The following is a 55,295-nucleotide window of genomic DNA, read 5'->3' as shown; positions in this document are numbered from 1 at the left end:
ATTGAAAAGGTGCAGACATGAATTGGGATACTATAAAGGGCGACTGGCGCCAGTTTCGTGGCAAGGTCAAGGAGCACTGAGGCAAGTTGACCGACGATGACCTGGACGTGGTCGACGGAAAGCGAGATCAGCTGGTTGGACGTATCCAGGAGCGGTATGGCCTTGCGCAAGAAGAAGCCGAAAAGGAAGTGCGGGCATGGGAGGAACGTTCCTGACCGTTGCTTTAGAATGCTATAAGTGTTTTTCAACGATAAGTAATCGCCCTGGAGCAGGTTCGTGCTTCAGGGCGATTTCTGTCGGAGTCCAGCCCTTTTCCCGCCGAGGCAAAAGCCCTTGGGAAAGAAAATTCTCTGATGGGCCTTCTCCGGCGAAGGCAGTTTTCCGGGCCTCTCGGGCCACCACCCTTCTGTCCGATTACCGCCAGCCCATGTCGTTTCTTGAAAAGACGCTGTCGTTGCCTATTATACTGTGACATAAATTAGACAGGCTGACGGGACAGACCGTAGCAGCGAAGAAAGACTGACAGGGTATGACAAGCGGTTTGGAAGCGCGTTCCAGAGAACCCCATACCGTAGTCCTCTCCACATCTGTGTATTGCAGGCGCTGGGTTTTGCGCATGCGGCTTTCTTTGTCTCTCGCCTGAACGGAAAACTGAATATCGGAAAAGCCGTGACAGACAAGCTAACTGTAAAGAATCTCTTCAAGGTCTTTGGACCGAACCCTGAACAGGCGATCGAGCTGGCAAAGCAGGGTGTTGCCAAGGATGAAATCTACCGTCAAACCGAAAGCGTGGTGGCCGTCAACGACGTTTCGCTGTCCGTCAAGGAACGGGAATTGTTCGTTGTCATGGGACTGTCAGGCTCCGGCAAGTCGACCTTGATCCGTTGCTTCAACCGTCTGATCGATCCCAGCAGTGGGGAAATCCTAGTCGATGGCGAGTCCTTGACGAACGCCAGCGACGAGGAACTTCGGCAGTTACGCAAGAACAAGATGTCGATGGTCTTCCAGCACTTCGCGCTCTTTCCGCACAAGACGGTCTGCGAGAATGCCGAGTATGGCCTGAAGGTACGCGGTATACCGCGTCGCGAACGGCGCGAGAAGGCCATGGCGGCACTAGAGGCTGTGGGGCTGGATGCCTGGGCGGATGCCTATCCGGACAACCTGAGTGGTGGCATGCAGCAGCGCGTGGGTCTGGCGCGCGGCTTGGCCGTGGATCCCGAGGTTCTGCTGATGGACGAACCCTTCAGCGCTCTTGACCCGTTGATCCGCCGCGAGATGCAGGATGAACTGGCGGGCATTCAGAGCAAGTACAAGACCACCATCATCTTCATCACCCATGATCTGCACGAAGCCCTGAAGCTGGGCAATCATATTGCCATCATGAAGGATGGCCGCTTCGTTCAGGTCGGGCCACCCGAAGAGATCGTGACCGCACCGGCAGATGACTACGTTGCAGCCTTCACTCATGATGTGGACCGCGGACGCGTCCTGCGCGCCGAATCGATCATGGAAGCACCGGTGACACTGCAGGCCGGCAAGGACACGGCATCCAGCGCAGTGGCGCGCATGGATGAGGTTGGCCAGGATTGCCTTTATGTCGTGGACGAGAAGGGCCAGCCCGCTGGTTACGTTCGCCGGGACATGCTGGCCGAGATACCGGGCGATACCAAGATTTCCAGCGCGATGGAAAGCAACTACCCGCAGACCGATCCCGGTCGGTTTCTTTTTGAACTTTACGAGCAGTGCGCAGAGGGGGTCCCCGTGGCTGTCCAGTCCGAGGACGGAAAGTTCCTGGGCGTCGTGCAACCCTCACAGGTCTTCACCGAACTGGTGAGCGAGGAGTCGACGGCAGGAAGCCAGGACAAGGCTCCTGCAGGCGCCGCACAGTAGAGCCGCTTTGGCACGGGTATCCTTGCGCAAGAAAATACAGCCGGAGAATATGAGTTATGGCGAACGGGCCAGATAACGAACAGGCAAGTGGGTTCGGCAAGTTCATTGCAGATCTGCCGGAGTCCCTCAGCTTATCCTATTACGACACACTTCCCCTGGACGACTGGATCGAATGGTTCGTCAAGGATTTCCTCGTTCCGAACTTCCGCCCCTTTTTCCAGGCCATTCAGTGGCCGGTGCATCAGGTGCTAACGGGACTGGATGTTTTCCTGCAGGGCATCCCCATGCTGCTTTTCGCGCTGATTGTCGCGCTTTTCGCGTGGCGTGTGGCCGGCAAGGGGATCGCGATCTTCACGCTGATTGCCCTGCTGTTCATCGATCTGATCGGAATGTGGGAGCCGACCATGACCACCTTCTCGATGGTGCTCACGGCCGTCATATTCTGTGCTATAGTCGGGATTCCCACCGGGATTGCAGCTGCCAGGAACGATCGCTTTGCGACGAGCTTGCGGCCTGTCCTGGACATCATGCAGACGATTCCGCCCTTTGTTTACCTGGTGCCGATCGTCATGCTGTTCGGGGTCGGCCTGGTGCCGGGCGTGATCGCGACTATCATCTTTGCGCTGCCGCCCATAATCCGCTTCACGAACCTGGGCATTCGCCAAGTCCAGTCGGAAATGGTCGAAGCCGGTTTCGCCTTCGGGGCCACGAAACGCCAGGTGCTGTGGGACATTCAGGTGCCCTTGGCCTTGCGTACGATCATGGCGGGCCTAAATCAGACTCTGATGCTGGCGCTGTCCATGGTGGTGATCGCCGCCTTGATCGGCGCCGGCGGGCTGGGCGAGACGGTGTTTACCGGCCTTGGACGCCTGGACGTTGGACGGGCGGCCATTGGTGGTATCGGCATCGTGCTACTGGCCATTGTCATGGACCGCATTACCCAGGCGATGGGTGAGGGCGAATCCGAACGGAAAGAAAACTGGACCTTCACAGGCGCATTCAAACGCGTTTTCATGGGGTCGAAACAAACTGCCGGACAACGGCAGTGAAGAAATAGAGATGGAGCGGCGGGCCTTCGGGCCCGTGTTCCCCTAGGGTTTCTGTATGTGAAACGCCGGATAGTACCCGCAAGGGAAGCCACTACAGGAATGGCAGCGGGACTATCCGATCACCTTCAAACGAGGAGGACCAAAATGAAATACTGGGACATCGCAAAAGCGGCCGGGCTGGCGACGGCCATCACTGTCATGGGGGCGACTGCAGTTACGGCGCAGGACGAACCCGGTGATGGCGTGAGCGTCAAATCCGCCCGCCCGAGTTGGGATACCGGTTGGTTCACCACCGAAATCTACAACGAATTGCTCCGTGAACTGGGTTACGAAGTGTCGGATCCCGTCACGCTGGACAACCCGGCGTTCTATCAGTCGGTTGCCCAAGGCGACGTCGACTACTGGGTCGAGGGCTGGTTCCCGCTGCACAACACCTACGAGGACACCTTCACCAACGGTGCCGAGGTTGTCGGCATGGTCGCCGAGGGCGGTGCGCTCCAGGGCTATCTGGTCGACAAGAAAAGCGCCGAGGAGTACGACATCACCAGCCTTGAAGACTTCAAGCGCGACGAAGTCAAGGAAGCCTTCGACAGCAATGGCGATGGCAAGGCCGACATGGTTGCCTGTCCGCCGGGCTGGGGCTGCGAGACCGTGATCGAGCATCATCTGGATGCCTATGACCTGCGCGATCACATCAACTCCATCAAGGCCAGCTACAACGCTTCCATGGCTGACGCCATCAGCCGTTACAACAGCGACGAGCCGATCTTCTTCTACACCTGGACGCCGAACTGGACGGTCGGCGTGCTGGAGCCGGGTGTCGATGTGGTCTGGATCGAGGTCGATCATCCGGATCTGCCGGAAGACCAGAAGGAGCTTGAGGACGCCACCGAGATGGCTGGTGTCGAAGGCTGTGTCGACGACCCCTGCCAGATGGGTTGGCCGGCCAACGATATTCAGCCTGTGGCCAACAGTGAGTTCCTGAGCGAGAACCCGGCTGCTCGTACCTTGCTGGAAGAAGCCTCTATCCCCATCGGCGACATCTTTGCCCAGAACGCGACGATGAACGAGGGCGAGGACAGCGAGGACGACATCAAGCGTCACGCCCAGGAGTGGATCGAGAACAACCGCGACGCGGTCGACGGTTGGCTTGAGGAAGCACGCGCCGCTGCCAACTAAGCGGTACGCTTCAAGCCTCATGCAGACAAAGGGGCGGAGTTGGTCTCCGCCCCTTTTTTGCGAGCGGCCTTTCCAGCTAGAGAGGCCGCATTTCAACCCGCCAAGGCTGTTCCAGGCTCTATTGGCGGGTCTGTCCTATAACCAATAAAAGAGGACCAAGATGAATTACTGGAAGATTGCAAAAGCCGCTGGTTTGGCAACAGCCATCACTGTCATGGGCGCGACTGCGGTTGCAGCCCAGGACGAGCCCGGCGACGGAGTGAGTGTCAAGTCTGCACGTCCCAGCTGGGATACCGGATGGTTCACCACTGAAATCTACAACGAGTTGCTCCGTGAGCTGGGCTACGAAGTGGCCGATCCCGTAACGCTGGACAATCCGGCGTTTTATCAGTCCGTTGCCCAGGGCGACATCGACTACTGGGTCGAGGGCTGGTTCCCGCTGCACAACACCTACGAGGACACCTTCTCCAACGGTGCCGAGATTTCTGGCATGGTTGTCGAGGCTGGCGCCCTTCAGGGGTATCTGGTCGACAAGAAGACGGCCGAGGAATACGACATCACCAGCCTTGAGGACTTCAAGAAGGACGAGATCAAGGAACTCTTCGATGCCAATGGCGATGGCAAGGCCGACATGGTTGCCTGCCCGCCGGGCTGGGGCTGTGAAGAGGTGATCGAGCATCATATGGATGCCTATGACCTGCGCGATCACGTCAACTTGGTGAAGGCCAGCTACAACGCGTCCATGGCCGACGCCATCAGCCGTTACAACAGCGACGAGCCGATCTTCTTTTTCACCTGGACCCCGAACTGGACCGTTGGCGTTCTGGAGCCGGGTGTCGATGTGGTCTGGCTGGAAGTGTCTCACGCGGACCTGCCCGACAACCAGAAGGAGCTTGAAGATGCAACCGAGCTCGCCGGTGTTGTGGGGTGTGTTGATGATCCCTGTCAGATGGGCTGGCCGGCCAATGACATCCGTCCGGTTGCCAACAGCGAGTTCCTGAGCGAGAACCCGGCTGTCCGGACACTGCTGGAAGAGGCTTCCATCCCCATCGACGACATCTTTGCCCAGAACGCGAAGATGAATGAGGGCGAGGACAGCGAGGACGACATCAAGCGTCACGCCCAGGAGTGGATCGAGAACAACGCCGACACGGTTGACGGTTGGCTTGAGGAAGCACGCGCCGCTGCCAACTGAGCAACGGTCAGCTTTCCATAGTTGATCCAGATAGGGGGCGAAGCCTGGCGGCTTCGCCCCCTTTTCTTGTTTCGGCAGCGTTCCGGACAACAAAAAAACGGCGGCCCCGCTAGGGACCGCCGTTTCTTCTGGCTGGCACCGGCCCCGAAGGACCGGCTGCAGCTTCTTGCTTACTCGACCTGAAGGTTGGCAGCGGCCTTCTTGCCGCGCTCCGTCACGATCTCGTAGCTGACCTGCTGGCCTTCATTCAGGCTGTTGAGCCCGGCGCGTTCGACGGCGCTGATGTGGACGAAAACGTCCGGGGCGCCGTCGTTCGGCTGAATGAAACCATAGCCCTTTGTGGTGTTGAACCATTTAACCGTACCGTTTGCCATGTTTAGGCCTCCTTTTGTACGCAATTAGAAATCAGGCAAAACGTCCAATGGCGTTCGCCGCGCACAACCTCGATTTTTGGATAGCTTGAAGGGGCCTCTTGGAGAAACGCCGGTAGCAGTGGCCAAAACTCAGATTGCAGAAAGCATCAAGCGCTAGAACGCGGAGAAGGTCAAGCATTTATATTCAGGGGCCCATGACGGGCAGGTGGGACAGGAATGTCTCTTACGCAGGTGGGTCCTTGATTTACGATGGCCTGTCACGGAAAGTGCAGCCCATAAATCAAGGAGGAGCAGCCCCGATGGCCAAGTATCGCATCGCCGTGATCCCCGGAGACGGGATTGGCAAGGAAGTCATGGAAGAAGGTATCCGCGTGCTCGATGTCGTGGGGGCACGATGCGGAATCGAGTTCGAATGGGATCATTTCGACTGGAGTTGCGAACTCTACCACCAGACGGGCCGCATGATGCCGGAGGACGGGCTGGAGCAGATTGCCGGGCACGACGCCATTTTCCTGGGAGCAGTCGGCTTTCCGGGGGTCCCCGACCACATTTCGCTCTGGGGCCTGCTGATCCCCATTCGCCGTCGCTTCCGCCAGTACATCAACCTGCGGCCTGTTCGCCTGCTGCACGGTGTGGCCTCGCCATTGGCCAATCGGCATCCGGGCGATATCGACTTCTATATCGTACGCGAGAACAACGAAGGTGAGTATTCCGAGATCGGTGGCCGTCTTTATGCCGGCACAGATGAGGAAATGGCGGTCCAGGAGAACATCTTTACCCGCAAAGGGGTGGACCGAGCCCTGAAGTATGCCTTCGAACTTGCACAGCAACGCCAGCGGAAACACGTGACCTCGGCCACCAAGTCCAACGGCATCATTCATACCATGCCCTATTGGGACGAACGCTTCGAGGAAATGGCGAAGGCCTATCCGGACATCACCACCGACAAGTTCCACATTGATATCCTGACGGCGCATTTCGTGCGCAACCCCGACTGGTTCGATGTGGTGGTGGGCAGCAATCTGTTCGGCGACATCCTGTCCGACCTGGGGCCGGCGGCGACCGGAACCATCGGCATAGCGCCCTCAGCCAACCTGAATCCCGAGAAGGAACATCCCTCCATGTTCGAGCCGGTTCACGGTTCGGCTCCGGACATCGCCGGGCAGGGCATCGCCAATCCCATCGGCCAGATCTGGTCCGGGGCAATGATGCTGGATCATCTTGGTGAGCTCGAGGCGGCGCGCTTGGCGGAGCGGGCCTTTGAGACGGTGCTGGCGGAAAGTCAAGTGCGGACGCCGGATATGGGCGGCAACGCCACCACCCAGGAATTCGGCCTGGCCATCGCGGAATCCGCAGCGCGGATCCAGTTGTAAATCTGTGGGATGGCCGCGGCGTTGGGCCTCACGCCTCGTCTTCCGGCCAGGTGACGATATGCTCCTCCCAGTCCTCTTCGGGGACATCGGTTTCGGAGACAATGCGTCCGCGCGCGGAGATGCCGGCTTCGTGCACGCTTTCCGCGCGTCCGCTGACCAACGGGTGCCAGTCGTACAGCGGCTTGCCCTCGTCAATCAGGCGATAGGCGCAGGTGGGCGGCAGCCATGACAGTTCTGATACCGCTCTTGGCGTCAGGCTGATACATCCGGGTACATAGCGCCGCCGGTTCGCGTAATCGCTGCAGCGGCACGTGCCCAGGTCGAGCAGTTTGCAGGCAACGTCGGTATGCACAATCTGCCCATCGTCCGGGTCTTGGAGTTTGTTCAGGCAGCATTTCCCGCAGCCGTCACAGAGGGCTTCCCACTCCTCGTGGGTCATCTCGGCCAGCGACTTGCGTTCCCAGAAGGGCAGGTTCTCATCCATGATCGAGGCCATTCCTAAACTATGAGGCCAAGTTACGCATTCCCTCTGTCTGCAGCCTGATTTCGCCGAAGAGGTGACCCGGGCTGGAAGAGTTCCTTCTATGGAAGAGCTTTGAGGCTCTGCGTCAGTGATGCGCTCGCTGTTGCCCTGTATGAAAAGATTTGCTTCTGCCTCTAGGGCAGTTCGTGGCAGCGGCCTATAGCGAACTTCGGGCTGCGTCGCAAAGGATTCCACCATCTGTCCACTCCTCTGCCTGTTCGGAGGACTACGCTGGCCCACGATGGCAGACCGACTGTCATGCAATCTTCATGAGGACGCAATAGCGGCGTCGCCAGGCTGTGCTATCGCTTGCGGCCATGACGAGAAGGGGGAGCCTCGCCATGGCAAATGCTGGCGCAATCGAGATCCGGAACCTGACGAAAACCTTCGGGCGCGACACGAAAGCGCTCAACGGCGTTACCTTCTCCGTAGAACCGGGAGAAATGGTGGCGCTCATCGGTGCTTCGGGGTCCGGGAAGTCAACGCTCATCCGTCATATTGCCGGCCTGGTGCAGCCCGATGCAGGGGTGCGCAGCGAAATCACCGTCAATGGCGCGCAGGTGCAAAGCAATGGCCGCATCGATCCGCACATCCGGGCTGTTCGAACCCAGGTCGGGATGGTCTCGCAGCAGTTCAATCTGGTGCCCCGTCTTTCCCTTCTGACCAATGTCTGCCTTGGTGCGCTTGGTCGTATCCCGAAATGGCGCGGCAATCTCGCCCTGTTTCCGAAGGAGGAGCGCGTCCACGCAATGGACGCGCTTGACCGCGTCGGCATGGCTCGCTTTGCAGGTCAGCGCTCTTCCACGCTGTCGGGCGGCCAGCAACAACGCGGTGCGGTGGCCCGGGCCTTGGTACAGGGCGCACAGGTTCTGCTCGCAGATGAGCCGATCGCATCTCTCGATCCCCGCTCGGCACGGTCCGTCATGCAGACCATTGCCTCTTTGAACGCCGAGGACGGCATGAGCGTTCTCGTTTCGCTGCACCAGGTCGACTACGCCGTTCGTTTCTGTCCACGCACCATCGCAATGAGCGACGGGCGTATCATCTTCGACGGCCCAAGTCGCGAACTCACCCCGAGCTTTCTTCAGGAACTCTATGGTGAACGCTCGGACGAGGTGATCCTGGGCTCGGCCACGGCGCTCGACGAGCACGCTCCTGACAACCCTAAGCCACATGATCCCGCCAGCCCTGAATTGCAGGACGCGCGCGTAATGGCGTGACGTGGGGCGTCCCTTCACGCCCCTTTTCTATGATTAACAGCAAAAGGAGAACCCGATCCCATGAAATCCATTCTCGGACTCACCGCTATTTCCGTCATGCTGGCTGCGCCCGCGATGGCGCAGGAGTACCAGCCGCTGGAAGAAGATCCGGAGACCCTGGTCTTCGGAATCATTTCCACGGAATCGACCCAGAATCTGCGTCGCCAATGGGAACCCTTCCTTGATGACATGGAAGAACAGCTCGACATGGAGGTCGAATCCTTCTTTGCCTCGGACTATGCCGGGATCATAGAGGCCATGCGTTTCGGCCAGGTGCACGTTGCCTGGTACGGCAATGCCTCGGCCATCGAGGCTGTCGATCGGTCCAATGCGGAGATCTTCGCGCGCCAGGTCAAGGAAGACGGAACCGAAGGCTATTATTCCCATATCCTGACCCATGCCTCGAACGACGAATGGGAAACGCTCGAGGACATGTTTGAGCTCTGCGGAGAAGGCCTCGATTTCGGAATTGGTGACCCGAATTCCACTTCAGGTTTCCTCGTTCCCACCTACTATGTTTTTGCACAGAACGAGGTGAGCCCCGAGGAATGCTTCGAAACGGTGCGCAACGCCAATCACGAGACCAACCTGATGGCGGTGGCCAACGAGCAGGTCGACTTTGCGGCCAACAATTCGGAGCAGGTCGCGCGCAGCCAGGCCAACGCTCCGGAAGCCGCCGAGAACGTGAAGGTAATCTGGACCTCTCCACTCATTCCCTCCGACCCGATTACCTACCGCGCCGACCTCAGCGCCGATCTCAAGAACAGCATTCAGGCCTTCTTCCTGTCCTATGGTCGCCTGGGACCAGACGCAGAGGAGGAGCGTGAGGTGCTGGCGAACATGACCGATGGGCTCGGACCCTATCGCGCTTCGACGAATGCCCAACTCTATCCCATCCGCGAGCTCGATCTCTACTCCCAGATCCTGAAGCTCGAGAACGATGAACGGATGGACGCGGCGGAAAGGCAGGAGCGGGTCGAAGAACTCGAGGCCGAACTCGAGCGTATCCGCATTCTGGCGAGCGCAGGTTCCTGAATCCACGCGCTGGATTACGAAACGCAAGGACCTTTTCCGCAAGGAGCAGAGGACAGGCCCTGTTCCTTGCGGCTTCTTTCGGGTCCAGGCAAACGACAGGTTTCACCATGGCACAGATCGACATTGCATCTGGGGACGCAAAACGCGGCACAGAGGCGAGGCGTCAGGTTCCTCCCCCGCCACCGCGCGATGTGAGACGGTCTCTCTTCCACTGGCTGCTTTGGGGAATGCTCGCCCTGCTTCTCGCTTGGTCGTGGGAGGGCGCGGACATGCGTCCAGGCGATCTGGTACGCTATTCCGGGAACATGTGGAAGTTCGCTTCCGGCTTCTTCCCGCCCGATTTCTACGAATGGCCGACCTATGCCGAGGAGATGGTCGTTACGGTGCAAATCGCGCTGTGGGGGACAGTGCTTGCCGTCGTCTGCTCTATTCCTCTCGGAATCCTGTGTGCGGAGAATGTGGTTCCCGTATGGGTTTACCAGCCGATGCGTCGGCTCATGGACGCAGCGCGTTCGATCAACGAGCTTGTCTTTGCCATGCTGTTCGTCGTGGCGGTCGGGCTGGGTCCTTTCGCCGGCGTGCTGGCGCTGTTCATCCACAATACGGGCATAATCGCCAAGCTTTTCTCTGAAGCGGTGGAATCGATCGATCCGCGGCCCGTGGAGGGTGTTCGAGCCACCGGCGGCACCGGGGTGCAGGAGGTGATCTTCGGGATCATTCCACAGGTCATTCCCCTCTGGGCGTCCTATACGCTCTATCGCTTCGAGACCAATGTCCGCTCCGCTACCGTGCTCGGTATCGTCGGGGCCGGAGGAATCGGGCAGACGCTGTGGGAAGCGATCCGCGGCTTTTATTATGCCGAGACAGCGGCCATCATGATCATCATCCTCGCCAGCGTTACCGTGATCGACCTTATCTCCCAACGGTTGCGCCGCGCCTTCATCTGACGAAGCGACACCTCTTCGCAAGAGCGAGCGCCTTCCGTTCAGGAGCAGCTTGATGCAGGCTGCGCTTCCAATCCTTCGTTTGGCACTCGGCAGTTCTCCAAAAGCCAAGCGTAATCGGTGCCGAATACGGCGTTCAGGCGTTCGGCTAGCAGACGCCGGGCGGCGATGGCCAGACGTTCCGGTGCCTGGCCCATCTCACCCTTGCGGGCCATCAGGGTGATGCGGCGCGAGAAGCCGCCGCGGGCGAGCCGGATGACCTGGAGGTGGGGCAACTGGTGGGATTCTTGCAGCAGGCAGAGCGGTGTCGTCAGGCTCCAGCCCATGCCGTTGGCGACGGCGGCCAGATGTCCGGTTGCCGTGTCGAACTCGGCAAAGGCCGGAAGATCCAGGCGAAGGCGGTTGACCTGCCGTTCGATGTGACGGCCGATGGCGCTGCGCAGGGAGTAACGCAGGAAGGGCAGATCCTCGATGAACTGCAGGTGATCGGTCGGTTCTGGGTAATCGGCCGGGAAGACCAGAACGAAGGGTTCACTGAGCAGGAGGTGACGCTCCAGGCCCTCCACCGTCTCCAGTTCGTCCCCGGCGATCACGGCGATGTCCACGCCATGCGTCATCAATGCGTGCTGATGATCCGGCGAAATCCCGGACCAGATGCGCCAGCGCCGCGCCAAGTGGCGGCAGTCGTTGAGCAGAAGCGGACCAATGCTGTTGGCAAAGCTTTCCACCATGGCGAAGGTCAGTGAACTCAGTCCGGCATTGTCATGCCCGCTGCGCGTCGTTTCCACGGCTTCGGCCGCCTTCTGCAGCAGGTGGCGCGTGGCTTCGTAAAGCTCCTCGCCTGCCGAGGTCATGGCCAGCGGCCGTGTGTCCCGGTCGAAGAGCCGTGTTTCCAGGGCAGCTTCGAGATTGGAGATGCTTTGCGAGACCGTGGACTGGGTCAGGGACAGCCTGCGGGCGGCCGCGCTCATGCCGCCGGCTTCCACGACAATCTGGAAGACCCGAAGGTTGCGCAGATCAAAACCCTGCGGAAGTTCCATTGCACTCACCGCTATTGCGCGCGCCCTGCAGACTTGCGGAGCGTGAGAAGTGGCCCATGGCCGATAGACGGCCGCCTGATGCCTCTCTAGGCTTTAGCCGGCCTGGCGGGCAAGAAAATTCGCAGATGTTTCATAGGCCCAGTCCCAGAGTGACTGGGCATAACTGCGCGTGACCAACAGGCTGAAATGCTCCGCATGCCAGCGCACGACCGTCACGTCGATATGTTCGATCATCGTGGCCGCTACGCAACGGTCGGGCCAGGCGGCAAAGTTGACGATGAGACCGCTTGCCAGAACCTCCTGCACGCCGGATCCCTGCAGGTCGAGCAGCAGGCGCGAGTCGCTCTGGTCGAAGACCGAGCCGGTTTCCATCGGGATGTCCGCAACCAGGCGTGCTGCCCTTTCGGCATCGACATCCAGCAGCATCGCGCTGCCCGGTGCGGTGGAGAAAAAGCTGCCCCCTTCCTCGAGCGGGAAGAGTTGCCCCGGCTCGGGCCAGGCCAGGGACGGCAGGACCTGCTCCATCGCCTTGGCAAGGGCATCCTTTTGACCCGGCCAGGCCATGCATTGCAGTAGGTTGTGCGGGCGTTCCAGCCTGAGCTGCAGGCCTGCGGCTTCAGCGGTATCCGTCGGGAAGCGCTTCAGGATGGTACGGGCTGCCTCAGGCATTCATCCGTGCTCCTTCGGGGTCATAGAAATGCGGGCTGACAACGACGACGGGAACCTCTTCTCCTGTCAAGGGAGATGAAGCGGTCAGGCTCTCGCCATGTCGCGCGCGCCCGTCGTGCAGCAGGGCGAGTGCTATGTATTTGCCGATGGCCGCACCATAGGTCGGCGAAGACACATGCCCCTGGGCGTCCAGTGGCGGCTCCTTCTCTCGGACTGTCTTGCTGTCCAGTAGTTGGGCGCCCGGCGGGATGGGCTGGCCGTTGCCGGAGACCAGCCCGACCAGTTGGGGGCGGTCGGCTTCCAGCATGGCTTCGCGCCGTGCCAGGGCTTCCCCGAGGAAATGTTTCTTCTTGGACATCAGGCCACCCAGGCCCAGATCGTCTGCTGTCGTGCGGCCATCCAGCTCCGGACCGGCAACATGCCCCTTCTCGATGCGAAGCGAGCCCAGGGCCTCCAACCCATAGGGGACAATTCCCTGGGGCTTGCCGCTTTGCAGCAGATTCTTCCAGACGGCTTCGCCGTGTGGGGCGGGCGTATAGACCTCGTAGGCCAGTTCTCCGGAATAGCTGAGACGCGCGATCCAGACCGGGGCGCCGTCGATTTCCGCCGCCTTCACGTCCATCGGGCGGAAAGAGTCGTTGTCCAGTTCCGTACCGGAAACGCAGGTCTGCAGGACGGCACGGCTGTTGGGGCCGGCAATGGCACAGCCGCTCCAGAGATCGCTTACGGACACGAGATGCACCTTCAATTCGGGCCAGACGGCTGCCAGCAGGAACTCCAGATGCTTCATGACACCGCCAGCGTTCCCCGTGGTGGTGGTCATGAGGTAACGGTTCTCCTCGAGCCGCCAGAGGGTGCCATCGTCGAAGACCATGCCGTCTGTCCGTAGCATAAGTCCATAGCGGGCCCGGCCCACCTTCAGGTTTCCCATGCGGTTGGAATAGACGCGGTCCAGGAACTCTGGAGCATCCGGTCCCTTGATCTCGATCTTGCCGAGTGTGGAAACATCGGTCAGGCCCACACGCTCACGCACGGTGCGGGCTTCACGACGGATGGCATCGATCAGGCTTTCGCCTTCACCGGGATAGGCACGTGGCCTTTGCCACAAGCCAACCTCGACCATGACAGCGCCCTTCTCCACATGCCAGTCGTGCAGGGGTGTGCGGCGCAGCGGCCGGAAGTGTGTTCCGGTCGAGCGGCCAGCCAGGGCGCCAAGTGATACCGGCGTGTAGGGAGGGCGAAAGCGCGTGGTGCCGGCCACGTCCAGGGGCACGTCCAGCAGCGAGGCCATCATGGCCAGGCCGTTGATGTTGCTTGTCTTGCCCTGGTCGGCAGCCATGCCCAGGGTGGTGTAGCGCTTCAGGTGCTCGACGGACACGAAGCCTTCCTGGTGCGCCAACCGGACATCACGGGCCGTAACGTCATGCTGCAGGTCCACGAAGGCCTTTCCCTTGCCGCCCTGGACCTGGAAAAGAAGGCGTGTGGAGCCCGGTTTGCGGCTGTCCAGTCCTTCGGGAGCAGATGTCTCTGAACTTGGCGTGAGACCGCAGTCCCTGGCGGCCGCGCTGCCGGCCTGCAAGCCCTGTTGCCAGGCCTCGGACAGGCTGTCCGCGCCGCCAATGGCACCGGCGGGCTGCCAGTCCTGCAGGACCTCACCCGGCATGAACTGTCCGCGTTCCGCATCATACTGCGGCTTGCCGCCGGCCTGTGCCGTCAGGTGAATGACCGGGCTCCAACCACCGCTGACAGCCAGGCAATCCGTACGGATGCTTTCCTGTTTGCCGTGCGGGCGGCCCTCCGCATCAAGTTCGGTCAGAATGGCCCCGGTTACGGCCTTGCGGCCCTCTGCCGCCAATATCGTGCTGCCTGTTCGAACAGGAATGGCCAGGCCTTCTGCTTCGGCGGCCAGGTCCGCGGGCGGTTCGTGGCGTGCGTCGGCCAGGCAGGCAACCTCGACCCCGGCATGTGCAAGGTCGATGGCTGTGCGATAGCCGCTGTCGTTGGTGGTTGCGATCACGACCCTGCGGCCGGCTGCGACGGCGTAGCGATTGGCATAGCTGCGCACGGCCCCCGACAGCATGACGCCGGGCAGGTCGTTGTTGGCAAAGACAAGGGGGCGTTCCAGAGCGCCCGTGGCCAGCACCACGCGCCGGGCCTTGATGGTCCAGTGACGATGGCGCGGTTGACCGGCCTGGGGCAGGGGATGGTGATCGCTGACGCGCTCCACGGCACCCAGGATATTGTCGTCGTAATATCCATAGACCGTGGTGCGGGGCAGGTAGTGCACACGCCCCGTTTTGGTCAGTGTCGCAATTTCCCGGCGGGTCCACTCAAGGCTCGTCTTTCCATCCAGCTTTGTGGTTTCGCTCAGAAGGGACCCGCCGGGTACGGGCAACTCGTCAGCAAGCAGTACATCTGCGCCGGCGTCCGCCGCGCTGCGTGCGGCAGCCAGTCCGGCGGGACCGGCGCCGACCACCAGCACATCGCACCAGGCGTGCCGTGCATCATAGTGGTCCGGATCCGGTTCCATGGAGGCCTTGCCCATGCCGGCCGCCTTGCGGATGAATTTCTCGTAGAACATCCAGGCGTGGCGGGTCGGCCCCATGAAGGTCTTGTAGTAGAAACCGGCCACGAAGAAGGGGGAGAACAGGCCGTTCATCGCACCGATGTCGAAATCCAGACTGGGCCAGCGGTTCTGGCTTTCCGCCATCAGGCCGTCATAGAGTTCCACGCCGGTTGCCCGGCAGTTGGGTTCGTGCCGTGCCCCATGACGCAAGCCGACCAGGGCATTGGGTTCATCCGCACCGGCAGCATAGATGCCGCGGCGTCGATGATACTTGAAGCTGCGGGCGACGGTCTCCTGACCATTGGCCAGCAGGGCCGAGGCCAGGCTGTCGCCCTCATAGCCGGTCATGGGCTGGCCATCGAAGGTGAAACGCAGCTTGCGCTCCCGGTCGATGTGTCCGCCGTTGTTCAGGCGAAAGCCGCTCATTGCTTGGCCTCCGTATTCCGGGGGGCGGTTTCACCTGCCCAGGGGCCGGCGACTTCAACTTTGTGAATGCTGTGTGTGGTGGTATCGCGCTCGACGATCAGGAACTGGCGGCAACCGTGGACATGCTGCCAGTATTCGCGGTGAGGGCCGGCCGGGTTGCGACGCTGGTAGACAGTGTCGGTCCAGCTGCCGATGTCCTGGCTGTCGAGTGTCGGCCAGCTGATCGTGGCATCCCCTTCGTAGGTGAATTCCTCCAGATGCCGATGGCCGCAGAATGGGCAGTTCAAGTACATGAGCCGATGTCCTGGTTGGTTAAGCCGTCTTGGGTCCGGGCGCGACGCGGTCAGTGCAGGCGTGGCACCGGTCCGGCCCCCTTTTCGTCAAGCGTCCGGCCCGTTCGGAAGCGGTCGAGCCGGAAAGCGGCATTGAGATCGTGTGGCTCGTCACGGGCAATGGTATGGGCAAAGCACCAGCCGGAAGCCGGTGTGGCCTTGAAACCGCCGTAGCACCAGCCGGCGTTGATGTAGAGGCCTTCCTTTGGCGACTTGTCGATGATGGGGCTGCCATCCATGGACATGTCCATGACCCCGCCCCAGTGGCGGAGCAATCGAAGGCGTGAAAGGTTCGGGAACAAGGTGACCGCCATGGAGGCGACGTCCTGCACGATGGGGAGGTTGCCGCGCTGGGCATAGGAATTGTATCCGTCCAGGTCCCCGCCGAAGACCAGGCCACCCTTGTCGGACTGGGAGATGTAAAGGTGGCCGGCCCCGAAGGTCACCACGGTGTCGATCAGGGGTTTGAGCGGCTCGGAAACAAAGGCCTGCAGTACGTGGCTTTCGATCGGCAGGCGCTCGAAGCCGGCCTTGGCGAGGACGCGGCTGCTGTTGCCGGCAACGGCGACGCCGACCTTGCCTGCGCGCACCGGCCCCTTGACGGTGTCGACCCCGACGATCCGGTCACCTTCGAAGAGGAAACCCTGGACCTCGCAGTTCTCGATGATGTCGACACCAAGGGAATCGGCGCCACGGGCATACCCCCAGGCCACCGCATCGTGCCGGGCTGAACCGCCACGCGGTTGCAGCAGGCCACCGGCCACGGGAAAGCGGGCCTTGTCCGAAACGTCCATGCCTGGAACCATGCGGGCGACCTGGTCGCGATCGAGCAATTCGGCATCTATGCCGTTGATGCGCATGGAATTTCCGCGCCGCATGTAACCTTCCAGCTGGGCGGGGGAGTGGGCCAGGTTCAGGACGCCACGCTGGCTGAACATGACATTGTAGTTCAGGTCGCGGCTCATGCCCTCCCAGAGCTTCATGCCCCACTCATAGAAGCGGTTGTTCTGCGGCAGCAGGTAGTTGGAACGCACGATGGTGGTGTTGCGGCCGACATTGCCACCTCCGATCCAGCCCTTCTCGATGACCGCGACATTGGTGATGCCGTGCTCTTTTGCCAGGTAGTAGGCTGTGGCCAAGCCATGGCCACCGCCGCCCACGACAATGACGTCATAGTGCGACTTGGGCTGCTCGAGGGCGCGCCAGGTGCGCGTCCAGCCCCGGTGGCCCTTCAGGGCCTGCCGTGCAAGCGATAAAGCGGAGAAATGCATGTCACCCTATCCGGTGTTCGTGATCTCCTGTAGATAAGCAGACTCTTGGTACATTCGCGATACCCATCGTATTCTTCGTTTGTTTTTATCGATTTTTCCGATGCAGAAATTGCTGCCGAAGCAGCCGCGGGTCCGTCTTTCAGGCAACAAAATGCGGATGAACAGATGCTTGCAGGCTGTTGTCATCACTGACGGCTTTAGCTAAAGACAGGAGGAGGTTGTACTTGGCCTGTTGCACTCTCGCCAAGAATCACCCATAGCTCTAGCTTCTCGGATTGCGGTCCGCTTTCGGGCCATGATCACAAGGAACAGGGAAAATATAATCATGTTCAAGAAATTTCTGACCTCTACGGTCATGGGCGTTGCGGCACTTGGTGTCGGCGCCTCTATCGCTGCCGCTGACGTCCTGGAAGACGTCGAGGATCGCGGCACCCTGATAGCCGGCGTCAAGGCCGACTATCCTCCCTTTGGCTATCGTGATTCCGGAGGCGATATCGTCGGTCTGGAAATCGATCTGGCCGAAGACATCGCCGAGCGTCTGGATGTTGATATCGAACTCGTCCCGGTGGTTGCTTCCAACCGCATGGAATTTCTGGAGCAGGGCAAGGTTGACGTCCTGATCGCCACCATGACGAACACGGATGAGCGTGCAAAGGTCGTCGATTTCGTTGAGCCGGGTCACTATGCTTCGGGCACCAACATCCTGGCGCCCAAGAAAGCCGGTTTCACCGAGTGGTCCGATCTGGAAGGCAAGCCGGTTTGCGGCGTTCAGGGGGCCTTCTACAACCGTCGTACCCAGCAGGACTACGGCGCTGAGCTGATCGCCTTCAAGGGCACGTCCGAGGCTTATACCGCGCTTCAGCAGGGCCGTTGCCTGGCTTTCGTCTATGACGATGCCGCACTTCTGGGTCAGCTGGAGAACGAGGAGTGGTCCGAGTTCGAGATGCCGCTCGAAACCATCGACGAATCTCCCTGGGGCATTGCCGTGGCGAAGGGTGAAGACAACTTCCGCGAAATGCTGGAAGAGGTAGTCATCGACTGGCACGGTTCGGGCACGATCCTCGAGCTCGAGGACGAATACGGCATCAACAACACGCCGTATGCCAAGCGGATGCACGAGGAATACAAGAGCGAATAACCTGTATATTTCGTAACAACGGCGGATGAGTCTTTACAGCTGGCTCATCCGCCGTTTTCTTTACGGCTTGACTGGAGCAGCCAAAACGGAGCGGTAGACAGGCGTGGATATATTCTACAACTGGTTCCGGGAACTCTACGAGGCGACCGGGATCAACCTTCCGATCTTCTACAATACCTTCGACCGGGAGCGTTTCTTCTCGGGGCTTATGATGACGATCTACCTGTCTGCCGTCAGCCTGATCGCTTCGGTCGTGATTGGGGTCGTCGGTGCCTGGCTGCAGGGATCGAAGCTGGTGTGGACGCGGCGAATCGTGCAGGTCTACATCCAGTTTTTCCGCAATACGCCCCCGCTGGTACAGATGTATTTCTTTTACTTCGGTCTCAGCGCCTTGCTGCCGACCTTTGAGAACGAATACGGTTTCCAGCAACCGATTCTGGGCGCCTTCGCCTGGGCCTGTATCTCGCTCAGCTTCTTTGCCGGCGCCTTCAATGTCGAGATTTTCCGCTCCGGCATCGAGGCGGTGCCCGAGACGACGCGTGAGGCCGCCGAGTCCCTAGGTTACAGCCGACTTGGCGCCTACATTCACGTGATTCTTCCACTGGCGTTCCGGGTCTGTCTGCCAGCCCTGAACAACAACCTGGTCAATCTGGTCAAGACCACAACACTGGCTTATGCCATTGCGGTGCCCGAACTGCTTTATGTATCCGGACAGATCTGGTCGGACTACGCCAACGTGCCTGAAATGATGACAGTGCTTCTGCTGATCTATGTGGGGCTGGTGGGCATCCTGGTCATGAGCATGAATCGCTGGGAGCGGGCGATGCGCCTGCCAGGGTACGGAACATGACCAGAAAGGCAAACTCTCGCCAGCGTCTGCAGGCTTCCCTGCAATCCGGCACCGACCTGCCTGTGCTGCGTCCGCGCAGCGAAGTGGCGGCGGCATATGCGGAGAAGGACGGTCTTGCGTTCCTGCGCCTTAATCTCAAGGCTTGGCATGGACTTGTCCTGCTGACGCTTCTGCTGTTCAGTGCGGGCGTGGCCGAGGCCCAGAGCGGCAATGGGCGGGAAGGCGTCTTTTCGATCCTGATCAAGTGGACGCCGCTTCTGCTCGACGGCTTCGTTTTCAATATCCTCATCTCCGTGATGTCGATGGCCCTTGGAACCGTTGTCGGAGCCTTCCTGGGGCTCATGCAGATCTCGCTGTTGCCGCAGGTGCGGTTCGGCAGCTGGTTCGTCACCCAGTTCTTCCGCAACGCGCCTTGGCTGGTGTTGCTGTTCTACGCCATGTTCATGCTGCCCTTCCAGTTCGAGATCGCAGGCGTGACCATTCCCTTCCCCGACTGGGTCAAGGCGGTGATCGGATTGAGCCTGCCGGTCATGGCAAACGTCTCGGAACTGGTGCGCGGCGCCGTACAGTCGATTCCTTCGGGGCAGTGGGAGGCAGCCGAATCCCTGGCCTTCACGCGCCGCCAGCAGATCTGGCAGATCATCATGCCGCAGTGCGTGAAGCGGATGCTGCCACCCTGGATGAACCTCTATGCCATCCTGACCATGGCGACCGTTCTGGCTTCGGTGGTTGGGGTGAACGAGGTCATGACCTTGGCCGATCAGGTCAAGGCGGCCGAAGGTGGGCGAACCGACCTGCTGGCGCCGCTCTACGGGTACATACTCCTGTTGTTCTTCATCTATTCCTATCCGATTGCGCGCCTGACGGTACAGCTGGAGCGCAGGTACGCGGTGAAGATCTAGTCAGACTAGTCAGCAAGGCCGTATACGGCAAAAAGGGACTCTTGCATGAGCACAGCAAACTGGACCGACGACCAACCGATCGTTTCGTTGAAGGACGTTCACAAATCTTTCGGCGATTTCGAGGTCCTCAAGGGCATTTCCTTCGATGTGAAGAAGGGTGAAGTGGTTTGCATCATTGGTCCGTCGGGATCGGGAAAGTCCACGCTGATTCGTTGCATCAATGCCCTGACGGAAATCAACAGCGGGTCCATCAAGGTCGAGGGGATCGAGGTCAACGATCCCAACCTCGACAAGCTGGAATTGCGCAAGCGCGTGGGCATGGTCTTCCAGCAGTACAATCTCTTTCCGCACCGCACGGCCATACAGAACGTGATGATGGCGCCCGTACAGGTCCTGAAGCAGCCGAAGCAGGAGGTCGAGGAACGGGCCTATGCGCTGATGAAAAAGGTGCGCCTGGACGGGAAGGAACACAGCTATCCCGGAGAGCTTTCAGGCGGCCAGCAGCAGCGTGTCGCGATTGCCCGTTCGCTCGCCATGAACCCCCAGGTCATGCTGTTCGATGAGGTGACGGCGGCGCTGGATCCGGAAACGGTGAAGGAGGTGCTGGCCACCATCAAGGACCTGGCCCAGGATGGCATGACCTGCATGCTGGTGACCCACGAAATGGGTTTTGCCAAGGAGGTGGCCGATCACATGTACTTCACGGACCAGGGTGTGATCGTGGAAGATGGCCCGCCAGCGGAGTTCTTCGCAAATCCCAGGGACGAACGCACCCAGAAGTTCCTGGGGCAGATCATCTGAGCGCCTGCAGCAGCTGCAGGACAACTTCGCCCGGCGCTTCGGCGCGCATGACTTCGCCCATCACGGCAACACCGACTGCGCCGGCTTCCAGGCAGTCGCGTGCGTTCGTCGTGTTGATCCCCCCCAGGGCAAGCAGGGGCGGGGAAAGGCTTGCCGCCTCCTTGCGCAGTCCCTCCAGTCCCAGGGCCGGGCCATAACCGGGTTTGCTCTGCGACAGAAAGATCGGGCTCAATGTGGTGTAATCGGCGCCTTCAGCGGCGGCTGCGACAAGATCCTCCCGCGAATGTGCCGATAGTCCGATTAAGGCAGCAGCCCCCAGCCTGGAACGGGCAATCGGGATCTCGCCAGGCTGTTGAAGATGCACGCCAGCGGCTCCGACCTCTCTGGCCAGCGTCCAGTCCCCGTTTATGATCAATTGGGCGCCGTGCGCCCGGGCGGATTCGGCCAGGCGCTCTGCCAGGGCGGCGCGCTCAGCCATGGGCAGGTCCCGATCCCTCAGCATGAAACTGCGCAATCCGGTGTGAAAGGACCAGGCAGCAATCTGATCGAGACTGTAGCGTGCCTGTTGCCGGTCACTGATGACCATAAGCGGAGGCAGCTGTCCGGTCATTACGAGCCAACCAGCCCCATCTGCGGGCTTGATGCCTCGGCATGCGGGCGCTTCGGAATGCGTCCGGCCAGGTGTGCTGCGCGGCCGGCTTCGGCGGCATGGCGCACGGCGCGTGCCATGGCCACGGGATTGCGTGCCCTGGCAACGGCGGTGTTCAGCAGCACGGCATCGCACCCCAGTTCAAAGGACTGCACCACATCGGAAGCGGTGCCCAGGCCGGCGTCGATCACCACCGGCACCTCTGCCTGCCGGCAGATCAGTTCTATGTTTGCGGGATTGGCAACGCCCATTCCGGAGCCAATCAACGAGCCCATGGGCATTACGGCCGCGGCCCCCAGATCCGCCAGGCGTTTGCAGATCACCGGGTCGTCATTGCAATAGGGCAGGACGGTAAAGCCGTCCTTGACCAGTTCGTCCGTTGCCGACAGCAACTGCTCGACGTCGGGATAGAGGGTTTCCCGGTCACCTATGATCTCCAGCTTGACCCAGTTTGTCTCAAGAGATTCGCGGGCCAACTGAGCCGTCAGGATGGCATCGCGTGCCGTTTCGCAGCCGGCCGTGTTGGGCAGGAAGTCATAGTCCTCAAGCAGGTCGACCGGGCTTTCCGCATAGCCTTCCAGGTCCAGTCTGCGGATCGACAAGGTCACCAGTTCGGTTCCGCTCTCTTCCACGCAATCCAGCATCACCTGCAGGTTGGGATAAGCCGAGGTGCCCAGGAAAACGCGGCTGGAGAACTGGCGGTCGGCAATGGTCAGGGGGGTGTCGTCGGACATGATCTCGGCTTTCTGCGGCTTAGCCGCCTGCCAGGGGGCGCACGATCTCGATGCGGTCGCCTTCTGAGAGGGTTTCCTTAGGCCAGCTGTCGCGCTTCACCAGGGCGCCGTTGCGCGCGATGGCGATTCGCCGTGCCGACGGGTCGATCCCGCGCTGTTGCAGCAGGTCCTGCAGGCTGCCCTGTTCCACGCGGGTTTCTTCACCATTCAGATTGATCGTCAATGACATGATTGAACCATCCTATTGATATTGCAGATGGGACTTCTTCCTGCGAGCTGACAAGGGCTTGAAGCGCGCCAGCGTGAAGGGGCGGGCGGCTTCGGGCAGGGCCCCCGTCAGGATCTCCTGGGCAATGCAGTGTCCCGTTACCGGAGCGAGCAGGATGCCGTTCCTGTGATGGCCCGTTGCCAGGTGCAGTCCGGGAACGGCTGTTTCTCCCAAAACCGGTGCGTCGTCACGGCAGCCGGGCCGAAAGCCGCTCCAGCACTCGATCAGAGGCAGGTCCTCGATACCGGGCAGGGCGCGACGTGCTCCTTCGATCAGTGCATAGATGCCGCCGGCCGTGATGCTGTCGTCGAATCCGCGTTCCTCGACAGTGGCACCGATGATCAGGCGTCCATCAAGGCGTGGCACGCAATAGATCTGCTCGGTCCAGAGGACGTGTTCCAGCAAGGGGCTGTGCGGCACCATCTGCAAGGCAAGGGACTGGCCTTTCAATGGGCGAACCGGCGGCATTGCCTCTTCTGGCAAGCCTGGCAGGCCGCGGCTCCAGGCCCCCGCTGCCAGAACGACAGTCTTCGTTTCCAGGATATCCCCATTGCCAAGCGATATGCGTTTTCGCGCAGGGTCGGAACAGTCGAGAGCCTCGACTTCGCACTCTTCGCGCAGGCTGCCGCCCGCGTTCAGATAGGCCTGCTTCAGGCTTTCGGCCAGTTGGCGATTGTCCACCTGGTGATCCTCGGCACTGAAGATTGCAGCAGCTGCGCTTTGTCTCAGGTGTGGCTCGCGCTGGCGCAGTTCGGCAGCTTCAAGCCAGCGCAACGGCAAGCCGAGGGATGACTGGAATTCATGGCGAAAGCGCAGGCGCTCCACTTCATCGCGGCTGAGTGCCACGACGAGGGTGCCTTCATCCCGATAATCGGGGCGTTGTCCACTGCTGGTCTCAAGACGATCCAGGTAGCCTGGCCAGAGTTGCTGTGCCCAGCGGGTGAGTTGCAGCAGTTGCTCTTCGCCTGGTTCACATTCCGCGGCTGCAGCCAGCATGCCGGCGGCTGCGTGCGTGGCTTCCTGTCCGCAGCGCCCACGTTCCAGGATGGTCACCGTCTTTCCGGCTTCGGCAAGTTCCCAGCCGATGGCCAGGCCGCAGACGCCGCCGCCTATGATGATGACCTGTTGGTCCTTCGTGTTGTTGATCGTTTCCTGTGCCACGTAACTCCCTTCGCTGGCATGACCCAGTGCAGGTTCCATGGGTGTGATCTCAGCCGCACAAGCTGCGGCACCCCAGTATTCGTCTATCCCAAAGATGAAGGCGCAGTCCCTGTCTTGCAAGGCTTTGGGAGAATTATAATTAACTGTTATAACATGTGAAATATATAAAATAATTTCACATTGTGTGGAATTAATTGACTCTCACATCAAAACTGGTAAATATGTTTGGAGAATTGATATTATCACATTAGTGAAGTGGTAAATAATCCATGAGGTACTTTCCCCTGTTTCATGACTTGCGCGATGCCGCTTGCCTGGTGGTTGGCGGCAATGAAGCCGCTGCGCGCAAGGTGCGGCTTTTACAGCGGACAGAGGCCAGGCTTCACATTGTTGCGCCCGAATTGAATGAAGAGCTTGCCGCACTGGCCTCTGCGGGTGAGGTGGAATGGCATGCCCGGCGTTTCCGTGCGAAGGACCTCGAGGACAAGAGCCTGGTGATTGCGGCTTCAGGCGACGAGCGCGTCGATGGACGAGTCTCGCGACTGGCCCGGGCGCGCAGGTTGCCGGTCAACCTGGTCGACCGTCCCGCCCTGTCGTCCTTCATCGTGCCGGGCATGGTCGATCGGAACCCTGTCACGATCGCCATTGGCAGCGGCGGCAGTGCCCCGGTTCTGGTGCGCCAGCTGCGCGAGCGTATCGAAGCCCTGCTGCCTGCACGGCTGGGAGACTTGGCACGCTTTGCCGATCGTTTCCGGCCTGCGGTGAAGTCCGTGATCCCGGGTGAGGAGGGGCGCCGGCATTTCTGGTCACGCTTCTTTCGCGGCCCTGTCGCGGAAGCTGTTCTGCAGGGCGATGACCGACGGGCCACAGACGGGATGCTGACCCTTGTCAATTCCGCCCCTGAAGGTCGGGACAACCAGCAAGGCTCCGTCGCCCTGGTTGGGGTTGGTCCGGGAGATCCGGATCTCCTGACCTTTCGGGCCCTGCGCCTGATGCAGGAAGCAGACGTGGTGGTCCACGACAGGCTGATCAGCGAGGGCATCCTGGACTGTGTCCGGCGCGATGCCGAGCGTATCCATGTGGGCAAGGCCAAGGGAGCCCACTCCATGAGCCAGGACGAAATCAACAGGCTTCTCGTGCAGCAGGCACGTGCCGGCAAACTGGTGGTGCGCCTGAAAGGGGGTGACCCCTTCATCTTCGGACGTGGAGGAGAGGAGCAGGCTTACCTTCAGACGCATGAAATAGCGGTCCAGGTCGTCCCCGGCATCACGGCGGCCACGGGCTGTGCCGCAACCGCGGGCATTCCACTCACGCACAGGGACATGGCCTCTGCCGTGACCTTTGCGACGGGTTACAGCCGTGAAGGTCTTCCGGATCTGGATTGGCAGGCTTTGGCTGCCGCCCGGCAGACCCTGGTCGTCTACATGGGTGTTTCAAATGGAGGGGAGATTGCCAAACGGCTGATGGACAAGGGCTTGTCCGCGCAAACACCGATCGCCGTGGTGGAGAAGGGCACCTTGCCCGAGCAGCGGGTTCTCGGCAGCCACTTGGCCGATCTTGGTGACCTGCTTAAGCGCGAGCAGGTCGAAGGGCCTGCGGTCCTGATGATCGGCTCCGTCGCGGCCTCTGCCCAGAATCTGACGCCGGCTGAAACACCCTTGGCGCTGGCCGTCTGAACACGAGGAAGAATGCAATGTATCTCAAGGCTATAACAGCCAATCGCCTGCGCGACGGGCGTGTCGTCTATCTCTCTGAAGCTGGAAACTGGTCACAAAGCCTGGAAGGCAGCCGTCTGGCCAGGGATGAGGAGGAACTCCAGAGCCTGCTGGACCAGGCCGAGGTCAGCGTGCTGCGCAACGAAGTGGTGGCCCCCTATGCCATCGATGTCCTGGAGCTGGACAGTGGTTATCTGACCACGCGTTGCCGTGAGGAAATCCGTTCCACAGGACCAAGCCGACGGACCGACGCAGCCTGAACGGTTTCAGACCGGAGGACACAATGTATCGCTATGACGAATTTGATGAAGCGCTGGTGCGTGAACGCGTGGCCCAGTTCAGCGACCAGGTGCAGCGTCGCCTGAATGGAGAGCTGAACGAGGACGAGTTCAAGCCGTTGCGGTTGATGAACGGCCTCTATCTGCAGCTTCACGCCTATATGTTCCGGATCGCCATCCCCTATGGAACGCTGTCCTCGGTGCAGCTGCGCAAGCTTGCGCATGTGGCGCGCACCTATGACAAGGGCTACGGACACATCACCACGCGCCAGAACATGCAGTTCAACTGGCCGCGGCTGGAGGATGCTCCGGCGATCCTTTCGGATCTGGCGGACGCGCAACTGCACGCCATCCAGACCAGCGGCAACTGCATCCGCAACACCACGGCCGACCAGTACGCCGGCGTGGCGGCGGACGAGATCGCCGATCCGCGCCATTACTGCGAGATCATTCGCCAGTGGTCGACCCTGCACCCGGAATTTTCCTTCCTGCCCCGCAAGTTCAAGATCGCGGTCACCGGGGCGGAAGAGGATCGCGCGGCCCTGCGCACGCACGACATCGGCCTGCGCATGCGTCGCGACGCGGATGGCAATCCGGGTTTCGAGGTGATGGTCGGCGGTGGGCTTGGCCGCACGCCGGTGGTCGGCGTGACGATCCGCGAGTTCCTGCCGGAAGAACACCTGCTGTCATATCTGGAATCAACCCTGCGGGTCTATAACCAGCTCGGCCGGCGCGACAATATCCATAAGGCGCGCATCAAGATCCTGGTGCAGTCTGTCGGTCGCGACGCGTTCGCCCGCATGGTCGAGGAGGAATGGGCACAGCTGCGCGACGGCTACCTGACCCTGCCGCAGGAAGAGCTGGATACCATTGCCCGCTACTTTGCTCCCCCACCTTACGAAACGCTGGAGGATTCGCCACCCGAACTGGAGCTTTGGCAGAGCACCAGTCCCGGCTTTGCCGCCTGGATGAACGAGAATGTGGCTGCGCACAAGCAGGCCGGCTACGCCATCGTGAACATTTCGCTGAAGCCGGAAGGCGGCGTTCCGGGCGATATCACGGCGGAGCAGATGGATGTGGTCGCCGACCTGGCCGAGCGCTACAGCTTCTCGGAAATCCGCGCAACACACGAGCAGAACCTGGTCCTGCCGTACGTGCGCAAGCTGGACCTGATGGCGGTCTGGCAGGGCCTGCAGCAGGCCGGGCTGGCGACGGCGAACATCGGGCTGATCAGTGACATGATCTGCTGCCCCGGCCTGGATTACTGCAACCTGGCCAACACCCGTTCGATCCCCGTGGCGCAGGAGATCAGCGAGCGCTTCGCCGATCTCTCGAAACAGCGCGATATCGGCCCCCTGAAGATCAAGATGTCCGGCTGCATCAATGCCTGCGGCCATCACCATGTGGGTCACATCGGGATTCTTGGCGTCGATAAGAAGGGTCAGGAGTACTACCAGATCACCCTGGGCGGCAGCGCCGAGAACGAGACCACGCTGGGGAACATCGTCGGTCCGGCCTTCAGCGCCGCCGAGATCGGCGATGCCATGGAGACCATCGTCGACACCTACCTGACAATCCGCGAGGAGGGCGAGAGTTTCCTGGAGACCTATCGCCGCGTCGGACAGCAGCCCTTCAAGGAGACTCTCTATGCCGCTCATTAAGAACGGACAGCAGGTCGCGGACCCCTGGCTGGCGCTCGGAGACGAGGAGACTTTGCCTGAGGACGTGCCGGTCATCGTCTCATTGGAACGCTGGCAGCAGGAGAAGGACGTGCTCCAGACGCGCGGAATGGAACTGGGACTTCGCCTGCGCAGCGACCAGTCGCCCCAGCAGGTGGCCGAAGATTTGCAGTTTTTCTCCCTGATTGCTCTCGAGTTCCCGAAATTCACGGACGGGCGTGCCTATTCCTACGCCCGCCTGCTGCGAGAACGCCATGGCTTTTCCGGAGAGCTGCGGGCCGTCGGCAACGTCCTGCGCGACCAGCTTCTCTTCATGCAGCGCTGCGGCTTCGATGCCTTCGAACTGCCCGAGAACGCGCCGGTGGAGGCCTGGCTCAGGGCGCTGGAGGACTTCTCGGTCTGGTACCAGCCGGTCACCGACAATCGAGCCCCGGTGTCGTCCCTGCGGCGGCGCCTGCGGGTTGCCGCGCAGTAGGAGGACTTGTCCATGCAGGAGCTATCGACAGTCTCAAGCCTGGCTGGCGCACCAGGGCCAGCGGATCCCATGCTTCAGGCCATGCACCTGGAAACGGAGACCCGCGAGTTCTATTCCCTGGAGCTACTGGATTTCTTGGTCCATAGGGCTTTCCCTGGCCGAATTGCGCTGGTTTCCTCCTTCGGGGCGGAATCTGCCGTGTTGCTGGACATGGTGGCCCAGGTGAATCGTCATATACCCGTGATCTTCCTGGAAACCGGAAAACACTTCACGGAAACCCTGATGTACCGAGACCGGCTTGCCGAACGTCTGGGGTTGAGCGATGTGCGCGATGTCAAGCCGGAGGCCGCCAGGCTAGATCGTGAGGATCCGGAAGGCACGCTTTGGCAACGGGCCCCCGACCGCTGCTGCCATCTGCGCAAGGTCCTGCCGCTGGCACAGGCACTTGAAGGGTTCGATGCCTGGATTACGGGACGCAAGCGCTATCAAGGCGGCGAACGTGAACGTTTGCCGCGTGTCGAGGCTGCGGAAGGACGAATCAAGGTCAATCCGCTGGCAGACTGGTCCCTGCAAGAGATCCGCAATGCCTTCATGGCACGCGACCTTCCAGCGCACCCGCTGACGCGCGTTGGCTATCCTTCCATTGGCTGTGCGCCCTGCACAAACCCGGTGATTTCCAGGGAAACACCGCGTGCTGGGCGGTGGCATGGCCTGGGCAAGACCGAGTGTGGAATACACAAACCGGTGTCGTCTGTGGAATGAGCGGCTTTATTCGACGGGTGGAATTGCCTATGCTGGACGGATACCGGAATTCCGGCAGCCAGTCAGAGCGTGCTGCCAGCGTACAGGCAGCGCGGGGTTTGCGCTGTGGTTTGCGTCATGTCCGGAAGGCCCTATGTGATATGCAAGATGGACGCTTGCGGCAAACGCGCCCCAAAAGGTCTTTATCTTGTGGTATGAAGCCGCCAAATGGACGATTCGAGAGTTGTCCGAATGGCGTGCACAACATGACCTGCCTCGGCTCTCGTAAACGCGCACCCGGGATTCCCAGGGTGATTGATCAGGATAATGTCCCGCGTGCAGGGCCGGTGGAACCAACGAGCCGCCCTGTGAGACAACCCTGAGGCAGGGAAGAATGAAGATGGACGAGAACGTGATTGCCTTTGAGAAGAACCAGCCTATAGAAACCGACATTGTCATTGTCGGCGCGGGTCCAGTGGGCCTTTTTGCCGTGTTCGAAGCCGGCTTGCTGGGCCTGAAGTGCCACCTGATCGACAATCTCGACAAGGTGGGTGGGCAGTGTGCCGAGCTTTATCCGGAAAAGCCGATCTATGACATTCCGGCGCGCCCGCACTGTACGGGTCAGGAACTGGTCGATGACCTGATGAAGCAGGCCGAGCCCTTCGAGCCCGTTTATCACCTGAATCAACAGGCCGATAGCCTGTCCAAGATGGAGGATGGCCGTTGGCGGCTGGAAACAAGCACCGGCACAGTTTTTCATGCCACGGTGATCGTGATTGCAGCGGGCGCCGGCAGTTTCGTGCCGCGCCGCCCACCCCTGGAAAACCTGGAGCAATATGAGGATAGTTCTATCTTCTATGCTGTCCGTCGCATGGAGGCTATGCGAGACAAGCGAATCGTGATTGCCGGGGGTGGTGATTCGGCCCTCGATTGGACGCTGAGTCTGCATCCCCTGGCCAGCCAGGTGACCCTGATTCACCGTCGTGACCAGTTCCGTGCGGCGCCCGATTCCGTGGAAAAGATGCGCCAGTTGGTCGCCAATGACGAGATCAACCTGCAGATCGGTCAGCTCAAGGAACTGAAGGGGTCTGGCGGACAGCTGGAAGCCGTTCAGGTCAAGGGTGCGGATGGTGAAATGCACGAGGTGCCCTGTGACGTCCTGCTGCCGTTCTATGGCCTGAAGATGGAGTTGGGGCCGATCGCCGAATGGGGTCTGAACCTGGATCGCGACCTGATCACTGTGGACACGGAGAAATTCGAAACCTCTGTGCCCGGTATTTTCGCCATCGGCGACATCAACTATTATCCAGGCAAGCTGAAACTGATTCTTTCGGGCTTCCACGAGGCGGCCCTGATGGCACAGCAGGCATTCCGCTACTGCCGGCCCGATGAGAAGCTTGTCTTCCGTTACACCACATCATCCACGGATCTGCAGAAGAAGCTGGGTGTGATATGAGCTACATCGTTGTTGTTGATCGCGAGGGCCAGGAGCATCGGCTGGATGCCCTCAACGGCTGGCGCATCATGGAAATCATCCGCGACCACGAGCTGCCCATAAAGGGCGAATGCGGCGGCTGCTGCAGCTGTGCGACCTGTCATGTCTACGTAGACGAGGATTGGCAGGGGCGCCTGCCACGGCGCGAGGATGAGGAAGACGAAATGTTGGACGAGGCCTTTGGCGTTGAGGACAATTCACGCCTGAGCTGCCAGATTCTCTTTTCCGAAGAGCTCGAGGGCTTGCGTGTCTACCTGGCGCCGGAAGGCGTCTGAAGCTGCAGCTTCTGCCACCTGCCTGCGTGCGGCGCATGGCTGTTGCCCGCTTGTGTCGCTTCCCAGCCCTGCTTTTTCCGACAAGAATATACCCCCAGTAATGCAGGTTTGAGCGACCACCCGATTTCCGGGTGGTCGCTCTTGCTTTCGCCTGTCCGGATGCAGTCCTGCAAGTCCGGTTCACTATTGGATGCTTGTCGAAAGAGATGTCAGCTATCGCAGAGGAGAGCACGAAAGTTCGCGCCAAGCCCCCAATCGGCATCCTGATCGCGGCCAGCGCCATCGGGCCACTCGCGCTCAATATCTTCATTCCCTCCATGCCCGGACTGCAGCATACCTTTTCTGCGGATTATGCGACGGTCCAGCTGACGCTGACACTCTACCTGATTGGCCTGGCGGTCAGCCAGTTGTTGTACGGCCCTCTGTCAGATCGCTACGGTCGCCGGCCTTTGTTGCTGGGCGGACTCGGGCTGTTCGTCCTGGCCAGCCTGGCCTGTTCGCTGGCAACCTCCATTGAAGGCCTGATTGTTGCTCGTGTTCTGCAGGCCGTGGGCGGCTGCTCCGGTATTGTCTTGTGTCGCGCGATCGTCCGGGACATTTACGCGCGGGACAAGGCCGCCAGCATGATCGGCTATATCACCATGGCCTGGGTGTTGGCTCCCATGGTGGCGCCCCTGATCGGCGGTATCCTGGATACCTGGTACGGCTGGCAGGCCAGTTTCTATTTCCTGGTGATCACAGGTGCCCTGGTGTTCCTCGCCTGCCTGCGCTGGCTGCACGAAACCCATTTCGACCGTAGCACCACCAACGGCCTGCGCGGTTTCGTCGCCGGTTTCCCGATCCTGCTGAAACGCCGGGAGTTCCTGGCCTATGCGTTGCAGCTGTCCTTCAACTCTGGTGTCTTCTTCTCGTTCCTGGCGGGGGCGCCTTATGTGATGACCGAAACCCTGGGCCGCAGCCCTGTGGAGTACGGCATCTATTTCGCACTGGTCTCGCTGGGATACATGGCAGGCAACGGCCTGGCCGGTCGCTATTCGGTTCAGCGCGGCATCGACTCCATGATCCTGCTGGGACTGACTGCCACGTTGATCGGAACGGCGATCATGATGGCCTTCGTTGTGGCCGGCGTGTTGCACCCCCTGACAATCTTCGTCCCCATGCTGCTCTGTTCGCTTGGCAACGGGCTGTCCATTCCCAATGGCCTGGCCGGTGCAATCAGTGTTCGTCCCGACATGGCCGGCGTCGGGTCCGGGCTTGCGGGTTTCATCCAGATGTCCCTGGGGGCCATGATATCGCAGCTTGTGGGCTTCCTTCAGGATGGCGCCGTCTATCCGCTGTTCGTGATCATGCTGACCTCTGCCGCATTGGCCTGTCTGGCGAATTTCTTCGGACGCGCCAAGACAGCCCGCCGAGGCGGTTGAGTGGTCTGATCAGGCGGCGCAGCCATATCCGCGATCCATCCTGATGGGTTCGATGGGCCGAACGCGTCTATCTTCGTCCGTTGCATGGAAGGTGGCGTTGCCCGTTGACGGGTCCAGCACCATCAAGCTGAGGACTCCCGTGGCGAAAGCGCCTGTGTCCATGGAAATGCGGTTCTCGGTCACAACGGGGCAGGGCGGATCGATCATGGGCGTGTGGCCATGCACGACGACATGAGACAGCGGGCCCTGATGATCGAGGAAGGGGCCCCGGATCCAGATGCAGTCTTCCGGCCGCTGCTCCAGGATCGGCCGCTTGGGGTTCACACCAGCATGAACGAAGGTGTAGCCGCCGACGGTTTCCTGGATTGAGGCTTTGCGCAGCATGGCATGATGGTGGCCATAGGTTTCAGCAAGCCTTTCACGCACCAGTGCCGGTTCGCTTGCAGAAAGGCCGTAGGAGTCCAGCGTTGCATCGCCCCCGTTCAACAGCCAAGCCGGCTCCGGAACGCCTTGCTCAAAGAAGTCCAGAAGCCAGCTGTCATGGTTGCCCAGGATCAAGCGGGACTGGGGCCAGGCCTGCAGCGCCTCGTAGACCAGTTCCATGGCGCGTCGGTTCTCCGGGCCACGATCCACGATGTCGCCCAGGAAGATGACTTTCGGCTGTTGGCCTTGCCGGGCGGCATGGCCGTCCACGAATTCCAGAATCCTCTCCAGCAGGCCTGCGTGGCCGTGAATGTCACCAATGGCATAGATCGGGGCATTGTCTGTCACGGATGACTCCTTGCCGTGGAGGGGGCACTTGTCGTCGGGCCGGTGCAAACCAGCTTGATCTCAGGACTCATATGGGATCGAGAAAGCCAATGTGCAGGTTGCCGCGCGTTCTTTGCGTTCTGAGCCTGGCCTTCATGTTCTCACTGTCGATGGCGGGGGCCGTGCGTGCCGAGCCGGAGAACTCTGGTTTGTGGGAGGACCTGCGCAGTGGGCGGGCTGTGGCCCTGATGCGCCATGCGCTGGCGCCGGGAACCGGTGATCCGCCAAACTTCAAGCTTGGGGACTGCAGCACACAACGCACCCTGTCGGAAGAGGGCCGGCAGCAGGCCAGGGCCCTCGGGGATCTCTTCCGCAGGAACGGGATCGCTCGGGCCGAGGTGCGGTCCAGCCGTTGGTGCCGTTGCCTGGAGACCGCAGAACTCCTGGATCTCGGAGACGTCACGAAGGCGCCATTTCTTGATTCCTTCTTTGCAGAGCGCGCGAAGCAGGCGGACCAGACCGAAGCGGCCAAGGCCGCCATTCACGCGCATCTCGAACAGGGTGACGGGCCGCTCGTCCTGGTAACCCACCAGGTCAACATCACCGCGTTAAGTGGCGTCTACCCTGCATCGGGAGAAATCGTACTGCTCAGTCTTGATCCTGATGGTTCCGCATTGAATGTGGCGGGACGTTTAAGGCAGGACTTCTGAAGATTCAGTCGTTTTTCCGGGCGCGCAGTTCGGCAATCGCCTCGCAGACAGCCTCGAAGGGCAGCAGGGCCGAGCCGTGGCGATGGCGCATGTCGATGGCCGGCAACAACAGTTCCAGGTCCTTCCAGTCGCCCTGCGGCGCTTCGGCTTCCTGTTTTAGCATCTGGCGTATCTGCGCGCTGATGCGTTCGGCCTCGGCAAAGGACTTGCCCGGAAGCTGCCGGGCAAGAACCGCGGTTCCGAGTTGTCCGAGAGAACAGGCGCGTACGGCATAGCCGATGTCCGTTACCGTTTCCCCATCAACCGAGAGGTCAAGCGTCAGGGTACTGCCGCAGATCGGACTGCGTTGATCCACTGTGACATCGGGGCTTTCGAGACGATGGTCACTTTCCACCTGGCGCGTCAGTTCATGCAGACGCGTGCTGTAGAGTTCCAGGAGATCATCATCCAAGTGGGCGCTCACACTGCTCTCCGCCAATTTCCAGCCAACATTCCCGACCTCCAAGGTATTCAGCACCCTGCCGGCTCGACAAGGGAAAGTTCCAATGGACAGCCGATGCCCCGCGCCGTCACTCAGCGGGGACGAGCCGCAGGATCTCGGCATCGGAGTCGTCGATCACGACATAGAGACATCCCTCCGGCCCACTGCGGACGGCGCGTATGCGCTGGCCGCGCTCCTCCAGCAGCCTTTCCTCGTCGACAATCTCCTCTCCCTCGATTTCCAGGCGCGTCAGATGGGTCATGGCCAGCGCGCCGACAAAGAGGTCCCCGCGCCATTCGGGAAATCGGTCTCCGTCATAGAAAGCCATGCCCGAGGGGGCAATGGAGGGGGTCCAGTAATGCAGCGGTTGCTCCATGCCCTCCTTCTCGGTGCCTTCGCCTATGGTTCCACCGGAATAGGCCATGCCATAGGTGATGACCGGCCAGCCATAGTTCAGGCCCTTACGGGGGATATTTACCTCGTCGCCGCCTCGGGGGCCGTGTTCATGTTCCCAGAGCACGCCGGTTTCGGGATGCAGAGCAAGGCCCTGGGGATTGCGGTGTCCGTAGGAAAAGATCTCGGGCCGGGCATCCTCCTGTCCGACAAAGGGATTGTCCTCGGGGATGCTGCCGTCACCGTGCAGGCGAATCAGCGATCCGGCATGGTCGTCAATATCCTGGGCACGGTCCTTTTCACCGCGGTCTCCCACCGTGATGAACAGATAGCCGTCACGGTCGAAGGCCAGGCGCGAGCCAAAGTGACGGGTCGTGCCCGAGAAGGGTTCTGCCGTGAAGATGCGCTCCAGGCCCTCCAGGCGGTTGTTCTCGAAGCGTGCGCGGCTGACCGCCGTGGTCATGCCGTTCTCGCCGAAGATGGAATGACTGAGGTAGATCAGGCGATTGCTTTCGAAATCCGGATGCAAGGCAACGTCCAGCAGGCCGCCCTGGCCCCGGGCGGCGACTTCGGGTGCGCCCGGAACGGGCTCGGGGGTCAGTGTGCCATCTCTTTCGAGGATGCGCAGGCGGCCCGGGCGTTCCGTGACCAGCATACGGCCGTCCGGCAGGAAGGCCAGGGCCCAGGGATGCTCCAGCCCTTCCGTGAAGGTCTGGACCTGGAAATCGGCCTGTTGGCTCGAATGGCTGTCCTGGGCAAGGGTTGCGGGCGCCAGCGTCATGGCTGCCAGCAGTGCGGGGATCAGGGGATGAAACGTTCTCTTCATGGGCCTGTCCATTCATGTCTGGAAGCAATCATCGCGTTGCCCGCGCAGCGGACACGCACTCTCGCACTCTTCCCTATCTGGTATGATACTCCTTTCATGCCAGGGCTGTGTAGCTCCTGGTCGGATGATCCGGCATTGCAGCCCCTTGTACTGAAATCACTGGCGGGGCATGCTGAGGCAATACTTGTGTGGTCCCGGGCCCGTTCCCGGACCGGTCAACAGGGGGGCAGAGATGAAAGTCGCAATTGCCAAGGAGCGACAGACTGGGGAGGCGCGCGTTGCCGCGACCCCCGACAGCGTCAAGAAAATGGTGTCGCTGGGCATGTCTGTCGTCGTCGAAAGCGGTGCCGGCAGTGGAGCCAGCCTGAACGATACGGCCTATAAGGAGGCCGGGGCCGAGATTGCCAAGTCGGACAAGAGCCTGCTGTCGGATGCCGACGTGGTCCTCCGCGTCGCCCGCCCTGGGGCCGATGAAGTCGAGGCCTGCCCGAAGGGCACGCTGCTGATCGGACAGATGAGCCCCTATCAGGACCAGCAGGAACTCGAAAAGCTGATCAAGCAGGACCTGACGGTCTTTGCGCTGGAGTTGCTGCCGCGAATCAGTCGTGCCCAGGCGATGGATACCCTGTCGTCGCAGGCCAATCTGGCTGGCTACAAGGCGGTTATCGATGCCGCCGCCGAGTACGGACGCGCCCTGCCGATGATGATGACGGCTGCCGGGCGCATCAATCCGGCTAAGGTGCTGGTCATGGGGGCCGGTGTGGCCGGTTTGCAGGCGATAGCAACGGCCCGCCGCCTGGGCGGCCGGGTCTATGCCACGGACGTTCGTCCTGCCGCCAAGGAACAGGTCGAATCCCTCGGCGCAGAGTTTGTCGCGGTGGAGGACGAGGAGTTCAAGGCGGCCGAGACAGCCGGTGGCTATGCCAAGGAGATGTCGGACAGCTACAAGAAAAAGCAGGCAGAACTGATCGCCGAGACCATTGCCGACATGGACCTGGTCATCACCACAGCCCAGATTCCCGGCCGACCGGCCCCGCGCCTGATCGACGAGGGTATGGTGAAGTCCATGCGGGCAGGGTCGGTCATCTTTGATCTGGCGGCCGAAGGTGGCGGCAACTGTGCGCTGACACAGCCCGGCAAGCTGGCCACCAAGCACGGCATCAAGATCATTGGCTACCGCAATGTGCCCTCGCGCCTGGCGGCCGACGCCTCGCTGCTCTACGCCAACAATCTCTTCAATTTCCTTTCCTTGCTCTATGACAAGGAAAGCAAGGCATTGAAGGTCGACTGGGACGACGAGATCGTGAAGGGAACGCTGCTCGGCCGGGACGGCAAAGCGGTTCATTCCGCGTTGACCGGAAAGAGCCAAGAGGCAGACCAACCTGCGGACAGCAAGCAGGCTTCGGAAGAGGGGAAGGCAAATGGCTGAGGAAAAACTTGTCGACCAGGCCGTTGCCCTGGCCAATCGCGCGAGCGAGCTTTCCAAGGATATTGCGGCCCTCGGACAGGACGCCAGCCGCATGGCTGCAGAGGGCGCGGGAAGCGCCGGCGGCACCTCGACGCTCGTGGTTGGTCTGACGGTCTTTGTTCTGGCGGTTTTTGTCGGATACCACGTGGTCTGGCGTGTGACGCCCGCTCTGCACTCGCCACTGATGGGCGTTACCAACGCCATATCCTCGGTGATCATCGTCGGCGCCTTGATTGCGGCCGGAACGGGGGATTACGGCTTCAGCGAGATCATGGGCTTTGTTGCCGTGGTCCTGGCCAGCGTGAACATATTCGGTGGGTTCATCGTCACGCACCGCATGCTGTCCATGTTCAAGAAAAAGCAGAGATAGGCAGGGGGATAAGACAATGGACAAGGATTTCGCCGCCCTGCTGTACCTCGTGGCCTCGGTCTGCTTCATCCTGGCCCTTCGTGGCCTGTCGCACCCCGAGACCAGCCGCAACGGTCTGAAGTTCGGGATGGCCGGCATGGCCATAGCCGTGCTGACCACGTTATTTGTCGTGCCAGAGGTCAACTTCCTGTTGATCCTGGCAGGCGTAGCCGTCGGTGGGACCATCGGCACGGTGATTGCCCTGCGCATCAAGATGACGGCCCTGCCACAGCTGGTGGCAGCCTTCCACTCGCTGGTGGGGCTTGCCGCGGTTCTCGTGGCCGTGGCCGCCTTTTATGACCCGGCGGCCTACGGCATCGGCTCGCCGGGGGATATCAAGGTGAGCTCCCTGATCGAGATGTCCATCGGCACTGCCATCGGGGCCATCACCTTTACCGGGTCCATCGTGGCCTTCGGCAAGTTGCAGGGGCTGGTCAGCGGCAAGCCGGTGACCTTCCCCATGCAGCACTGGGTCAACTTGGCACTGGGCATTCTTACGGTTCTGCTGGTCGTCTGGGTCTGCACGACCCAGACCAGTCTGCCCTTCTGGCTGATCATCCTGGTGACTCTGGCGCTCGGCATACTGATCATTATCCCCATCGGCGGCGCCGACATGCCGGTGGTGATTTCGATGCTGAATTCCTATTCCGGCTGGGCAGCCTGCGGCATTGGCTTCACGCTGGAAAACAACCTGCTGATCATCACAGGCGCCCTGGTGGGTGCAGCGGGTGCGATCCTCAGCTACATCATGTGCAAGGGGATGAACCGATCCTTCTTCTCAGTCATTCTGGGCGGATTCGGAGGGGAATCGGCCGCCGCCGCCGCCGATGACATGGACCGGACCTATCGCCAGGGATCGGCCGACGATGCCGCCTTCCTTATGCGCAATGCGGACAAGGTCATCATCGTGCCGGGTTATGGCATGGCCGTCGCCCAGGCCCAGCATGCCCTGCGCGAGATGGTCGACCTGCTGAAGGAAGAGGGAGTCGAGGTGAAGTATGCCATTCACCCCGTTGCCGGACGCATGCCGGGCCATATGAACGTCCTTCTGGCCGAAGCCAATGTGCCCTATGACGAAGTCTTCGAGATGGACGAGATCAATCGCGAGTTTGGAGAAACCGACGTGGCCTTCGTGATCGGCGCGAACGACGTGACCAACCCCTCGGCCAAGACCGATCCGGCTTCGCCCATCTATGGCATGCCGGTCCTGGACGTGGAGAAGGCGCAGAACGTGTTGTTCGTGAAGCGCTCAATGTCCAGCGGCTATGCCGGTGTCGACAACCCACTGTTCTACATGGACCAGACCATGATGCTGCTCGATGACGCCAAGAAGATGTGCGAGCATATCGTCAAGGCGCTGGAGCAGTAGACGTTTCAATTTAAAGCGTTCGGTTCAGCGTGGTCAGGCGCGGAACGGGGCGGTTTTGAGTAGATCACGGATCGGCTGCAGCACACGCGCGATGCGCTGGTCCCACAGATCTGTCAGCGCTTCCGGCGTTTCTGGTGCTGTGAGCGGATGCGGGGCGTGCACAAGCGGAGATCTGCGATCCACGGCCAGATAGAAGGTTTCATTATACACACCGGCCACCACTGACTTTTCTCTCATGTTGCGTGTCAACAGTCCACAGAGGATGCTGGCGATCGTGGTGGTATCAAGACGACGTCCTTCGGCTCGGCCTATGCCCTCCAGCGCGGTCAATACCTCAGGCGTGATCCAGGTTCTTGCTCTTTCGGGATTATCAGATCGTATCGTGTAGGCATGAGTCTGATCGACCTCACGCATGGAACTGTGGCGCACCGCGGTTCGTAGCTTCTGCAGCAGCCGACGCACGAATGAGCTTCGCGCTCGTACTGTCGCCTTCATTCCCGCCGCCTGCGGCAGATCAAAGCAGAACAGAAGTCCCTTGAAGACTACACGATGCCCGGTTCCACCTGTCTCGCTCAAAGTCAAGTCAAGCAGCCTGGTTGGCACACCGTCCAGCGAACCGCTCAGTCTGGCTGAGACGTCGAATCTGTTGTAGTCGGGCAGCAGTCCCAACTTTCTGGCAGCTGCTGGTGCATCCGACGTGTTGTCCACCTGGTCGAGAGAATGCAGGCCCGTCAATGCGCAGGCGGCTGGCAGACCAGTCGCAGTTACCTGGTTGCGCCAGGCCGTTGGTCCGGCGACCAGAATTAGATAGGCCGGCACACCAAAGAAAAGTGTCGTCAATACGACAAGGCCGCCCAGGTCTTTAATGCCGTCTACCCGAACGGCCAGCAGATAAAGTGGGCCAGCTGCGATCACGCTTGCGACCATCAGACGCGTTGCTATTCGGCGCAGCTCTCGACGACGCTGGGGACCCAGCAGTTGCGTCAGCTTGGCTGTGCGTTCTCTCATATCACTTTCGCGATCGCTCAATTTTTTCGGCTCCTCAATCACCGGCGATGAAGCCGATCCAGGTTCCATCCGCACGGATCGTCAACCGATAGCCCGTATATCCGACCTCCGCTGCCCGCCTGTTCCAATCCTCGCGCGTCATCAACAGGCTAACGTCAGCGGCCTGCTCCGGAGTCAGTTCTTCATAGGGTTGTGCTGGCATGGAGGCAAGGTAGGGCCACACAAAGGCACCGTCTGGTTTTCTTGCTGCGGGAAGCGCGAGCACCTGTGCCAGTGCACGCAGGACTGTCTGTCCGTCTTGACGGTCGACATTTTGCTGCCAATAGGCGATTGGGTCGGAGGCGACGGCATAGCTGAACTGGAAGTATTCGGCTTGTTCAAGGATTGGCTGCAAGGCTTGTAAATCACCGGCTTGTGCGGCCTTCAGCAGCTTACTGCGAGTCTGTACTACGGGAGCTGGCAGGTCGACCGGACGGTACAGGCCACGTGATTGCTCATGCGCCGCTCCATGAGTACATGCCGCCATCAGTAAAGCCAGTAGTATCCCGGGGGCAACGCAAAATACTCCCCATTTTTGCATGCCGCCCCCCGTAATGATGCGTTCTCCAAAAACGGAACGTTAGTTTCATGGTACTATCTCTATGATAGATTCTGCGGTCTTTTTGTGTAAAGTTAAAGAAATTCGGCGAAGCAGGGGGTGCAAACTAAGAATAGCTGATGAACCGAGGATTCCAGATGCCAAGGAAGACCCGAATCGGGCGCCTCAGCGCCAGGGCGGTGCCTAGCTCAGCACCGACCGAAACCGACACAGTCTAGGAGGTACAAAGGGGATGAAACGTATATTCAGTCCTGGATTGGTAGGTGCCCTTGCGCTTGCCGCAACGATGGTACTTGGGCCTGTGGCCCATGCAGCGAACTGCACCACCGGGGCCAAGGCAGCCGCTGACATCTGGACGGAATACGACAAGATTGCCAAGAGCGTCGGTTGCGCTGCCGGAACGGCCGGGGCGGCGCTCCTGAGCGCTGGCGCAACTCTACCGCAGTCTGCCCAGATCTATAAGCAATGCTTCGAGCAAGCGGATAAGATCGACCAAACCAGCCGCAAGATGATCGCCCAGTGGAATAAGCTGAACAAGAATGGCTGGGGCACGATTGGTCCGCGAGAGCTGCGTGTTGGTGGCAGCTATGAGGGCAATATCAAGTCCCAGTTCACGCGCATGTATATCAGTTCGTCACCGATCGCCGAACCCTTCGTCAAGCTTCGTATCAAGAAGCGGGACGAGCGTGCCAATAAGGGCAAGACCCGCGTGACGGTGTGCAAGTATCCGCCCGGTGGTCCGGGTCATGGTGTCGACGGCGAGAAGATCTGGAGCTTCACCATTGACCCCGGCCGGCAGAATCAGGGCAAGATCTGGCAGCGCGCCTTCGCCATTCCCGGGCACGTGTTGACGGTCGCTTTCAAAGGGCAGAGCGCGGTCAAGGCAATGAAGTACAGGTTGGAAGCCGATCGAATCGGAGCGGACCACACTGTGCTGATTGCCAGCAGCGATGTTTCGGGATCAACTGGCTACAACCTGTCAGTGTCCGATTACCTGGAGCCGATTGCCGGAACGATCGCGGGCTATTACGCCAGTGTCGATGCCAACGACAGTCGGTCGCGAACACGTGCTCGCGGAACTGTCGGTAGCGGCAATGATGCCTACCGCGTGGTCGGCCAGGTGAACGACGTGCAACTGGACGACCCAACTGCTGCCAACGTCCTGATCGACGGTGAGCCGCGTGGCAGTGTAGGCCAGCCGGACACCAAGGCCCGCGGCGGAGATACAGTGGTGATCGACAGTCGCAACGTCTCCGGGGCTACCGGTTACACGATCACTGCAACTGCATCGCTAAAGCCGGTCAACGGGCAGCTCGAGGGGAATCAGGTCAGTTTCAACAGTAATGACAACGTATCCGGTAACAGCGCTACGGGGCGTGTCAGCAGTGGTGCGGATGGCTACCGCACCAGCGGCAAGATCCGGGATATCCGATTTGACAATCCGAACGGCGGGCGCGCTCTGGTCAATGGGCAGCCGTATCGTGTATCCGGTCCTGCCCAGACAAGCGACGGCGAGCAGGGCACTGGAACGACAGGCGATGCAAGCTCAAGTGCCGACGGTGACCACTTCGCTGGCACGTGGAACAGCTCATACGGGGAACTGCGGCTGCATCGGATCGGCCGGTACCTGGTGGGCGACTACGCAAACCAAGGAATCATGGTGGGCAAGGTGTCTGATGGCTGTGTGGCCGGCGTCTTTACCAACGGCGGTCGGAACGGCGTGTTCCGCTGGGAGGCCGCCGGGAATGGTCGATTCGAAGGCCGTTGGGGTTGGCACGACCAGGGACTGAGCGATTCCTGGAGTGGCCAACGCACCGGACCGGCTCCAGACAGGCTGAACAACTTCACTCGTGGACAAGGAACAACTCAGACCATCCAGCAGGATCGGACGGTCTACGACGGGCGATACGACAGCAATTACGGTCCCATCACGCTGATGTCGCGCGATCTCTTTATGGTCGGCGACCACGCCGATAAAGGCGTTATGGCCGGCATGTGGGATGGTAATGGCTTCGTTGGCCGCTTTACCAACGGCGCGCGGACAGGCTGGTTCGACCTCAAGTTTTTTTCCAAGAACGGCGATTTCCGCGAAGGACAGTGGGGTTGGATTGACAACAACAATAGCGGAAGCTGGACGCTGTCACAGACTGCCAGCGGAACCTTGCCTGAGTTCGGGGCGCTGCCTGCGAGTGTAAGCTGCCGCTAAGGAGTTCCCTCCTGATGTAGCCATCGCTGCATCAGGAGGGATGCCCCGTCTTGGGCACCGTCTGCCTGGCTTCTGAATGCATCCAGCGAATCGCAGAAACCTCTCCCATAGAACATCCGTCGATCCTTGCATGGATGACCCATAATCAAATAACGGAACCAAACACCCAGGGTTGGTGGTTCTCAGAGCTGCTTATAGAGGATGGTGGCAGGGTCCAGGCGGTCCTCCTTGGGATCCCGGGCATAGGCCGGGATGGCGCCGAGGCTGAGGTACCCAAGAGAGAGATAGAGTTGCTCGGCCGCGCTGCCTGTCGTGGTGTCCAGTGTTATCAGGCTGCGCTCCAGCCTGCGGGCCTGGTTTTCGGCCTCGCGCATCAGCTTTCGGGCAATGCCGCGACGGCGGCATGTCGGGTGGACAAGCAGCTTGGTGATTTCCGCCCTGTGGGCCTGGTTGGGCGGCATGTCGCAGTTCAACTGGACAGCACCGGCCAGGCGCGCGGCGCCTTCTGGCGGATGCTCCCAGGCGACAAACAGGAAACGGTGCTCCTCGTCCAAGGCGGGCATGACCTTGTCGTTCCAGAAAGCGATCGCATCGCCCACACTGAAGGGCAGGATGAAGTTGATGTTCGCGCCGTCGTGGACGCAGGCATGCAGCAGTTCGCCAAGCTCCTGCAGGTTGTCCGAGAGGTCCTTTCCCCTAAGGCGGGCCAGAGTCACGGAGGGTGATTCCTGCATGAGCGTGCTCCTAGACCGTGAACAGGACGTAGCGGGCCACGCTGTCAGGCTGCGTTCGAAACAGACTCGGCCCTGAAAGCCGATAGCGCAGGCAATCTCCGGCCTGAAGACAGTGACTTTGCCCGTTGATCGTGATTTCCAGGGCGCCTTCCAGCAGGAAGAGGTGATGCTCAAGGCCATCGCGTGGGGGCCTGTCGTAGGCAATGGATTGGTTGGCCTGGAGTTCCGCCTCGATGGCTTCCCCGGCCAGTTGCTGGGCCGGCGGTGAAATGCTGCGTCTGAAAAAGCCGGCGTTCGGGTCGTGCCAGACCTCCTGCTCCGTACGCCTGATCAGGGGCGTGTAGTCGTCTTCGACCATCTGCATCAGGCGCGAAAGGGTCAGGCCGTAGGCGGAACAGAGGCGCCCCAGAATGTTCGCTGTCGGGCTGACCTCGCCGTTCTCGATGCGAGAGAGGGACGCGCGGCTGATACCACTTTGCCCAGCCAAGTGATCGAGCGACCAGTCCTGTTCCAGGCGCAGGCTTTTCAGGCGGTCCGCAAGGCGGTTATCAATTGGGTTCTCGCTCATATATGAAAATAATTCTCATATACGAGAATATGTCAAGAGTTATGGCCCAGGCCGGCCAGCAGCGGTGCTGTGCAAAGACACAAGAAAAGCGCAGCCCGAAACCGAGCTGCGCTTTTCTTGAGAATTGTTCGAGCCTCTGGAGGAGGAGAGAGGCCTAGAAGCCCTCGCGCTCCATGCGCTTGCGGAGAAGCTTGCGATAGCGGCGCACGGCTTCGGCGCGCTCACGCTTGCGCTTCTCGGATGGCTTCTCGAAATGGCGGCGCAGTTTCATTTCACGGAAGACGCCTTCGCGCTGCAGCTTCTTCTTGAGTGCGCGCAGGGCCTGATCGACATTGTTATCGCGAACGTGTACTTGCACGGAAGCTCGAACCTCCTGATCTCTTGAACAAAAACAACCGTTCCGCAACGCTCGTCGCTGCGGAGCCGGTTCAATAGCACGGCTCGGTTCCTGTGAAAAGAACCTATATGCCTTCCGCAGACGCAATCTTTACGCCCAAGGACAATTGATTCATACAACAGATTATGGCTGTTCTCAAGATCCTGCGGATGGGACATCCGTTATTGGCGCAGAAGGCGCAGGTCATTCAGGATCTGCACGACGGCGAGCTGCGCCGTCTGATCGCGGACATGAAGGAGACCCTGCAATGCGAGGGAGGCAGCGGGCTTGCTGCGCCGCAGATCGGTCGCGCCTTGCGCCTGGTCGTTTATCGCGTGCCGGGACGTCACCTGAAAACGAACCGCCTGGGCAGCAATGACATGCGCGTCCTGGTCAATCCGACGATCGTGCCGCTGGGTGAAGCGAAGGATCCTGGATGGGAAGCCTGCCTGTCCCTGCCTGGCCTTGCGGGAGAAGTCTGGCGCTACAAACAGGTGACCTGCCGCTATTACGACGAGTCGGGAAAGCTGCACACACAAGAGGCCAGTGGATTCGAAGCCCGGATCCTGCAGCATGAATGCGATCATCTCGACGGCGTGCTCTATGCACATCATATTGGTGACATGAGGAAGCTTATCTATTCCTCGGAACTGCATCATCAGGGAGCGGACGCGTGAGCGAAGAAGCCAGAGAGGGAAACGAGGCGCTGGAAGAGCTGAGGGCACGGCTGCTTGAAGCGGCACTGCCGCACGTGCCCTTCGATGGCTGGGGTGAGGCCGCCTTGCTGGCCGCAGGGCGGGAGCTTGGCCTGGATACGGTACTGGTCCTGAATGCCTTCCCCGATCCGGGACGCGATCTGATCGAGGCCTACAATCATCGTATCGACCTGGAAATGCTGGAGCGATTCGATGAAGAGATTCCCCGGGATTCCAAGGTACGGGACAAGATCGCGGCGCTGGTGCGCCTGCGTCTTGAATTGCTGGAACAGGACAAGGAAGCCGTGCGCCGGGGGGCGGCCTTCCTGTCCCTGCCTTTCAATGCAGGCCTGGCTTCGCGCCTGCTTTGGCGGACAGTCGATATCATGTGGTATGCCGCCGGAGACACGGCCACGGATTACAACTACTACAGCAAGCGCGCACTTCTCTACGGTGTCTATTCCTCGACCTTCCTGTACTGGTTGAATGACCGTTCGGAGAATTACGACGCGACCTGGGCATTCCTGGATCGGCGGATCGATGAAGTCCTGAAAGTCGGTGGACGTCTCGGCAAGACCATGTCGCGCTTCATGTCCCTGCCGGAGCGGGTAATGGGCGCGCAAAAGAAGGACAGCCTGAAAAGCAGGCTGACGCGCCGCAAGCGACCCTTCACGCCGCGTGACTACTGACCGTTAATCCCCCACCAAGCTGGCCGTCAGGCCATCTTGCAGAGCAGGCGGAGAAACGCATCCTGTTCCTCCTTCTGGAGGGGGGACAGGACTTCACAGTTCACCCGGAAGGCTGCCTCTACCAAGCTGTCGGACAATTTCCGGCCGCTGTCGGTTAGTTCCAGGACCATCCTGCGCCGATCCAGAGGGTCGGGCTTGCGGTCTATGAAGCCCCGGGTTGCGAGACGCTGGACCACCCCCTGTATGGTGGCGGGGTCCATGGCCGTTTCGCGGCCAAGCTGATTCTGGGAGAGGCGTTGCCTTTCGCGCAGCCGTGTCAGGGCAAAGTACTGTGCGGGTGTCAGCTCGTATTGAGCGAGCTGTCCCTGGAAAAGCGAAGAGGCACGCTGGTGGGCACGACGCAGCAGATGTGCAATCTGCTCGTCGAGCTGGAAACTGTTCCCTTCAGCGCAAGGGGTGCGGAAGCTATCTGTCATGACTTCGGGCATTCGAACCTCTGGTTAAGGTTGGCGATTATGCCCTCCGCCGGGTTCTTGCCGCTTCTTTTGGCGGCCAAGTCAGCAACGGTTTCCCGAAAGCATATGCACATCGAAGCCCGGCGTCCATGCTTGTTATCGCTTGGATCTGAATGTAGTGCAGAGCGGCCTTTCGCAGGCTGCGGGCAGTCTTTGCTTGTCCTTGCGCTGCGCGTCTGCACACTGCCTGCCGACAGCGTAGCCGATGTCCCTCTTTTCAGGTTGTTTCAGATGAAGCCGAAAGTTCTACAGATCAGACATATGCCGGGCGAGCGCAACGACCGGGTCAGCGCCGATTTGCTGCGCCGCGGGTTCGAGCTGGATACGCGCTGGATTGCCGAGGGGCATGAACTTCCGGTCGAGACAGAGCCCTATGCGGCCACGGTCATCTATGGCGGTGCGCAGATGGTCGACCAGGTCAACGAACTTGATTACCTGGGGCGGGAAATCGATTGGATCACCCGCTGGATGAAGACCGACAAGCCCATGCTGGGGATCTGTCTGGGCGCCCAGATGATTGCCCATGCGCTGGGCGGCAAGGTCGGACCGCATGCGGAGGAAAAAGCGGAAATCGGATTTGTGCCGATTGAACCGACCGAAGCGGGCCAGGATCTGATGCCCGAGGAGATGATGGTCTTTCACTGGCATCTTCAGGGTTTCGAGACCCCACCGGGCAGCGAGCAACTGGCCCGTGGCCCCGTGTTCGAACATCAGGCCTTCCGTCATGGGGAGTCCGTCTATGGCCTGCAGTTTCACCCCGAGGTGACACGCGAAATCCAGGCTCAGTGGCTTGAAGCAGGCGCGCACATGCTGGAAATACCGGGGGCCCAGTCGCGCGAGGCGCAATTGGCCGCCACGGAACGGCACCTGGACCCGTTGGGCGACTGGTTGCGCGGGTTCCTGGACATCTGGATCGGCCAGCAGGCACTGAAACCGGCGCGCCAGGCTTCGTGAGTCAGGCCGTGCCGTCGTTGCGCCTGCTGCTGGTGGATTCCGGGGTCGGCGGCCTTTCTGTCCTGAAGGAACTGAGCAAGGCACTGCCGCAGGCTGAGATCATTTATCTGGCAGACACAGCCGCGTTTCCGCACAGCGATCAGAACGAGGCTGCGCTGGTGGATCGACTGAAGGCACTGATCAGCGGAGTAGTCGAAACCGGGCATCCGGACATGGTGGTTGTGACCGGCAGTACGGCCAGCTGCCTGGCTCTGGAGGACCTGCAAGATCATTTTTCGTTTCCGCTTATCGGGTGCTGTCCTGCCCTTGAGCGCGGTGTCGAGATGACCGGGCGTGCGTGCGTAGGATTGTTGGAAACAGAGCTTACGCTGGGATTGCGAGGATGCCGCAAGTGGGTGGACCGGGCTGCGGCAAGCTGCAAGGTGGTGCGTGTGGGAACCAGCCGCCTGGCCGCATTGGCCGAGCGGCGCTTTCGCGGTTTGCCCATTGACCAAGCCATCCTGGCGCAGGAAACCGGGGCCTGTTTCTTGATGAGGAAGCGCCGACCCCCGATACGGTGGTTCTGGGCTCTCCACATTACTGGTTTCTTCTCGAGGAACTGCGCCGTATGGGGCCTCCAGGAACCTTGTGGATCGAGCCGGGCATGGAAATGGCTCAACGTGTTCTTGACCAGGCAGGCACGATTGCGCTGCCGGCAAGCCGATGGCCACTGAATGGGGGCAACCTGGCGATCTTCTCGCACCTGTCGCCACAGAATCGGCGTAGTGTGGAACGCGGCTGCGCAGCATTCGGGTTGAAGCGTGTGTTCAGCCTAGACCCTCTGTCCACCGAAGGCCGTTCGCGATTATCCAGCCTGCTGTCCCCGGCTTGATTGTTAACGCGTTGCGTCCCGGCGGTCGCTGGGGCACCTTTCAAGCGGTTCCCACTGAGCGAGTAACTGGCGCGTGTCCACTGTCCTCAAAACCATCTGTTCCTTTCGCTCCGTCTGGCTGATGGCTGTTCTCTCTCTGGTCCTGGCAGCTTGTGCCGGGCCGAGCCAGACACCAGAACCCGAACGCTATCCGCCGATCAGCTATCCGTATCAGGCCAAGGAACGCATCCTTTCGATCGCCTATCGTGAGTGGCTGGAGTTCCGGCGTCCTGTCCTGGATCAGACCGGGCAGGAGGCAGAGCAATTGCGAAAGGGCTATGAGGAGGGCGATCCCGAGGTCTTTCCCCATCTGCAGGCCTACTGGAATGCAGTGCGATCCGAATATGCCGGCTATGTCCGCCAGCAGAGACGGCGCCACCGTGCCGGAGTGAAGACAGGGTTGTGGCAGGGCGAGCCCTGGTCTGCGGCCTTTATTTCCTACGTCATGCGCTCGGCCGGGATCGACCTGGATGATTTCGAATGGGATGCCGGTCATCGGAACTATGTGGATGCCGCCATTCGCAGCGAACGGCGTTATGGACGGGACAGCGTCTTCCTGCCCCATGAAATCACCGACTATGCACCGCGTGTGGGGGATCTCGTCTGCTCCGATCGCAGCCTGCCGGCCGAGCAGCGCATAGGCAGCCTGGCCGAACGTGTCGCAGAACTGGGCAGCTCGCGTGGCATGCATTGCGACATCGTCGTGCAGACTGAACCGGGACGCATTGCCGTGATTGGCGGGAATGTGCGCGATGCGGTCACACTGTCCTACCTGTCCGTGAACGCCCAGGGGCAGCTGGTCCCCTGGCAAACGGAAGATGGGCCGGAAACCCGAACCTTCTTTGCTGTCCTGCAGACCAACATTCCTGACCCACCGGGCGGTTTTCCCGTGCCGCGCGGCTTGCGCGAGGCTGAACAGCTCTTGCGTCAGGAAGAGGGGCCATCCGTTTCTGGCTGATAGCGTCCCTGTGACGCAATTCGTGCGCTCACTGTCGATCCTGGAACAGTGACCGGGCAGGGCGAACGCTAGCGTCCAGCGGAAATTAGCAAGAATCCGGAAGGGGATAGCCCAGATGCCGAAGAGTGATATCGAAATTGCCCGCGAAGCCTCGATTCGCCCGATTTTCGAAGTGGGTGAGAAGTTGGGCATCCCGCAGGAACAGGTGCTTCAGTACGGCCCCTACAAGGGCAAGGTGTCCTTCGACTTCATTCGTTCGCTTCAGGACCGGCAGGACGGTCGACTGATCCTGGTGACCGCCATCACCCCGACCCCGGCCGGTGAGGGCAAGACCACCACGACCGTCGGGCTTGGCGATGGCCTGAACAAGATTGGCAAGAACGCATCGATCTGCTTGCGCGAGCCCTCTCAGGGGCCCTGCTTCGGCATGAAGGGCGGCGCGGCCGGCGGCGGCTATGCCCAGGTTGTGCCCATGGAAGACATCAACCTGCATTTTACGGGCGACTTCCACGCCATCGGAATTGCGCACAACCTGCTCTCGGCCCTGATCGACAATCATATCTACTGGGGCAATGAACTTGAGATCGACAGCCGCCGGGTGGCCTGGCGCCGCGTCGTTGACATGAACGATCGTTCGCTGCGGCAGATCGTGTCCTCACTCGGCGGTGTGGCAAACGGCTTCTCGCGCGAGGACGGCTTCGACATCGTGGTCGCATCCGAGGTCATGGCCATCTTCTGCCTGGCCAGCGATCTGGAGGACCTGACCGAGCGCCTGGGCAAGATCGTCGTGGCCTATACCCGCGACAAGAAACCGATCCTGGCGCGCGACCTGAAGGCCGAAGGCCCCATGGCCGTGCTGTTGCGCGATGCCATTGCCCCCAACCTGGTCCAGACCCTGGAGAACAATCCCGCTTTCATCCACGGCGGTCCCTTCGCCAACATTGCGCATGGCTGCAATTCCGTGATTGCCACCAAGACGGCGCTGAAGCTGTCCGATTACGTTGTCACCGAAGCCGGTTTCGGCGCCGATCTGGGCGCAGAGAAGTTCTTCGACATCAAGTGCCGCAAGGCCGGACTGAAGCCCAATGCAGCCGTCATCGTAGCAACTGTGCGTGCGCTCAAGATGCATGGCGGCGTTGGCAAGGACGATCTTGGCAAGGAGAATGTGGAAGCCGTCAAGAAGGGCTGTTCGAACCTGGCGCGGCATATCCGAAACGTGAAGGCCTTTGGCGTGCCCGCCGTCGTGGCTATCAACCGTTTCATCACCGATACCGATGCGGAAGTCGAGGCCGTGCAGTCCGTGGCGCAGGAACTGGGTTCGAAGGCCATTCTCTGCACGCACTGGGCCGATGGTTCAGCAGGGACGGAGGAACTGGCCCATCACGTGGTGGATCTGGTCGAAAGCGGCGTCGACCAGTTCGCCCCTCTCTATGACGACGACATGCCGCTGTGGGACAAGATCCAGACCATCGCCACCCACCTTTACGGAGCGCACGACATCCAGGCGGACAAGTCGGTGCGTGGCCGCATCAAGGAGCTTCAGGACACCGGATATGGCCATCTGCCAATCTGCATGGCGAAGACCCAGTATTCCTTCTCGACCGATGCCAACCTGAAGGGGGCACCATCCGGTCATTCCGTAACGATCCGTGAAGTACGCCTTTCGGCCGGAGCCGAGTTCGTTGTCGCCGTCTGCGGAGATATCATGACCATGCCGGGCCTGCCACGCGTGCCAGCGGCCAATAATATCAAGCTTGATTCGGAAGGGCGGATCGAAGGGCTTTTCTGACCCCTTTGCGTGCCGGCCTGGTCGGCGGAAAGCCGTCGATCAGGCATTGCGTCCGCAACAGCTTGCGTGTATTGGATATGGATGGTCAAGAAGGGGGCTTCTATGACAGGACATATCAAAGCTGTAGTCTGCGCGGTCATCGGAGGCGTCTGGCTGGCTTTGGCCTCGGTTGCGACGGCTGAGGACGCAACACAGACAGCAGCGAAGACCGATGGAACGGGCCTTGAGGTCCACGCCGTCATCATGGAAGGCGCTGGCGCGATAACCAAGGATGTTTCCTTCAGTCTGCACAGCACCAACGGGCGCGGCGATCGCAAGCTGGAGGCCTCCGGCACGGGTGGCCAGGCCACCCTTGAGGCAGAGCCGGGCGAATACATCCTGACGACCGTTTACGGCGCCACGACGCGCCAGCAGAAGGTCCGTATCGATGATGAGGGATCACGCCATGTCGTGAATCTGGACGCCGGCGAGATCACCCTGGATGTGATTCGCGGCGTCGGTCAGCCTTCGGTCACCAAGCCGATCGAATGGACGATCATGACCTATGGCAAGAACAGCAACGGCAATCGCAAGGTTGTCTATGAAGAAACTGCCGTGAATCCCTTCCTGGTGTTGCCGGAAGGCTGGTACGTCGTGCATGCCGTCAATGAAGGCGAACAGATCAAGCACACCATCGAAGTCACGAGTGGCGTACGCTACGATTACACACTTGTGCACTACTAGATGTCTGGCCTGACCTCGCTCAGGCCAAGAGATACGATGATCGAGGGCTCATCCCTGAATTGGGGTGGGCCTTTTGTTTTGCGCAACTTATGGCGTACCATTTTTGACCCAGTCGCTTTTCTTGATTCCCCAGAATCAGGCGACCACTTGGCCTACAATCAAACGCTGCAAAATTCATCAATTCATATGGGGTGAAGAGCAATGCTTGAGTGGGCCATAGTTTTCTTTATCGTTGCCATCATCGCTGCCGTCTTCGGTTTTGGTGGCATTGCAAGTGCAGCCGCCGGGATAGCTAAAATACTTTTCTTCATTTTCCTGGTGCTTTTCCTGATTGCAGTAATCAGTGGTCTGGCCGGAGCCGCGGTTGTCGTCCCCTGACAGTGGGTTCTGATAAGGACTGGCGAAGTGGGGATTGCATTCCCACATCATAAGGGTTGCAATATGCTGAATCATAAAACGGAAAGGATATAACCGTGGCAAATCAAAGCGTGGACAAGGAAACCGAGAACCTGAAATCGGAGCTGGACAATCTTCGCAAGGATCTTGGAAAGTTGAGCGAGCAGGTCGGCAAGACTGCTGGTGCTGGTGCCCGCGCTGCTTCGGACGAGACGCGCGCGGAGATCAACCGCTTGCGCGGTGAGTTGAATCGCCTGGCGGGTAACGCATCCGATCACGGCAAGGCGGGCGTTGAAGTGGTTCACGAGCAGGTTGAGCGCCATCCCCTGGCCAGCCTGGCAACCGCCTTTGGCGTAGGTTTCGTGCTGGGCAAGCTTCTGGACCGGCGCTGAGCGCCGGTCTCTGACCCGGCTATCCTGAGGTTACTTTAGGCAGGGGTATTTCGTTGCTCGAAGAACTGCGCAGCCTTGCGGCGCGTTTTGCGGCCGCACTCTTCCTGATGAGTCTGGCGGCTCTCGCCCTTTTGGGGGCGGCCGTTTGGGGGGCATTTGCCCTCTATCTGCGCCTCGAAGAGATCATGGATGCCGCTTCTGCGGCTGCCATCACCGGAGGTGTGGTCCTTCTATCGGCAGCCGTTCTTGCCGGTATCGCCTGCCTTGTCTTGCGAAAATCCGGATCATCCAAACCCAAGCAACCCGCCGTGGACCCGGCGAGCGGCCTTCCTCTTGGCAAGGACTCGCCTCTGAAGGGTCTGCCGTTGCCGGGCCGGCCCTGGGAAAGGGTCTATGCCGGGCTGATTGCCGGGTTCTGTCTTGGGGCCTCGCCTGAATTGAGGCGTTCGCTCAGCAAGATTGTCGAGGACTATACCCGTCCTCCCCCTTCCTGATTTCTGGATGCATATAGCGCAAAAATGAAAAACGGCGCGCCTTCCTGGCGCGCCGTTTTCCTGGTCAGGCCTGACCGGCCCTGCGGAACCGCCAATCAGGCGGCACGCATCCTGTCGAGAAAGCCCTGGACTTCGTTCCTGAGCCTGTTGGCCTGCTCGGTCAGGCCCTCGGTCGCCTGAAGAACGTCGTTGCCCATTTGTCCGGTCTTGTCGGCGGCTTCCTGAACCTGGGAAATCACCTCGTCCACCTGCTGGGTTCCACTGGCCGCCTCGTTGACACTGCGTGAAATCTCGCTTGTGGCGGCGGACTGTTCCTCGGCGGCCGATGCGATGGAGGATATCATCTCGTCGATGCCGTTGATGCTTTCGCTGATCTTGCGAATGGCGTCGACGGCTTCCGTTGTGACGCCCTGCATGTCCGAGATCTGCTGGGAAATTTCCTCGGTGGCCTTGGCCGTCTGGTTGGCCAGGTTCTTGACCTCGCTGGCCACCACGGCAAAGCCCTTGCCGGCCTCGCCGGCCCGGGCCGCCTCGATGGTCGCATTCAGCGCCAGCAGGTTCGTCTGCTCTGCAATGTCCTGGATCAGCTTGACCACATCGCCGATCTTCTCTGCAGCCGCGGACAGGCTGTTTACGGTTGAGTTGGTCTGTTCGGCTTCCGTCACGGCCTCGCGGGCCATGCGGTTGGAGGACTCCAGCTGCTGATTGATTTCCTGGATCGAACTGGAGAGCTCGTCCGCGGCTGAAGCCACGGTCTGTACGCTGGTGCTGGCCTGGCGTGAGGCGGAACTGACGGACAAGGCCTGGCTGTTGGTGTCCTTGGCGATGTGCGAAAGTTCCTGTGCATTGTCGTGAATTCGCGATGCATCGGAAGCGATCGAGTTGCCCAGTTCACCGATGCTGCTTTCCAGGCCCTGGGCGAGGTTCTCCAGGGTTTCCTGCTTTTCCTTTTTCAGCACTTCCGAATAGATCGAGATGGCCTGTTCCATGTCCAGCAGGGTGGCCTTGTTGATGGCCTGCAGGGCGGAACTGCGCTGGTCGCTCATCTGTTTCGCCTGCCAGCGGCCATTGTAGTGATGACTCAGCACTTCCAGGAAACGGGCAGAAAGGAAGCTGTAGCCGCCGATGTACCAGGAGGGAGCCAGGCCGATGCGCGCGTGGGCCTCGCCAATACGGCGCGCGGACTCCTGGTAATCCTGACTGAAGTCGCCGGAAAGAATTTGCTGCCAGTGCTTGATCTGCAAATCACGTGCGCGGCTTCGCGAGTCTTCGGAGGCGAACAGGCTGTTGGTTTCCTTGTAGTTCGCCAGATGGCTGTAGAAAGCTTCCATGATCCCCGGCAGTTCCGCCTCGATGATGGGCTTGATGCGACGCAGGGTGGCGACGGTTTCCTGGTCGATCTGAAAAAAGTCGAGGCGTCTCTCAAGGGACAGCTCTTCCGACATGCTGCGAATCTCCTGGATGATCTTGTTTAGACTGGTGTGTGTTGATGTGCACTTGTTAGCCGAACAATAGGCAAAAGGAGTTAAAAGAGCCTTTATAGGTCAGTTAAAAATCGGGATGGCAGGTGATATCCCCCAAGTGACTGTGCCGCTCACGGGATTGCCACAAAGACTAGCGATTGTCTGCTGTCTGAGGACGCGGTAAGCCTGTGTAATCGATGATCAAGGAGTTCCCGGGCAGGGTTTAGAGGTATGAGTGAGGGCACACCCCTGAATGTGGTGATATTGGCGGCCGGGCAGGGAACGCGGATGCGTTCTGCCAAGCCCAAGGTCCTGCATGAAGTTGCGGGCCTGCCCATGGTGCGGCATGTCCTGAAGGCTGCGGAACAGCTTGAGCCCAGCCGCATTGCGGTGGTGGTGGGGCCCGACATGCCGCAGATTGCCGAAGCCGTTGCACCCTGGCCTGTCATCGTTCAACAGCAGCGCTTGGGAACTGCGGATGCCGTTCGGACGGCAGCGCCGCTTCTGAAGGACATGGGTGAGAAGGAGGATTTGCTGGTCCTCTATGGCGATGGCCCCTTGATCACGGCCGAGACGCTGCACGTGCTCCAGGAGCAGAAGCGGTCGAGCGGAGCCGAGCTGGTCTGGCTGGGCTTCCGGCCGCCCGATCCGACGGGCTATGGCCGTCTGTTGCTGGCTGAGGATGGAACGCTTGAGGCTATTGTCGAGGAGAAAGATGCCTCGGACGAACAGCGGCGTGTCGCGTTGTGCTGGGCCGGCTACCTGCTGGGCGATGCACGGGGGATGCTCGAACTGCTTGAGCAGGTCGACAATGACAATGCCAAGGGGGAGTACTACCTGACGGACCTGGTCCGGCTCGGGCGTGCGATTGGACGGATGTCCCGGGTCAGCGAGTGCGGGGTGGACGAGGTCACCGGTGTCAATTCGCGCAGCGAACTGGCCCAGGCTGAAAAGCTGATGCAGGAACGCCTGCGCCGCCGAGCCATGGAGCAGGGTGTGACCCTGGTCGATCCGGATACGGTCTGGTTGTCTCACGATACCGAGCTTGCCACCGATGTGGTTGTCCATCCCAACGTTGTCTTTGGACCCGGGGTCCGCGTGGCCGAAGGTGTCGAGATATTGAGTTTTTCCCACCTGGAAGGGGCCCGGATTGCCGAAGGGGCACGTATCGGTCCCTACGCGCGCCTGCGCCCCGGCAGTGAAATCGGGGAGAAGGCGCGCGTGGGCAACTTCGTGGAGATAAAGGCGACGCGCCTTGGCGCCGGCGCCAAGGCCAATCATCTGAGTTATCTTGGCGATGCCACGGTCGGCGCAGATGCGAACATCGGTGCGGGGACCATTACCTGCAACTACGACGGCTATGACAAGCATCATAGCGACATCGGGGCGGGTGCCTTTATCGGGTCCAACACAGCCTTGGTTGCGCCCGTGCGTATCGGGGCGAACGCCATCGTAGGCGCCGGCTCGACCATAACAGGGGATGTCCCAGATGACGCCCTTGGACTGGCACGTGCGGAACAGACGGTGCGTCCCGATGCAGCCGCCCGCTTTCGGGCGCAGCGCAAGAACAGCAAGGAGACATCCTGATGTGCGGTATTATTGGCATCCTGGGCCAGAAAGCGGTCACGCCCCTGTTGATGGATGGACTGAAACGCCTGGAGTACCGCGGGTATGACTCGGCTGGCGTCGCCACGCTGCGCAACGGGCAGATCGA

The 55,295-nt window shown here is 60.5% G+C and carries 58 protein-coding genes and 1 riboswitch; of the genes, 37 read left to right on the top strand and 21 right to left on the bottom strand.

The genetic code is table 11. The annotated features are described in order from the left end of the window. Positions 1-86 precede the first annotated feature (86 nt). From BP38_RS20425 to proX (BP38_RS0111790), 5 genes are all read left to right on the top strand, one after another. Positions 87-215 carry a CsbD family protein gene (locus BP38_RS20425; RefSeq protein ID WP_437123996.1) on the top strand — a complete coding sequence of 43 codons (129 nt, stop codon included), beginning with the start codon at positions 87-89 and terminating at the stop codon, positions 213-215. A 454-nt stretch (positions 216-669) separates the two neighbouring features. Then, positions 670-1,890, top strand: a complete 1,221-nt coding sequence (locus BP38_RS0111805; RefSeq protein WP_155992400.1) for a quaternary amine ABC transporter ATP-binding protein — start codon at positions 670-672, stop codon at positions 1,888-1,890. Between the two features lie 56 nt (positions 1,891-1,946). Beyond that, positions 1,947-2,939 (top strand): ABC transporter permease, encoded by a 993-nt coding sequence (locus tag BP38_RS0111800; RefSeq protein ID WP_081816630.1) that lies wholly within the window; start codon positions 1,947-1,949, stop codon positions 2,937-2,939. A 144-nt stretch (positions 2,940-3,083) separates the two neighbouring features. Further along, positions 3,084-4,118 (top strand): glycine betaine/L-proline ABC transporter substrate-binding protein ProX, encoded by a 1,035-nt coding sequence (proX, locus tag BP38_RS0111795; RefSeq protein WP_035725032.1) that lies wholly within the window; start codon positions 3,084-3,086, stop codon positions 4,116-4,118. Positions 4,119-4,278: 160 nt separating this feature from the next. Then, the gene (proX, locus tag BP38_RS0111790; RefSeq protein ID WP_051609300.1) at positions 4,279-5,313 is read left to right on the top strand and encodes a glycine betaine/L-proline ABC transporter substrate-binding protein ProX; all 1,035 of its coding nucleotides are present in this window, start codon (positions 4,279-4,281) and stop codon (positions 5,311-5,313) included. 170 nt (positions 5,314-5,483) lie between these two features. Here the strand turns inward: proX (BP38_RS0111790) and BP38_RS0111785 are convergent, their stop codons facing one another. Then, positions 5,484-5,687 carry a cold-shock protein gene (locus BP38_RS0111785; protein WP_022729153.1) on the bottom strand — a complete coding sequence of 68 codons (204 nt, stop codon included), beginning with the start codon at positions 5,685-5,687 and terminating at the stop codon, positions 5,484-5,486. Between the two features lie 299 nt (positions 5,688-5,986). On the opposite strand from BP38_RS0111785, the gene BP38_RS0111780 reads away from it, so the two are divergent. Beyond that, a complete protein-coding gene (locus tag BP38_RS0111780; protein WP_026987888.1) occupies positions 5,987-7,060 on the top strand; it encodes a tartrate dehydrogenase in 1,074 nt (357 codons plus the stop codon). A gap of 28 nt (positions 7,061-7,088) precedes the next feature. On the opposite strand, the gene BP38_RS0111775 is transcribed toward BP38_RS0111780, so the two are convergent. Next, on the bottom strand, positions 7,089-7,544 hold the full coding sequence (locus BP38_RS0111775) for a YcgN family cysteine cluster protein (RefSeq protein WP_026987887.1): 456 nt from the start codon (positions 7,542-7,544) through the stop codon (positions 7,089-7,091). 380 nt (positions 7,545-7,924) lie between these two features. Between BP38_RS0111775 and phnC the strand changes: the two genes are divergently transcribed. The 3 genes from phnC to phnE all read left to right on the top strand — a co-directional run bounded on the left by phnC (position 7,925) and on the right by phnE (position 10,824). Further along, on the top strand, positions 7,925-8,803 hold the full coding sequence (gene phnC, locus BP38_RS0111770) for a phosphonate ABC transporter ATP-binding protein (protein WP_081816629.1): 879 nt from the start codon (positions 7,925-7,927) through the stop codon (positions 8,801-8,803). A gap of 60 nt (positions 8,804-8,863) precedes the next feature. Then, the gene (phnD, locus tag BP38_RS0111765) at positions 8,864-9,877 is read left to right on the top strand and encodes a phosphonate ABC transporter substrate-binding protein (protein WP_026987885.1); all 1,014 of its coding nucleotides are present in this window, start codon (positions 8,864-8,866) and stop codon (positions 9,875-9,877) included. A 107-nt stretch (positions 9,878-9,984) separates the two neighbouring features. Beyond that, on the top strand, positions 9,985-10,824 hold the full coding sequence (gene phnE / locus BP38_RS20420; protein ID WP_081816628.1) for a phosphonate ABC transporter, permease protein PhnE: 840 nt from the start codon (positions 9,985-9,987) through the stop codon (positions 10,822-10,824). A 38-nt stretch (positions 10,825-10,862) separates the two neighbouring features. Here phnE and BP38_RS20415 read toward each other — a convergent pair whose 3' ends face one another. The 5 genes from BP38_RS20415 to BP38_RS0111735 form a co-directional block, all read right to left on the bottom strand. Further along, on the bottom strand, positions 10,863-11,861 hold the full coding sequence (locus BP38_RS20415) for a LysR family transcriptional regulator (RefSeq protein ID WP_051609299.1): 999 nt from the start codon (positions 11,859-11,861) through the stop codon (positions 10,863-10,865). Positions 11,862-11,954: 93 nt separating this feature from the next. After that, positions 11,955-12,530 (bottom strand): aminomethyltransferase family protein, encoded by a 576-nt coding sequence (locus BP38_RS0111750; RefSeq protein WP_026987884.1) that lies wholly within the window; start codon positions 12,528-12,530, stop codon positions 11,955-11,957. Further along, positions 12,523-15,522, bottom strand: coding sequence for a sarcosine oxidase subunit alpha family protein (locus BP38_RS0111745; protein ID WP_026987883.1), 3,000 nt, complete (start codon positions 15,520-15,522; stop codon positions 12,523-12,525). Before BP38_RS0111745 ends, BP38_RS0111750 begins: the two co-directional genes overlap by 8 nt. Beyond that, a complete protein-coding gene (locus tag BP38_RS20410) occupies positions 15,519-15,815 on the bottom strand; it encodes a sarcosine oxidase subunit delta (protein WP_035725029.1) in 297 nt (98 codons plus the stop codon). The genes BP38_RS0111745 and BP38_RS20410 overlap by 4 nt, the downstream gene beginning before the upstream one ends. 50 nt (positions 15,816-15,865) lie before the next feature. Then, a complete protein-coding gene (locus tag BP38_RS0111735) occupies positions 15,866-17,125 on the bottom strand; it encodes a sarcosine oxidase subunit beta family protein (RefSeq protein ID WP_026987882.1) in 1,260 nt (419 codons plus the stop codon). Between the two features lie 325 nt (positions 17,126-17,450). Between BP38_RS0111735 and BP38_RS0111730 the strand changes: the two genes are divergently transcribed. The 4 genes from BP38_RS0111730 to BP38_RS0111715 all read left to right on the top strand — a co-directional run bounded on the left by BP38_RS0111730 (position 17,451) and on the right by BP38_RS0111715 (position 20,816). Next, entirely contained in the window at positions 17,451-18,263 is an 813-nt protein-coding gene (locus tag BP38_RS0111730; RefSeq protein ID WP_026987881.1) for a transporter substrate-binding domain-containing protein, read from the top strand. 103 nt (positions 18,264-18,366) lie between these two features. Next, a complete protein-coding gene (locus BP38_RS0111725; RefSeq protein ID WP_026987880.1) occupies positions 18,367-19,113 on the top strand; it encodes an amino acid ABC transporter permease in 747 nt (248 codons plus the stop codon). Beyond that, a complete protein-coding gene (locus BP38_RS0111720) occupies positions 19,110-20,015 on the top strand; it encodes an amino acid ABC transporter permease (RefSeq protein WP_051609298.1) in 906 nt (301 codons plus the stop codon). Before BP38_RS0111725 ends, BP38_RS0111720 begins: the two co-directional genes overlap by 4 nt. A gap of 45 nt (positions 20,016-20,060) precedes the next feature. After that, positions 20,061-20,816 carry an amino acid ABC transporter ATP-binding protein gene (locus BP38_RS0111715; protein ID WP_026987878.1) on the top strand — a complete coding sequence of 252 codons (756 nt, stop codon included), beginning with the start codon at positions 20,061-20,063 and terminating at the stop codon, positions 20,814-20,816. Here the strand turns inward: BP38_RS0111715 and BP38_RS0111710 are convergent. From BP38_RS0111710 to thiO, 4 genes are all read right to left on the bottom strand, one after another. Beyond that, positions 20,809-21,426, bottom strand: coding sequence for a thiamine phosphate synthase (locus tag BP38_RS0111710; protein ID WP_026987877.1), 618 nt, complete (start codon positions 21,424-21,426; stop codon positions 20,809-20,811). The genes BP38_RS0111715 and BP38_RS0111710 overlap by 8 nt on opposite strands. Beyond that, positions 21,426-22,199 carry a thiazole synthase gene (locus tag BP38_RS0111705; protein ID WP_026987876.1) on the bottom strand — a complete coding sequence of 258 codons (774 nt, stop codon included), beginning with the start codon at positions 22,197-22,199 and terminating at the stop codon, positions 21,426-21,428. Before BP38_RS0111705 ends, BP38_RS0111710 begins: the two co-directional genes overlap by 1 nt. Positions 22,200-22,218: 19 nt before the next feature. Next, on the bottom strand, positions 22,219-22,428 hold the full coding sequence (thiS, locus tag BP38_RS0111700) for a sulfur carrier protein ThiS (protein WP_026987875.1): 210 nt from the start codon (positions 22,426-22,428) through the stop codon (positions 22,219-22,221). Positions 22,429-22,440: 12 nt separating this feature from the next. Next, positions 22,441-23,628, bottom strand: a complete 1,188-nt coding sequence (gene thiO / locus BP38_RS20405) for a glycine oxidase ThiO (protein WP_245602398.1) — start codon at positions 23,626-23,628, stop codon at positions 22,441-22,443. Continuing rightward, positions 23,617-23,713: riboswitch (TPP riboswitch) on the bottom strand. (Overlaps the previous gene by 12 nt.) Positions 23,714-23,897: 184 nt before the next feature. On the opposite strand from thiO, the gene cysG reads away from it, so the two are divergent. From cysG to BP38_RS0111655, 8 genes are all read left to right on the top strand, one after another. Next, positions 23,898-25,304, top strand: coding sequence for a siroheme synthase CysG (gene cysG, locus BP38_RS0111690; protein ID WP_026987874.1), 1,407 nt, complete (start codon positions 23,898-23,900; stop codon positions 25,302-25,304). Positions 25,305-25,321: 17 nt separating this feature from the next. Continuing rightward, positions 25,322-25,603, top strand: coding sequence for a DUF2849 domain-containing protein (locus BP38_RS0111685; protein ID WP_026987873.1), 282 nt, complete (start codon positions 25,322-25,324; stop codon positions 25,601-25,603). Positions 25,604-25,626: 23 nt separating this feature from the next. Beyond that, a complete protein-coding gene (locus tag BP38_RS0111680; protein ID WP_026987872.1) occupies positions 25,627-27,282 on the top strand; it encodes a nitrite/sulfite reductase in 1,656 nt (551 codons plus the stop codon). Next, positions 27,269-27,775: a DUF934 domain-containing protein gene (locus BP38_RS0111675; protein WP_026987871.1), complete on the top strand. Its 507-nt coding sequence runs from the start codon at positions 27,269-27,271 to the stop codon at positions 27,773-27,775. Before BP38_RS0111680 ends, BP38_RS0111675 begins: the two co-directional genes overlap by 14 nt. A 12-nt stretch (positions 27,776-27,787) precedes the next feature. Next, positions 27,788-28,537, top strand: coding sequence for a phosphoadenylyl-sulfate reductase (locus BP38_RS0111670; protein WP_035725025.1), 750 nt, complete (start codon positions 27,788-27,790; stop codon positions 28,535-28,537). Positions 28,538-28,910: 373 nt separating this feature from the next. After that, entirely contained in the window at positions 28,911-29,972 is a 1,062-nt protein-coding gene (locus BP38_RS0111665) for an NAD(P)/FAD-dependent oxidoreductase (protein ID WP_245602397.1), read from the top strand. After that, on the top strand, positions 29,969-30,286 hold the full coding sequence (locus BP38_RS0111660) for a 2Fe-2S iron-sulfur cluster-binding protein (protein ID WP_026987868.1): 318 nt from the start codon (positions 29,969-29,971) through the stop codon (positions 30,284-30,286). The genes BP38_RS0111665 and BP38_RS0111660 overlap by 4 nt, the downstream gene beginning before the upstream one ends. A gap of 206 nt (positions 30,287-30,492) precedes the next feature. Continuing rightward, positions 30,493-31,707 carry a multidrug effflux MFS transporter gene (locus BP38_RS0111655; RefSeq protein WP_051609297.1) on the top strand — a complete coding sequence of 405 codons (1,215 nt, stop codon included), beginning with the start codon at positions 30,493-30,495 and terminating at the stop codon, positions 31,705-31,707. Between the two features lie 9 nt (positions 31,708-31,716). On the opposite strand, the gene BP38_RS20400 is transcribed toward BP38_RS0111655, so the two are convergent. Continuing rightward, positions 31,717-32,478 (bottom strand): metallophosphoesterase, encoded by a 762-nt coding sequence (locus tag BP38_RS20400; protein ID WP_051609296.1) that lies wholly within the window; start codon positions 32,476-32,478, stop codon positions 31,717-31,719. Between the two features lie 134 nt (positions 32,479-32,612). Between BP38_RS20400 and BP38_RS0111645 the strand changes: the two genes are divergently transcribed. Further along, positions 32,613-33,167 (top strand): histidine phosphatase family protein, encoded by a 555-nt coding sequence (locus BP38_RS0111645; protein WP_026987866.1) that lies wholly within the window; start codon positions 32,613-32,615, stop codon positions 33,165-33,167. 4 nt (positions 33,168-33,171) lie between these two features. On the opposite strand, the gene BP38_RS0111640 is transcribed toward BP38_RS0111645, so the two are convergent. Together BP38_RS0111640 and BP38_RS0111635 are read right to left on the bottom strand one after the other, a co-directional pair. Then, on the bottom strand, positions 33,172-33,630 hold the full coding sequence (locus tag BP38_RS0111640; RefSeq protein WP_162175158.1) for an iron-sulfur cluster assembly scaffold protein: 459 nt from the start codon (positions 33,628-33,630) through the stop codon (positions 33,172-33,174). A gap of 106 nt (positions 33,631-33,736) precedes the next feature. Then, the gene (locus BP38_RS0111635) at positions 33,737-34,867 is read right to left on the bottom strand and encodes a PQQ-dependent sugar dehydrogenase (RefSeq protein ID WP_026987864.1); all 1,131 of its coding nucleotides are present in this window, start codon (positions 34,865-34,867) and stop codon (positions 33,737-33,739) included. A 232-nt stretch (positions 34,868-35,099) separates the two neighbouring features. Between BP38_RS0111635 and BP38_RS0111630 the strand changes: the two genes are divergently transcribed. From BP38_RS0111630 to BP38_RS0111620, 3 genes are read left to right on the top strand one after another with little or no spacing between them, the layout of a single operon-like run. Beyond that, positions 35,100-36,296 (top strand): Re/Si-specific NAD(P)(+) transhydrogenase subunit alpha, encoded by a 1,197-nt coding sequence (locus BP38_RS0111630; RefSeq protein ID WP_026987863.1) that lies wholly within the window; start codon positions 35,100-35,102, stop codon positions 36,294-36,296. Next, a complete protein-coding gene (locus BP38_RS0111625; RefSeq protein WP_026987862.1) occupies positions 36,289-36,705 on the top strand; it encodes an NAD(P) transhydrogenase subunit alpha part 2 in 417 nt (138 codons plus the stop codon). Before BP38_RS0111630 ends, BP38_RS0111625 begins: the two co-directional genes overlap by 8 nt. A gap of 16 nt (positions 36,706-36,721) precedes the next feature. Then, a complete protein-coding gene (locus BP38_RS0111620; RefSeq protein ID WP_026987861.1) occupies positions 36,722-38,113 on the top strand; it encodes an NAD(P)(+) transhydrogenase (Re/Si-specific) subunit beta in 1,392 nt (463 codons plus the stop codon). Positions 38,114-38,146: 33 nt separating this feature from the next. Here the strand turns inward: BP38_RS0111620 and BP38_RS0111615 are convergent, their stop codons facing one another. Continuing rightward, the gene (locus BP38_RS0111615) at positions 38,147-39,142 is read right to left on the bottom strand and encodes a hypothetical protein (RefSeq protein WP_155992398.1); all 996 of its coding nucleotides are present in this window, start codon (positions 39,140-39,142) and stop codon (positions 38,147-38,149) included. Between the two features lie 13 nt (positions 39,143-39,155). After that, positions 39,156-39,701, bottom strand: coding sequence for a hypothetical protein (locus BP38_RS0111610; RefSeq protein ID WP_155992396.1), 546 nt, complete (start codon positions 39,699-39,701; stop codon positions 39,156-39,158). A gap of 250 nt (positions 39,702-39,951) precedes the next feature. Here BP38_RS0111610 and BP38_RS0111605 point away from each other — a divergent pair, with 250 nt between their 5' ends. Beyond that, positions 39,952-41,925, top strand: coding sequence for a hypothetical protein (locus BP38_RS0111605; RefSeq protein WP_155992394.1), 1,974 nt, complete (start codon positions 39,952-39,954; stop codon positions 41,923-41,925). A gap of 182 nt (positions 41,926-42,107) precedes the next feature. Here the strand turns inward: BP38_RS0111605 and BP38_RS0111600 are convergent, their stop codons facing one another. From BP38_RS0111600 to rpsU, 3 genes are all read right to left on the bottom strand, one after another. Beyond that, positions 42,108-42,659, bottom strand: a complete 552-nt coding sequence (locus tag BP38_RS0111600) for a GNAT family N-acetyltransferase (RefSeq protein ID WP_051609294.1) — start codon at positions 42,657-42,659, stop codon at positions 42,108-42,110. A 10-nt stretch (positions 42,660-42,669) separates the two neighbouring features. Beyond that, a complete protein-coding gene (locus tag BP38_RS0111595) occupies positions 42,670-43,227 on the bottom strand; it encodes a helix-turn-helix domain-containing protein (RefSeq protein ID WP_026987856.1) in 558 nt (185 codons plus the stop codon). Positions 43,228-43,381: 154 nt separating this feature from the next. Continuing rightward, a complete protein-coding gene (rpsU, locus tag BP38_RS0111590) occupies positions 43,382-43,585 on the bottom strand; it encodes a 30S ribosomal protein S21 (protein WP_022729189.1) in 204 nt (67 codons plus the stop codon). A 164-nt stretch (positions 43,586-43,749) separates the two neighbouring features. On the opposite strand from rpsU, the gene def reads away from it, so the two are divergent. Both def and BP38_RS20390 read left to right on the top strand, forming a co-directional pair. Continuing rightward, the gene (gene def / locus BP38_RS20395) at positions 43,750-44,280 is read left to right on the top strand and encodes a peptide deformylase (RefSeq protein WP_035725020.1); all 531 of its coding nucleotides are present in this window, start codon (positions 43,750-43,752) and stop codon (positions 44,278-44,280) included. Beyond that, positions 44,277-44,987: a COQ9 family protein gene (locus BP38_RS20390; RefSeq protein WP_051609293.1), complete on the top strand. Its 711-nt coding sequence runs from the start codon at positions 44,277-44,279 to the stop codon at positions 44,985-44,987. Before def ends, BP38_RS20390 begins: the two co-directional genes overlap by 4 nt. Before the next feature lie 26 nt (positions 44,988-45,013). Here BP38_RS20390 and BP38_RS0111575 read toward each other — a convergent pair whose 3' ends face one another. Continuing rightward, on the bottom strand, positions 45,014-45,463 hold the full coding sequence (locus BP38_RS0111575; protein WP_026987855.1) for a MarR family winged helix-turn-helix transcriptional regulator: 450 nt from the start codon (positions 45,461-45,463) through the stop codon (positions 45,014-45,016). A gap of 270 nt (positions 45,464-45,733) precedes the next feature. Between BP38_RS0111575 and BP38_RS0111570 the strand changes: the two genes are divergently transcribed. The 8 genes from BP38_RS0111570 (at position 45,734) to BP38_RS0111535 (ending at position 52,118) form a co-directional block, all read left to right on the top strand. Then, complete coding sequence (locus BP38_RS0111570; protein ID WP_026987854.1) at positions 45,734-46,456, top strand: glutamine amidotransferase-related protein; 723 nt, start codon at positions 45,734-45,736, stop codon at positions 46,454-46,456. Between the two features lie 8 nt (positions 46,457-46,464). Continuing rightward, positions 46,465-47,169, top strand: coding sequence for a glutamate racemase (locus BP38_RS21840; protein WP_162175157.1), 705 nt, complete (start codon positions 46,465-46,467; stop codon positions 47,167-47,169). A 231-nt stretch (positions 47,170-47,400) separates the two neighbouring features. Next, a complete protein-coding gene (locus BP38_RS20380; protein ID WP_051609291.1) occupies positions 47,401-48,324 on the top strand; it encodes a DUF2272 domain-containing protein in 924 nt (307 codons plus the stop codon). Positions 48,325-48,439: 115 nt separating this feature from the next. Next, positions 48,440-50,113: a formate--tetrahydrofolate ligase gene (locus BP38_RS0111555; RefSeq protein WP_035725018.1), complete on the top strand. Its 1,674-nt coding sequence runs from the start codon at positions 48,440-48,442 to the stop codon at positions 50,111-50,113. Between the two features lie 102 nt (positions 50,114-50,215). After that, complete coding sequence (locus BP38_RS0111550) at positions 50,216-50,836, top strand: hypothetical protein (RefSeq protein WP_026987851.1); 621 nt, start codon at positions 50,216-50,218, stop codon at positions 50,834-50,836. Positions 50,837-51,037: 201 nt separating this feature from the next. Further along, positions 51,038-51,214, top strand: coding sequence for a DUF1328 family protein (locus BP38_RS22265; RefSeq protein ID WP_026987850.1), 177 nt, complete (start codon positions 51,038-51,040; stop codon positions 51,212-51,214). Between the two features lie 95 nt (positions 51,215-51,309). Next, positions 51,310-51,624: an ElaB/YgaM/YqjD family protein gene (locus BP38_RS0111540; protein ID WP_026987849.1), complete on the top strand. Its 315-nt coding sequence runs from the start codon at positions 51,310-51,312 to the stop codon at positions 51,622-51,624. Positions 51,625-51,677: 53 nt separating this feature from the next. Next, entirely contained in the window at positions 51,678-52,118 is a 441-nt protein-coding gene (locus BP38_RS0111535) for a hypothetical protein (RefSeq protein WP_026987848.1), read from the top strand. Between the two features lie 95 nt (positions 52,119-52,213). Here BP38_RS0111535 and BP38_RS0111530 read toward each other — a convergent pair whose 3' ends face one another. Then, on the bottom strand, positions 52,214-53,563 hold the full coding sequence (locus tag BP38_RS0111530) for a globin-coupled sensor protein (RefSeq protein WP_026987847.1): 1,350 nt from the start codon (positions 53,561-53,563) through the stop codon (positions 52,214-52,216). A gap of 249 nt (positions 53,564-53,812) precedes the next feature. Between BP38_RS0111530 and glmU the strand changes: the two genes are divergently transcribed. After that, complete coding sequence (gene glmU, locus BP38_RS0111525) at positions 53,813-55,168, top strand: bifunctional UDP-N-acetylglucosamine diphosphorylase/glucosamine-1-phosphate N-acetyltransferase GlmU (protein ID WP_026987846.1); 1,356 nt, start codon at positions 53,813-53,815, stop codon at positions 55,166-55,168. Positions 55,169-55,295: the final 127 nt, after the last annotated feature.

The organism is Fodinicurvata fenggangensis DSM 21160 (assembly GCF_000686045.1).
Lineage (GTDB): Bacteria > Pseudomonadota > Alphaproteobacteria > Kiloniellales > DSM-21159 > Fodinicurvata > Fodinicurvata fenggangensis.
This window is presented reverse-complemented; position numbering and strand designations above follow the sequence as displayed.

Excerpts from the sequence above, each read along its gene's own strand:
- BP38_RS0111800 (WP_081816630.1), top strand. The coding sequence starts at position 1,947 with ATGGCGAACGGGCCAGATAACGAACAGGCAAGTGGGTTCGGCAAGTTC.
- proX (WP_035725032.1), top strand. The coding sequence starts at position 3,084 with ATGAAATACTGGGACATCGCAAAAGCGGCCGGGCTGGCGACGGCCATC.
- proX (WP_051609300.1), top strand. The coding sequence starts at position 4,279 with ATGAATTACTGGAAGATTGCAAAAGCCGCTGGTTTGGCAACAGCCATC.
- BP38_RS0111785 (WP_022729153.1), bottom strand. The coding sequence starts at position 5,687 with ATGGCAAACGGTACGGTTAAATGGTTCAACACCACAAAGGGCTATGGT.
- BP38_RS0111780 (WP_026987888.1), top strand. The coding sequence starts at position 5,987 with ATGGCCAAGTATCGCATCGCCGTGATCCCCGGAGACGGGATTGGCAAG.
- BP38_RS0111775 (WP_026987887.1), bottom strand. The coding sequence starts at position 7,544 with ATGGATGAGAACCTGCCCTTCTGGGAACGCAAGTCGCTGGCCGAGATG.
- phnC (WP_081816629.1), top strand. The coding sequence starts at position 7,925 with ATGGCAAATGCTGGCGCAATCGAGATCCGGAACCTGACGAAAACCTTC.
- phnD (WP_026987885.1), top strand. The coding sequence starts at position 8,864 with ATGAAATCCATTCTCGGACTCACCGCTATTTCCGTCATGCTGGCTGCG.
- phnE (WP_081816628.1), top strand. The coding sequence starts at position 9,985 with ATGGCACAGATCGACATTGCATCTGGGGACGCAAAACGCGGCACAGAG.
- BP38_RS20415 (WP_051609299.1), bottom strand. The coding sequence starts at position 11,861 with ATGGAACTTCCGCAGGGTTTTGATCTGCGCAACCTTCGGGTCTTCCAG.
- BP38_RS0111750 (WP_026987884.1), bottom strand. The coding sequence starts at position 12,530 with ATGCCTGAGGCAGCCCGTACCATCCTGAAGCGCTTCCCGACGGATACC.
- BP38_RS0111745 (WP_026987883.1), bottom strand. The coding sequence starts at position 15,522 with ATGAGCGGCTTTCGCCTGAACAACGGCGGACACATCGACCGGGAGCGC.
- BP38_RS20410 (WP_035725029.1), bottom strand. The coding sequence starts at position 15,815 with ATGTACTTGAACTGCCCATTCTGCGGCCATCGGCATCTGGAGGAATTC.
- BP38_RS0111735 (WP_026987882.1), bottom strand. The coding sequence starts at position 17,125 with ATGCATTTCTCCGCTTTATCGCTTGCACGGCAGGCCCTGAAGGGCCAC.
- BP38_RS0111730 (WP_026987881.1), top strand. The coding sequence starts at position 17,451 with ATGTTCAAGAAATTTCTGACCTCTACGGTCATGGGCGTTGCGGCACTT.
- BP38_RS0111720 (WP_051609298.1), top strand. The coding sequence starts at position 19,110 with ATGACCAGAAAGGCAAACTCTCGCCAGCGTCTGCAGGCTTCCCTGCAA.
- BP38_RS0111715 (WP_026987878.1), top strand. The coding sequence starts at position 20,061 with ATGAGCACAGCAAACTGGACCGACGACCAACCGATCGTTTCGTTGAAG.
- BP38_RS0111710 (WP_026987877.1), bottom strand. The coding sequence starts at position 21,426 with ATGACCGGACAGCTGCCTCCGCTTATGGTCATCAGTGACCGGCAACAG.
- BP38_RS0111705 (WP_026987876.1), bottom strand. The coding sequence starts at position 22,199 with ATGTCCGACGACACCCCCCTGACCATTGCCGACCGCCAGTTCTCCAGC.
- thiS (WP_026987875.1), bottom strand. The coding sequence starts at position 22,428 with ATGTCATTGACGATCAATCTGAATGGTGAAGAAACCCGCGTGGAACAG.
- cysG (WP_026987874.1), top strand. The coding sequence starts at position 23,898 with ATGAGGTACTTTCCCCTGTTTCATGACTTGCGCGATGCCGCTTGCCTG.
- BP38_RS0111685 (WP_026987873.1), top strand. The coding sequence starts at position 25,322 with ATGTATCTCAAGGCTATAACAGCCAATCGCCTGCGCGACGGGCGTGTC.
- BP38_RS0111680 (WP_026987872.1), top strand. The coding sequence starts at position 25,627 with ATGTATCGCTATGACGAATTTGATGAAGCGCTGGTGCGTGAACGCGTG.
- BP38_RS0111675 (WP_026987871.1), top strand. The coding sequence starts at position 27,269 with ATGCCGCTCATTAAGAACGGACAGCAGGTCGCGGACCCCTGGCTGGCG.
- BP38_RS0111670 (WP_035725025.1), top strand. The coding sequence starts at position 27,788 with ATGCAGGAGCTATCGACAGTCTCAAGCCTGGCTGGCGCACCAGGGCCA.
- BP38_RS0111665 (WP_245602397.1), top strand. The coding sequence starts at position 28,911 with ATGAAGATGGACGAGAACGTGATTGCCTTTGAGAAGAACCAGCCTATA.
- BP38_RS0111660 (WP_026987868.1), top strand. The coding sequence starts at position 29,969 with ATGAGCTACATCGTTGTTGTTGATCGCGAGGGCCAGGAGCATCGGCTG.
- BP38_RS0111655 (WP_051609297.1), top strand. The coding sequence starts at position 30,493 with ATGTCAGCTATCGCAGAGGAGAGCACGAAAGTTCGCGCCAAGCCCCCA.
- BP38_RS0111645 (WP_026987866.1), top strand. The coding sequence starts at position 32,613 with ATGTTCTCACTGTCGATGGCGGGGGCCGTGCGTGCCGAGCCGGAGAAC.
- BP38_RS0111635 (WP_026987864.1), bottom strand. The coding sequence starts at position 34,867 with ATGAAGAGAACGTTTCATCCCCTGATCCCCGCACTGCTGGCAGCCATG.
- BP38_RS0111630 (WP_026987863.1), top strand. The coding sequence starts at position 35,100 with ATGAAAGTCGCAATTGCCAAGGAGCGACAGACTGGGGAGGCGCGCGTT.
- BP38_RS0111625 (WP_026987862.1), top strand. The coding sequence starts at position 36,289 with ATGGCTGAGGAAAAACTTGTCGACCAGGCCGTTGCCCTGGCCAATCGC.
- BP38_RS0111620 (WP_026987861.1), top strand. The coding sequence starts at position 36,722 with ATGGACAAGGATTTCGCCGCCCTGCTGTACCTCGTGGCCTCGGTCTGC.
- BP38_RS0111610 (WP_155992396.1), bottom strand. The coding sequence starts at position 39,701 with ATGCAAAAATGGGGAGTATTTTGCGTTGCCCCCGGGATACTACTGGCT.
- BP38_RS0111605 (WP_155992394.1), top strand. The coding sequence starts at position 39,952 with ATGAAACGTATATTCAGTCCTGGATTGGTAGGTGCCCTTGCGCTTGCC.
- BP38_RS0111600 (WP_051609294.1), bottom strand. The coding sequence starts at position 42,659 with ATGCAGGAATCACCCTCCGTGACTCTGGCCCGCCTTAGGGGAAAGGAC.
- BP38_RS0111595 (WP_026987856.1), bottom strand. The coding sequence starts at position 43,227 with ATGAGCGAGAACCCAATTGATAACCGCCTTGCGGACCGCCTGAAAAGC.
- def (WP_035725020.1), top strand. The coding sequence starts at position 43,750 with ATGGCTGTTCTCAAGATCCTGCGGATGGGACATCCGTTATTGGCGCAG.
- BP38_RS0111575 (WP_026987855.1), bottom strand. The coding sequence starts at position 45,463 with ATGACAGATAGCTTCCGCACCCCTTGCGCTGAAGGGAACAGTTTCCAG.
- BP38_RS0111570 (WP_026987854.1), top strand. The coding sequence starts at position 45,734 with ATGAAGCCGAAAGTTCTACAGATCAGACATATGCCGGGCGAGCGCAAC.
- BP38_RS0111555 (WP_035725018.1), top strand. The coding sequence starts at position 48,440 with ATGCCGAAGAGTGATATCGAAATTGCCCGCGAAGCCTCGATTCGCCCG.
- BP38_RS0111550 (WP_026987851.1), top strand. The coding sequence starts at position 50,216 with ATGACAGGACATATCAAAGCTGTAGTCTGCGCGGTCATCGGAGGCGTC.
- BP38_RS22265 (WP_026987850.1), top strand. The coding sequence starts at position 51,038 with ATGCTTGAGTGGGCCATAGTTTTCTTTATCGTTGCCATCATCGCTGCC.
- BP38_RS0111530 (WP_026987847.1), bottom strand. The coding sequence starts at position 53,563 with ATGTCGGAAGAGCTGTCCCTTGAGAGACGCCTCGACTTTTTTCAGATC.
- glmU (WP_026987846.1), top strand. The coding sequence starts at position 53,813 with ATGAGTGAGGGCACACCCCTGAATGTGGTGATATTGGCGGCCGGGCAG.